We start from the raw sequence: 57,338 nt of genomic DNA, 5'->3' as shown, positions 1-57,338 counted from the left end.
GGCAAGTTCGCCTGGGCCGGTCCGGTGCCGAACGCCAAGCTGACCGACAAGGCCGGCAAGGAAGTCGGCAAGTACGTCGCCGGTCCGAAGTGGGAGCTCGCGGACGGTTCGACGGTCACCGGCAAGCAAGTTGCCGTTTCGCCCGCCGCGGCCGGCTCGATCCCGCTGCAGCTGGTGGACGCTTCGGGCGGCACGAAGCAGTTCGACGGCGTCGTGAACATCCAGCGCATCAACACCAAGGGCGGCGTCGCCCCGGCTGATGTCTGCGATGCGAAGTCCGTCGGCACGAAGAAGGAAGTGATGTATTCCGCCGACTACGTCTTCTTCAAGAAGTAGGTCGAATTCGGTCCGCCTCGGCGGACCGTTGCGGCAATAATCGGGGTCGGATCCTTCGGGGTCCGGCCCCGATTTCTTTCCAGGACGAGATGATGGATATCCAGACGAAGGCCGAACACTTTCGCAAGCTGCAACAAGGGCCGCGCGCGCTGCTGATCGCGAACGCGTGGGACGCGGGCAGCACGCGCATCCTCGCGGGGCTGGGCTTCCAGGCGATCGCGACGTCGAGCGGCGCCTGCGCCGGTGTGCTCGGCCGGCGCGACGGGAAGATCACCCGCGACGAGGCAATGGCCCACAGCCGGGCTATCGCGTCGGCCACGGACCTTCCCGTATCAGCCGATCTGGAGAAGGGCTGGGGCGATCGGCCCGAGGACGCGGCGGAGACCATCCGCCTTGCCGGCACCACGGGCCTCGTCGGCGGCTCGATCGAGGATTCGTCGGGCGACAAGGACCATCCGATTTTCGACGCCACGCTCGCCACGGAACGCATCGCCGCGGCGGTGCAGGCCGCCCGAGCGCTGCCGTTCGCCTTCACGCTCACCGCGCGCTGCGAGAGCCACCTCTGGGGTCCTGCCGACCTCGACGACACCATCCGCCGCCTGCAGTCGTATGAGCGCGCGGGTGCGGATGTCCTGATGGCGCCGGGGCTCCCCGATCTGGAGTCCGTGAAGAAGGTCTGCGCGTCGCTCACGAAGCCGTTCAGCTTCATGGTCGGCATCAAGGGCAAGTCGTTCAGCGTGGCCGAGCTCGAGGCCGCCGGCGTGAAGCGCATCAGCTTCGCCACCTCGCTCTTCCGCGCGGCGCTGGCCGGAGCGATGGAGGCGAGCCGCGAGATCCTCGAGAAGGGCACCTTCACCTACCTAGACCGCGGTCCCGGCGACGTCGGTAAGTACTGGGATTAGGAAATAGGTGAATAAAGGGGTCAGACCACTTTATTCAGATCGTTTCCGGACCTGAGTCCGGACTGACCGATCCGAATAAAGTGGTCTGACCCCTTTATTCACCTGCGAGAAACTCGCAGAGCAGGCGGTGGAAGTGGTGCACGCCACGCTCGCGCGTCGGTGAATAGCGTCCCCGCTGGTAGTAGCGAGACCGAACCCCTCTGCTGACCGCGAGCACGATCGCCTCGTCTTCCTCTTCTACGCGGTCGAGCGAGGCGCCGGCGCCGGAGCCGAGCTTCGAGGCATCCCACACGTAGCTGCGGAAGGACACGCGCGTCGCGTCGAGGGCGAGCGGCCGCACGAGGTTCACCGAGAGCCCCCACGGATAGAAATTCAGCATGAGGTTGGGGAAGACCCAGAAGTAGTACGCCGCGATGCGCTGTCCGTGGTCGGGTGAGGACGCCGGGAGGTCGAACGCATCCTCGCCGTCTTTCGCGAGGGCGAGCTGCAGGTTGGCGTAGCGGAAGAGCTCGCTCGAATAGCTGCCGTAGTCCACGACCTCGTTCAGCCCCTTGTGCACGAACGGGATGTGGAAGCCTTCGAGGTAGTTCTCGACGTAGAGCGCCCAGTTGGCGCCGATATCGAAGTCGCGATTGCGCGAAGCGTCGAAGCGAAAGTCCGCGACCGGCATGCCGGAGAGCCGCCGCGTCACATCCCCGAGAAAGGCCTCCAACGGAGCGACCGGCGCTACCGACGCGAACGCGTGTCCCGCCCATTCCCCGAAAGGCACGTGCGGCAGGTTGTCCGAGGGCGAGGGAAAGTTCTTCGCGTCCTGGAATTCCGGCATGAAGGTCATGCGGCCCGCGAGGTCGAAGCGCCGCGAGTGGTAGCCGCAGCGGATTTCCTTCGCCGCGCACGGCGCGTCAACGAGAATATTGCCGCGATGGGTGCAGACGTTGGAGAGGCAGCGCAGCGTCCCGCCCGCGTCCCGTGTGAGCAGCAGCGGCTCGTCGAGCGGCCCCGCGCGAAGCGACCTCGGCGAGAGCGTCCCGGGCGTGCGGACATCGCCGGAATCCCCCAGCCACTGCCACGTGCGGGCGAAAACGCGTTCGCCGAGCGCCTCGTAGGCCGTCGCGTCCGAATAGAACCGCGACTCGAGCGTGGAGGCGACCGTGATGTCCGGATCGACCGCGTAACAATCGCGCGACTCAGGCACGCCGCACCTCGATACAATCCGCCTCATGCGTATCCCTGCACTTCTCGCCCTGGCGTTGTCCCTGTCCCTTCCCGCAACGGCCGCCGACGACCTGGCCCAGGACCGCGATACCGTGATCGCGCTTCTCGCCGCATCGGTCGCCGCCCGCGCGCTCGTCTCCACCGCCGTGGATGAATGCACCGCACGCTACGCGGATATGGTGGATCCGGCGCTGGACGCCAAGATGGAATGGGAAGTGCGCAACCAGCCGGTCGAAGCGAAGGCGCGGGATATCGCCAACCGCCTCGGCTCGAAGATCGCCGCCAGCAGCGGCTTCCTGGCCTACGAGACGCAGAAGAAGCACCTTCTCGCGGAGTCCGAAACGCAGACCGCGGCCAACGTCCGGCAGACGATGACGAAGACCTTCGCGTCTTCCACCGAGCCGCAGCGCGTGGCCGCCTGCAAGGACCTGGTGAAGTCGGTGCACGACGGGAAGATGGACTTCGCCATCACCCAGCCGAACGCCTTCAAGATCCTCCAGACGTTCCGCTAGGCGCGGCCCGCTCACTTCGAGAGCGACTCCAGCAGGTGCATGCCGGTGCGAACGCCCGAGAGGTAGAGCGAGACCTTCGTCGACTCGTTGGGGGCGTGGTTGTTCTCGTCGTAGGGTGCCAGCGGCACGACGATTGAAGGCAGCCCCAGCAGCTTGGTGAAGACGAAATCCGGCGTGGTGCCGCCCAATGAGGGAACGACATACGGCTCGCGCCCGAAGCCCTTCGCCACCGCGGCCTTCACGCGTGCGACCGACGGATGATCGAGCGGCGTGCGCGAAGCGGGTGTGGCCTTGAGGCTCTTCACCTCGATGCCCGTGTAGCCGCGATCCGCCGCGAACTTCTTGATCGCGTTGAAGATCACGTCAGGATCCTGCCCGCCGACGAGGCGCACGTCGGCCTTCGCGATCGCTTCCTTGTAGATGATCGTCTTTGCCCCGGCACCGGTGTAGCCCGCCGAGAAGCCCGAGACGTTGAACGCGGGACGAAGCATCAGGCGCTCGTGGAAGAGGCCGTTGTCGTTGCCCGTCGTGGGTGCAACGCCCACGCTCTCCATGAACCCGGCCTGGTCGACCGGCAGCGACTGCACCGCCGCGAGATCCGCCGCCGCAACGTTCACGTCCGCGTATCCCGCGCCCGGGACGCGAAGCTTTCCGTCGCGATCCACCAGCTCCGCGAGGAAGTGAATGAGGTTCAGCGTGGGATTGGGCGCCACGCCGCCGAAGTTGCCGGAGTGGAGGTTGCGCTTGGCACCTTTCGAGATGAACTCCAGCCCGAGGTTGCCGCGCACGCCCATCAGCAGCACGGGCTGGTCGTTGGGGAACATCGGGCCGTCGGAGTACACGCAGAAGTCCGCCTTCAAGCGCTCGCGATTCTCTTCCACGAATTTCGGCAGGGGAACACTCCCCGTCTCCTCGTCGCCTTCGAGGATGACCTTGATGCGCACCGGCAGCTCGCCGCGCGTCTCCTTCCACAGCGCGATCGCATTCAACAGAGCGAGATGCTGGCCCTTGTTGTCGCCGGCGCCGCGTCCCCAGATGCGGTCGCCCTCGATCACGGGTTCGAACGGTTTGGTCCGCCAGCCTTCCTGCTTCTCGTCCGCGGGATAGACGTCGTAGTGGCCGTACGTGAGCCACGTCTGCTTCGCGTCCTTCGGGCCGATCTCCGCATAGATGATCGGATGGCTCGTGGTCTTGTGCACCTCGACCTCGAAGCCCCAGCGCTCGAGCCGATCCTTGAGGAAAGCGACCTGGTCGGCGATGCCCTCGCCGGTGAGGCTCACCGATGCGATGCGGATGGAATCGAGGAGCGTGCGGACGAGCGCATCGCTGCGGTCGCGGACGGCGGTGTCGATCATTTGAGCTCGAACTCGAAGGTGCTCACGACGCGGATCTTCTTCGCGGGCGTGGAGGTGGCCGAGAACGGCGCCGACTCGTCGTTGCCGTCGGTGCCGAAGATCTGGATGTTGCCCTGGTTCGCACTGCGGATCGCGCCGACGGAAGCGCCCGAATCGGCGGCGAACTGCGTGGCGATCTCGCGGGCATTTCGGGTTGCGTCGGCCAGCAGCTGCGGACGGAGCGCGTTGAACTTGGAGACGACGAAGCGCGGGTTGGCCGGGCCACCTTCGTTGCCGCCGTCCAGGATCACGCCGGCCTTGATGAGCTCCTCCGTGGCGCCGGTGGCCGAGCGCACGAGGTCCACGTTGGCCGACTTCACGGTGACCGCAGCGGTGACCACGTAGCGGAAGCGCTCGTTCTGCTGGCCGCCGTAGTCGCGCGCGAGCTTGTCCACGGTGCGGGTCGGCTGGCGCTCGACCTCGGTGTCGGGAAAGCCCTGCTTCTTGAGGAAGGCGAGGACCGCATCGCGGTCGGCGGTGATGCGCTGGTGTGCGTCCGGCAGGGCGTCGGAGGCGCGTCGCAGCCCGAGCGTCCACACGGCCTGGTCGCTCTTCACCTCGCGCTCGACGAGGCCCTTCACGGTGACGGTCCGCGTATCGGACTTGAAGCGGGCCATGCCCTTGCCGATGAACCAACCCCCGGCGGCGAGCCCGATGATGAGGCAGAAGCCCATGATCACCGAAGCCGTCACTTCGCTGCGGTCCTGGTAGAGCGACATGCGAAATCCCCCGATCCCGCTTGGCGCGGGTCAGGGGATGTTACTGGATCGGATTGGAGGGCGGCGAGCCGCCCGGTATCAGCGAACCGCGGACGTCGCGATCAGGTTCGACTTGGTGCCTTCGCACTCGGCGATGACCAGCTTGCACTCGGTGCAGCCCTTCATCGCGGACTTGACGGCCTCGGCCTTCGTGGCGCCGGTGCCGACGGAGGAGAAGCGCCAGGAGGCGACATACGCGCCGCACTGTTCGTAGCGGACCGCGACCTTGCAGTTGTGGCTGCCGGTGTCCACGCACTTGGCGAGGGCCGAACGGCCGGCGTCCCACTTCGAAGCCTGTCCCGAGGCGGTGCCGAAGACGGCGCCGTATTCCTCGTCCACGGCGATGGCGCCGGAAGCGAGGGCCTGGAACGGCAGGGCGATGGCCAGCGAAGCAACAGCAACGATCGATTTGATTTTCATTTTTTTCCCCGGATGTGGTGAAGCGCCTTGTGGAGCGAACGGGCCCACTATCGCGCCGGACCGGGGAAGTTGCCTGTGAGGCAAGTCACTTCGCGGGGAAAGGCCGGATTACACCGGTAGGAATAATGGGGTCAGACCCCTTTATTTGGCCTTGAGCCTGGCCAGCTCCGCCTCGAGCTCGTTCACCCGCGACTGGAGGGAACCCAGGCGTCCGTTGAGCGCGCCCACGTTGACGAACACTTCGTTCTCCGCCGGGGCGGAGAGGTTGCCCGCGTAGCCGAGCCACGACTCCTCGTAGACCTTCACGTCCTTGAAGCCCAGGTCGCGAAGCACCGCGGCCGTCTCGGAGGCGCGCACGCCGCTCTGGCAATAGACGACGGTTTCCTTGGCGGGATCGAGCTTCGAGTACAGCGTCTTCAGCTCGGATTGCGGCTTGAGGGACATCCCGTCGCGGTTCGTGACCTTCTTCTGCGCGAGCTTCACGCCGGCGTCGGGGTCGGACCAGTTGGCCTCGTACGGGATCAGCACGGCGCCGGTCACGTGGCCGCCGCGGATCGCGCGGATGTCCTCGCCGGTGAATTCCTTGGTGGTGCGCGTATCGAGGATCTGCGCGTTGCCGGACTTCACGCGCTCCACCATGTCCTTGGTCGAGATCGCACCGCGCCGCTCGTTGGCGAGGGCGATCGCAACCGGCGCGAGGCGCGTGGGCTCCGTGACGGCGGGCTTGCCGGCGGCGGTCCAGTCGTCCAGGCCCCCGTGGAAGACCTTCGCGTGCTTGCCGCCGTAGTACTCGACCATGCGGGCGCCGTAGTACGCGAAGGGGTCGCCCTTGGTCGAATACGTGATGACCTCGCGGCCGAGGATGTCCATGCCGGCGGCGCCGAAGAGGCGCGACGCGGCCGCGGCCGACGGCGGGTCTTCTCGGTTGGCGTCGCGGAAGACGTCGGCCACCAGCCCGATGTTCACGGCGCCGGGAATGTGGCCCTTCGCGTAGTCCTCGGCACTGCGCACATCCCACACGAGGGCGCCGGCGGCGATGGCCTTCTCGACCTCGGCACGGTCGACGATCAGGTTCTGCGCGACGGCGCTCGTGGAGACGGCGAGGATGAAGAGCGTCAGGAGGCGTTTCATGGCGTGCCTTTTCGATGGGCCGGTGTCGCAGGGATGGTACGCCTCGCCCCCAGGCCGAGCATCAGCGTCGCAAGCAGGAGCAGCATCCATTCGGAAAGCGTCGGAATGCCGGTCCCCGTGCCGCCCGCTCCTCCTCCGGCACCCGGGCCGCCCTGGTCGACGATCGTGCCGTTGGCCGCGAGGTCGTCGTCGCCCATGCCGCCGTCCGTGATCGAGAAGGTCGCTGTGGCTCCCACGATCGCCGCGGGCAGCACGTACCAATGCGGCACGGCGTTGCCCGGCGTCGGGCCGTACTTCCAGTACTGCGTTGTCGGAGGCAGCGCCGCCGGATACGTGATCGTCATCGTGATCGTCGAGCCCGGCGTGCACCCGCTGGTCGTGAAATCGAAGAGGCCGTGCGGGAACGCCACGCCCGCGGGCGCACTTCCGGCAGGAGGGCTCGCGGCGTGGCCGGTGAGCGGGATGAATTGCGAGACGGTGTACGTGCACGTGAGACCGCCGCCGGTGAACGACGCGGTGATCATGCCGCTGCCGGTCGCCGACGGCGCCGTATACGTCGTGGTGATCGGCGGGGAGTTCACGAGGACGGCGGCCGTGGAACCAACGCTGTTCAGCGTGAGCGTCGCGGGATTGCCGACCCCATCGGCGATGGTGCCGCCGTTCAGCACGAGAGCCCCGACCGTGATGCCGTCGCCATCGGTATCGCCCGCGACCACCGTGTAGCGGAAGAGAAGGGCGGTGGTCCCCGTGCCCGAGACATAGGTCGCGGCGCGGGCCGTCGCGCCGATGGTGAGCTGCAGCTGGGGCGCTCCGGTCACGGTGGCCGCTTCGTTCCAGTTCACGGTGAAGTCGAGGTTCTGCCCAGTCACGTAGTTGCCGTTGGCCGGCACGGCGACCGAGGTGACTTGCGGTCCCGCGGTGTTGACCAGGACCGCGTTCGTAGCGCCGACGGCGTTCAGCGTGAGCGTCGCCGGATTGCCGATCCCGTCGGCGATCGTTCCGCCGTTCAGCACCAGCGCCCCGACGGTGATGCCGTCGCCATCGGTATCGCCCGCGACCACCGTGTAGCGGAAGAGAAGCGCGGTGGTTCCCGAGCCCGAGACGTAGGTCGCCGCGCGAGCCGCCGCGCCGAGGGTGAGTTGCACCTGGGGTGCTCCGGTCACGACGGCCGCCTCGTCCCAGTTCACCGTGAAGTCGAGGTTCTGTCCGGTGTCGTAGGTGCCGTTGGCCGGCACGGCGACCGAGGTGACTTGCGGTCCCGCGGTGTTGACCAGGACCGCGTTCGTAGCGCCGATGGCGTTCAGCGTGAGCGTCGCCGGATTGCCGATCCCGTCGGCGATCGTTCCGCCGTTCAGCACCAGCGCCCCGACGGTGATGCCGTCGCCATCGGTATCGCCCGCGACCACCGTGTAGCGGAAGAGAAGCGCGGTGGTTCCCGAGCCCGAGACGTACGTCGCGGCGCGGGCCGCCGCGCCGATGGTGAGCTGCAGTTGAGGCGCCCCGGTCACCGTGGCCGCCTCGTCCCAGTTCACCGTGAAGTCGAGGTTCTGTCCGGTGTCGTAGGTGCCGTTGGCCGGCACGGTGACGGAGGTGACTTGCGGCCCCGCGGTGTTGACCAGGACGGCATTCGTGGCGCCGACCGCGTTGAGCGCGAGGGTTGCGTTGAACGCGAGCGCGTCGCGGATCGTGCCGCCGTTCAGCGTCAGGCCGCCCACGGTGATGCCGTCGCCGTCGTTGTCGCCGGCCACCACCGTGTAGCGGAAGAGCAGGGCGGAGGTGCCGCTGCCGGACTGGTAGGTCGCCTGCCGCGTCGTGGCGCCGATCGTGAGTGCGATCTGCGGCGTGCCCGTCACGGTCACCGCCTCGCTCCAGTTCACCGTGAAGTCGAGGTTCTGGCCCGTGTCGTAGGTTCCGTTCGCGGGCACGGCAACCGAGGTCACGACCGCGGGCGCGAGCGTCGTGAGCTTGAGGTCCAGGGTCCCTGCGAGTCCGGTGTAGTGGCCCATCACGGGACGGCCCGTGCCGTCGAGCCGGGCGGACAGGAGGCTCGCACGGCTCGTGCCGTCTAGCTGCGTGATGGTGGACGTCGAGCAGGTCGCGTTCGCGCAGGCCGCGAGGGCCAGGCCACGCGTGTTCGACCCATAGGCGATGAGGGGATTGCCGCCGGCGGGGAGCATCACGGCGGTCGACAGCACGTTGACGGGCGACGTGTCGACGGTGGTGAGCGTCGAGCTGCCGCAGATCGGGTCGCCGCAGACCGCGAGCTTCAGGGTGCCGTTCGTGGTGTCGGCGTAGCTGATCGCCGGGAACCCCGATGCGTTCAACGCCAGGGATGTGAAGTTGCTGAAGTTTCCCGTGGCATCCACCGTCGTGAGCGTGCCGGTGCTACACGTTGCATCGGCACAGACGGCGAGCAGCAGGTCGCCGGTGGTCGCATTGCTGTAGGCGATCACGGGAAAGCCGCCTCTGAGCTGTAGCGACGTCGTGAAGACGTTGACGGACGGATCGACCGTCGTGATCGTGCGGGTGGAGCAAGTCGGGTCGTGGCAAACCGCGAGCGCCAGGGTGCCTCCCTTGCGGTAGCTGATGACCGCGAAGCCGTTCCCGTCGAGCTGCACCGAGGTGAACTGGCCCGCAAAGGTATCCACCGTCGTGATCGTCGAGGTGGTGCACGTGGCATCCCCGCAGAAGGCGACCTTGAGGGCCTGGTTCGAGATGTCGAAGTAGCTGATGACCGGGAATCCGCTCGCGTCGAGCGCAAGCGAGGTGAATGGGCCGACGTTGCCGGCGCTGGCCACCGTCGTGAGGGTCGAGGTGGTACACGCCGCGTCCCCGCAGACCGCGAGTTTCAAGTCGCCGTTGATGGCGTCGTAGTAACTGATGACGGCATTGCCGCTCGCATTGAGCCGGACCGAGGGGTACTGCCCGACGTCACCCGGGGAATCCACGGTCGTGTTGACCGGGGCGGCGTGGATGGAGGAGAGGAAAGCGGCCAGGGCCGCGAAGGCCGAGGCGGCTCGAAGGACAGTGCGCATGTTTCGGCTCCCTGAGGCAGTCTGTTTTGGTTGTCTTGCCAGCCAGCGTCTGTCGGCGGATTCTACAAAGAAAAACGCCCGCGGGTGCGGGCGTTTTTCTGATGGCGATGCGTCCCTCAGAAGGGATACTTTGCCTTCAGCTCCTGGTAGCGCGCAAAGAGCTCGGGCGGCACGTTGTCCTGCGCGAGCTTGCCCTCGACCATTTCCATGTGGAGCTTCATCTCGTCGCTCCACTGTTCCTTCGTGATCGCTGTGGCATCGGCGAACTTCTTCTCGCCAAACGCCTCGAGGCCGCTCCAGTCGAGGTCGCCGTACGCGGGCACGTTGCCGAGGGTCGTGCCCTGGGCGTTGGCCTTTCCTTCCACGCGGCCTACGATCCACTTCAGCACGCGCATGTTCTCGCCGTAGCCGGGCCACAGGAACTTGCCGTCCGCGCCCTTCCGGAACCAGTTGACCATGTAGATCTTCGGGAGCTGCACACCTTTCTTCCCGAACGACAGCCAGTGGCGGAAGTAGTCGGTGATGTTGTAGCCGCAGAAGGCGAGCATCGCGAACGGGTCGCGGCGCACGACGCCCACCTGGCCCACGATCGCCGCGGTGGTCTCGGAGCCGAGCGTGGAGGCCATGTACACGCCTTCCACCCAGTCCTTCGCTTCCGTGACGAGCGGCACCGTGTTCGAGCGGCGGCCGCCGAAGATGAACGCGTCGATCGGCACGCCGGCGGGATCGTCCCACTTCGGATCGATCGACGGGCACTGCGAAGCGGCGACGGTGAAGCGCGCGTTCGCATGCGCCGCAGTACGGCCGCAACCGGGCGTCCATTCCTTGCCCGTCCAGTCGGTGAGCTTCGCGGGCGGCGTCTTCGTCATGCCTTCCCACCACACGTCACCCTCGGGCGTGAGCGCCACGTTGGTGAAGATGGTGTTGCTCTTGATGGTCTCCATGCAATTCGGGTTGGTCTCCACCGAAGTGCCGGGAGCCACGCCGAAGAAGCCCGCTTCCGGATTGATCGCGCGCAGCTTGCCATCGGGGCCGGGCTTGATCCACGCGATGTCGTCGCCGACGGTCGTGATCTTCCAGCCCTTGAACGCGGGCGGCGGGATCAGCATCGCGAAGTTGGTCTTGCCGCAGGCGCTCGGGAACGCGGCCGTGACGTAGTGCTTCCTACCCTCGGGCGATTCCACGCCGAGGATCAGCATGTGCTCGGCGAGCCAGCCTTGTTCACGTCCCATCACCGAAGCGATGCGCAGCGCGAAGCACTTCTTGCCCAGCAGCGCGTTGCCGCCGTAGCCCGAGCCGAAGGACCAGATCTCCTTCGTCTCCGGGAAATGCACGATGTATTTGTGGTCCTTGTTGCAGGGCCACGTCACGTCCTTCTGGCCCTTCTCGAGCGGCGCGCCGACGGAGTGCAGCGCGGGAACGAACTCGCCGTTGTCGCCCAGCACGTCGAGGACCTTGCGGCCCATGCGCGTCATCAACTTCATGTTCACGGCGACGTACGGCGAATCGGAGAGCTCCACGCCGATGTGCGCGATGGGCGAACCGAGCGGGCCCATGCTGAACGGCACGACATACATCGTGCGGCCGCGCATCGAGCCCTTGAAGAGGCCTTTCAGCGTCGAGCGCATCTCGGTGGGATCGACCCAGTTGTTGGTCGGACCCGCGTCCTTCTTCTCCTTCGAGCAGATGAACGTGCGGTCTTCCACGCGCGCGACGTCCGACGGGTCGGACCACGCGAGATACGAATTGGGGCGCAGCTTCGGGTCGAGCTTGCGGAAGGTGCCGGCCGCCACGAGCTCGCCGCAGAGGCGGTCGTATTCGGCGTCGGAGCCGTCGCACCAGTAGATGCGGTCGGGCTGCGTGAGGGCGGCTACTTCTTCCACCCACTTCAACAACTTGCGATTACGGGTCGGGGCTTCCTGCTGGACGGGCGCTGCCTGGGCGTGCATCGATCGTGTCTCCGGAGGGCCGCCCGCGCCTGCCGTAGCGGCGCGGGTCTGTGTAAGGCCGCAATTATCCCAGATCGATCCCTCGAATTGATTGCCTACCAGATATACCAATTGTTGATCTGCGGCCCGCGAAGTTAAACGTTTTCTCTCAGCTTCGGGAAGCTAGAAACGATCGGCGCGGTACGGCGTGGGGTCGACGAAGGGCGTGGCGCCGGTGACGAGGTCAGCCATCAAGCGCCCGGTCACGGGGCCGAGTGTCAGCCCGTGATGCGCGTGGCCGAAGGAGAACCAGAGGTTCTTGTGCTTCGGCGCGGGCCCGATGATGGGCAGCATGTCGGGCGTGCACGGGCGGGCGCCCATCCAGGGTTCGGTGTCGAGCCGCTCCGCCAACGGAAACAGATCACGCGCGATCGGCTCCGCTCGCCCGAGCTGCACCGGCGTGCGGATTGCGTCGCGGTGCGCGAACTCAGCGCCGGTGGTGAGGCGAATGCCCTGCTGCATCGGCGCGAGGAAATATCCCCGCTCGTGATCGAGCACAGGGTGATTCAACTTCGCGTGCCCCGCCGCGCGATAGTGCATGTGATAGCCGCGCTTCACGGCGAGCGGGAGGTCGTAGCCCAGTGCTTGCGTCGCCGTGTCGGCCCACGGGCCGAGCGCGATCACCGCATCCTTCGCGGTCACGTTGCCGTCGCCCGTGCGAACGCTCCAGCCTGAACCGGATTGCGCGAGGCTCGCCGCGTTGCCCTGCAGCAGCGTGCCGCCGTTCTTCTCGAAGAGCGCCAGGTACGCAAGTGCGAGACCCTGCGGATCGTTCACGCAAACGGGATCGGTCCAGTGCAGCCCGCCCACGAGCACAGGCGCAAGGTGAGGCTCTTCCTCGCGCAGCGCTTCCGGATCGAGCGTGCGGAAGTTGAGGCCGTACTCCTTGTTCCACCGCGCGGCCTCGGCGAAGCGCGTGTCGCGCTCGCGCTCGGTGCGGAACACCTTCATCCAGCCCTTGCGCTCGAGGAAGCCGGTCGCTCCCGCGGCCTGCGCGAGCTTGTCGTGCTCCGTGACGCAGTGCTCGATCAGGTGCGAATAGATGTGCGCGATCTTCTCGTGGCGCGCGGGCCGCGAGAAATGCCAGTACTTCCACAGGAAGGGTGCCAGCGACAGCACGGCGGACGGATGGTAGTGCGCGTCGATCGTGCGGTTCATCCCGTAGCGGACGAGCGCGCCGTAGTCGTGCGGGAAGCCGTAGGGGTACACGCCCTCGCGCTGGATCAGTCCGGCGTTGCCATAGGACGTTTCCTCCGCGGCACCACGGCGGTCGACCAGCACCACGGACTTGCCGCGCTGCTGCAGGTGGAGGGCGACGCTGATGCCGATGATGCCGGCGCCGAGGACGATGGCGTCGGCGGTCGAGGAGGGGGAGGACATGGGGCGAATTCTATCGTGCCGCGCCCTGCCCCTCGGCGAGCGCCATCAGCGCGGGGCGAATCAGCAGCGTGTTGATGTCGATGAAGGCGTGGACCGCCATCGGCACCCAGAGTTGCCCCGTGCCGAGATAGAGCGCGGTCATCACGAGCGCGACCACCGCGGTCGCCACGATGCCGATCCAGCCCTGATAGGCATGCGTGACGCCGAAGACCACGGCGGCCACGAGGAACGCGGCGATCGCGTTACCGAGGAGGATGCAGAGCAGAAGCGGGACGAAGAGCCGGAAGTAGAGCTCCTCGCAAATGCCCGCGTTGATCGAGAGCCAGAGCGCGCAGCGCCGCTCGGCGGCATTGCGCGGCATCAGCGCGGCGAATTCGCCGAGCGCCACTTCGGGGGATTGCGGCGCCTCCCCTCGCGCGCGAGCCTTGCGGATGGCGATGAACGAGATCGCGACGGGCAGGACCACGCCCACGCCGAGGGCCGAGAGCAGCAGCCCGACCAGGAAGTCGTCCGCAGCCACGGGCAGCACGGCCATGACGCCGGAGAATTCAGCGGGCACCGTTCCGAGCGCGTCGAGCCGCCCGATCAGCCACAGCCCCGCGAGAGATCCCAGCCCGTAGATCTCGAGCGATTGCCACGTCCACTTGCGGAAGACCTTCTGGCGATCCGCGGTCTCCGCCGAGGCGACCAGCTTGCGGTAGTCGCGCGGTCCCTGGAGGACGTCGTAGGCGATGGCCGCGAGCACGAGGCCCGCGAGCACCGCCTCGATCAGCGGAGGCAGGTGCTCACCACGAGAGGCTGACGGTCTTGGTGACCGTGTAGCCCTCGAGTCCCTCGCTGCCGCCTTCCGAGCCGGAGCCGCTGTCCTTCACGCCGCCGAACGGCGCCTCGGGCCACGCGACGCGTGCCGAGTTGAACGCGACCATGCCCGATTCGATGGCTGCGGCCGAGCGCTGCGCGTTGGCAAGATCGCGCGTGAATACATACGACGCGAGACCGTACGGCAGGCGATTTGCCTCGGCCATCGCCTCGTCGAAGGTCTTGAAGGAGTTCACGAGCGCCAGCGGGCCGAACGGCTCTTCCGTCATGACGCGCGCGGTGAGCGGGATCTTCGTGAGCACGGTGGGGCCGCGGAAGTGGCCGCCCTCGGGCGCGCTGCCCTGCGCGGCGATGGTCGCGCCGGCTTTCACGGCGTCGTCGATGAGCGAGGTGATCGCGGTGGCCCGCCGTCCGTTAGCAAGAGGGCCCATCGTCGTCTTCTCATCCAGGCCGGGTCCGACCTTGAGCGACGTGGCCGTGTTCGCGAAGCGCTCGACGAACGGCGCGAAGATCTTCTCGTGCACGATGAAGCGCGTGGGCGAGATGCAGATCTGCCCGGCGTTCTTGTACTTGAGCGCCATGATCTGCGGCACGGCGCGCTCGAGATCTGCGTCCTCGAACACGACGACCGGCGCGTGGCCACCGAGCTCCAGCGTCGCTTTCTTGAGCATCCGTCCGGCATGTTCCGCCAGCATGCGGCCCACGCGCGTGGAGCCGGTGAACGAGATCTTGCGGATGGCCGGATTGTCGATGAGTCGCGTGGAGATCGCGGCCGCATCGCCGTAGACGACGTTCAGCACGCCGGCGGGCAGTCCCGATTCCTCGAGCGCACGCACGATCGCGAGACAGGTGAGCGGCGTCTCCTCGGCGGGCTTGATGACGCACGTGCAGCCGGCCGCGAGCGAGCCGGTGATCTTGCGCACGGGTGTGGTCATCGGGAAATTCCACGGCGTGAAAGCGGCGACCGGCCCCACCGGCTCATGGACCACTTGTACTTGCACGTTGGACTGGCGCGACGGCACGAGGCGCCCGTAGAGGCGGCGGCCTTCGTCCGCGTTCCACTCGATGATCTCGCAGGAGCCGAGGATCTCCGCCTTCGCTTCGGCGAACGGCTTGCCCTGCTCCAGCGTCATCACGCGCGCGAGCTCGTCGGCGTTCGCGCGCAGCTTCGCGGCCGCGCTTCGCAGGATTTGCCCGCGGTCGTACGCCGGCATCGCGGCCCACGCGGCGAACGCACGTGCCGCTGCAGCCGCGGCGGCATCGACCTGCGCGTCCGAGGCTCCGCGTCCCTTGGCGAGTGTTGCTCCCGTCGCGGGGTCGACGATCGCGATCTCGATCGTGCTCTCGCCCTCGACCCACTTCCCGTCGATGTAGAGCTGCGGCTTGGGAACGGTCGTCGAAACCGGCTGGGGCGTGCGGGGGAGGGCGCTCATGGGGGTGACCTCTGGGAAAGACGTCGGCGGGTATGGGAAGATTGTAGCGCGAGCCCCCCTCGATTCCACCCGAAGGAACGCCATGTCCGCACCCGAGTATTTCCCGCTGGTCGACGTCACCGGAACCCCGCGCGAGCGCGGGCTTCAGCACGGCCGCGCCGTCCCGGAGCGCGTGGCCCGCAGCGTCGATCTCTACCGCCGCGAGCTGGCGCGCCGCAAGGTCGACGCCGCGACGCAGGATATCCTCGCGCGCCAGTTCGTCCCCGTCATCGGCGGCTTCGACCCGGACTACGTCGAGGAAATGCAGGGCATCGCGGATGGCGCGGGCGTGTCGCTGGAATCCGTGGTCACGGTGAACTGCCGCACCGAGATGATGTTCGGCGTCCCGCAGGTGAAGGAAGCGCATGTCGCCATGAAGGACGGCTGCACGGGGGTCGTCGCCATGCCGTCGGTCACGGCGAGCGGGCGCCTCATCCACGCGCACAACTGGGATTGGCGCGAGGAAGCGGCGGACTCGTCCATCGTGCTGCGCGTGCGCGGGACGAAGAACCCCGACATCCTCACGCTCGTCGAGGCCGGCGGCCTCGCGCGCCACGGCTTCAACTCGAAGGGCCTCGCACTCACCGCGAATTTCATGGCGTGCAACCTGGACTTCGAGCATTCCGGTCTGCCGCTCGGCATCCTGCGTCGCAAGGCGCTCGAGAAGCCCAACCTCGCGCAGGCGATCAAGGTCTTCGCCGAGACGAAGCGCGCGTGCTCCAACAACATCATGCTGTCGCACGCCGACGGCGAGGCGATGGATCTCGAGTGCGTGCCCGACGAGGTGTTCTGGCTCCAGGCCGAGGACGGGCTGCTTCCGCACTCGAACAACTTCCTCACGCCCTCGGCGCGCGCCCGCATCGTCGACACGTATTTCGCCAAGGCGCCCGACACCCTCTACCGCTGGAGCCGCGTGCGCGACAGCCTGGCACCCAAGCGCGGCCGCATCGAATACAAGGACATGGTCGAGGCACTCTCCGACCGCTACGGCTTTCCCGACAGCGTCCTGCGCTCGCCGAAGCCCGCCGTGTTCGACGCGATCTCCGCCACGGTGTGCATGACCGTCATCGACGCGAAGCTGGGCAAGATGTGGCTCGCCCGCAAGCCCTACGAGCGGATCGACTTCGCGGAATACTCCGTCGCCGCGGAGACGGAAGCGCGTCCCGTCACGCAGCTCGCCGCGTGAGGCCGGCCATGCTTCGATTCGTGGTTCTCCTCCTGGCCCTTTCGGCGAACGTTGCGTTCGCGGCCGCACCGCAGATCGGCGACAAGGCACCGGAACGTCTCGGCCTCAGCCGCTACGGCGACTCGCTCGTCACCACCCAGTACGCGGGCAAGGTCCTCGTCGTGACGTTCTGGGCGTCGTGGTGCGCGCCCTGCCGCGCCGAGATGCCGATGCTGGAAGGTCTGCAGCGCGTCGTCGGCAAGGACAAGCTCGAAGTCGTCTCGCTCAACATCGAGACGCGCGACGAGTACAAGCTCGCCATGCGCCAGATCCCGAAGACGGAGATCACCATCGCGCACGACGCCAACAAGGCGACGCAATCCCTCTATGGCGTGACGGCGATCCCGCACCTCTTCGTGATCGACCGCAAGGGAACGATCGTCGCGATGCACAAGGGTTATAGCGAGAAGGGCTTCGAGCGGATCATCGGCGACATCCACGCCGCGCTCACTGCGCCGTAACCGCACCTCGCGCCCGTCGAACGGGAGCTAAGGCGCGAGCCAGGCCTCCAGATGGAGCTCCGATAGCGCGATCGGATCGTTCAGGAGGCGCGTGCGCTCGTCACGATCCAGCGCGACCAGGCCTCCCCGCCGTACCTTCTCGATGAGCTCCACGCGCGCCGGGTTCTGAGCGCGCGGAGTGCCCAGCGCCGTCGCCAGGGCGTTCAGCGCCGGATCGCTCACGGCATCCTCGAGGCTGGGCGGAATCTTCGAGCCCTGGTCCAGCTCCTTCGTCCTGCGGATCTCCTCCGGCGGCAGGATCTCTTCCGGCGTCACGAAGAGCCCGGCCTCGCGCGTGACGCGCCCGAGATCCACGCGGCTGGAGAGCACCGACAACGGGATGGAGAGCACCAGTGCACCGGCCACCGGAAGCACCCAGGGCAACACGCGCGGATCGAGCCACCAGACGAGCGCGGTCCACGCGATGCCGATCAGCGTGTGGACGCCGTGGCGGACGATGGCCTGGGTCCACGGCGTCTGCGAATCCGCGCGCGGCGGCGACTTCCAGCGCACGGTGATGCCCATGAGGCCGGCGACCACGAACTGCGTGTGGAAGAGCATGCGGATCGGCGCGAAGAGCGCCGAGAACACGGTCTCGATCACGACGCTGATCGCGAGCCGCAACCCGCGGCCGAAGGCGCGGGCGCCGCGCAGCCAGATGAGCACCGTCGCGAGCACCTTGGGCAGGAAGAGCACCAGCGCCGTGCTGCCGAAGAGCGCCATCGCCCATTCCGGATGCCATTCGGGCCACCGCGGGAAGAGCTGCCATTCCTGCGTGAAGTAGGGCGGCACGGTGAGCGTGTGCTGGGCGAGCAGGCCGGTGCCGAGCACGAGGGCCAGGAACCACAGGGGAGCCGAGATGTACGACATCACGCCGATCAGGAACACGGCGCGGTGCGCGGGGTGCAGTCCTTCCAGCCGGAAGAGGCGGAAGTTCATCAGGTTGCCGAGGCACCAGCGCCGGTCGCGGTTCAGCTCGTCGATCAGGTTGGGCGGCACTTCCTCGTAGCTGCCGAGCAGGTCGTAGGCGATCCACACGCCCCAGCCAGCGCGGCGCATCAGCGCGGCCTCGACGAAATCGTGCGAGAGGATCTCCCCGGAGAGCGCGCCGCTTCCAGGCAGGCGCCCCAGCGCACAGTGCTGCATGAACGGCTCCACGCGCAGGATCGCGTTGTGCCCCCAGTAGTGCGATTCGCCGAGCTGCCAGAAGTGCAGGCCCGCGGTGAAGAGCGGCGCGTAGGCCGCGGTGGCGAACTGCTGGATGCGCGCGAAGAGCGTCTCGCGCCCGAAGGCGCGCGGCGCTGTCTGGATGATGCCCGCGCCGGGGTTCGCCTCCATCAGTTGTGCCAGGCGCACGAGGCAGCCGCCGGTCATCACGCTGTCGGCGTCCATGACGACCATGTAGCGGTAGTCGCGGCCCCAGCGGCGGCAGAAGTCGGCGACGTTGCCGCTCTTGCGCTTGATGTGGTGCTGGCGCCAGCGGTAGTACACGCGCACGTCCTCGCCCAGCGTGCGCCGCAGGTCGAGCCAGGCGTCGAGCTCGGCGACGCGCGTGTCGGGATCGCCGGTGTCGGAGAGCACGAAGACGTCGAAGTGCTTCGCGCGGCCGGTGCGCACCAGGGATTCGCACGTCGCCTGCAACCCGCCGAAGACGCGGCCGACATCCTCGTTGCAGATCGGCATGACGATGGCCGTGCGGGCGTCGTCGCCGAGCTCGGGCAACTCGCCGCGCTGGTCGATCGCGTGGCCGTCCGTGCCGCGCAAGAGGAGGAAGAAGCCCGCGAGCGCGGTCCAGAAGCCCGAGGATATCCACGCGAAGAGGATCGCGAACACGACGAGGATCGCGATCTCCAGCGGCCGCGTGCCCTTGTACGGAAGGATCTCGGTCATCGCCATCGTGGCGATCACCGTCTGGCCGATCACGAGGACCAGGAGCAGCGCGCGGCGCATGGCGGCGGTCATGCCCCACGTCGCACGCCCGACGCGCGGGCGGAAAGGGCCTTCGCCCGGTTGCGGGGTGCGCGAGAAGGGATTGCGCAGCCACCGGCGGGGCGCCATCGAGGAGCGGTTGAAAGGCGGGGTGGTCACCAGCCGGGGATGGCCCTGCACGTCGGTGGCCGCGAGCGCGGGGCGCAGGTTTGCCTCGCCGTTCAGCGCGAGGGCCAGGCGTGCGGCGACCGAGTCGAACGCCGGATGCTCCGAAGGCTTGTCCCGGCCCGCGAGCGCCGCGTGCAACGCGGCCATCCCACCCTGGGCGTCGAGTGCGCTGTCAGCCGCGGCGCGCAACTGCGCGCGGCGGGGGTCATCGAGCGGCAGTCGTTCGAGGTAGGCCTCGACGACATCGGAGACGTCGCTCATTCCGGGGGAACGATGTAGCTCCAGGTTTCGGAGTGCGATTCACCGTCGCGCAGGAAGCCGCGAAGCTCGACGGGCTTGCTCGCATCGAGCCGCTTCACCCGCAGCGAAACGCGAATGCCTTCGATCACGGGATTGCGCTGCGTCGTCTGCTCCACGATCTCGCCGTTGGCGTCGGCGGTGAACACCGCTTCGACCTTCGTCTTGTCCGTGGGTTTCTTCAGGGCCGGGCCCTCGAAGTCGATGTGGAAGTCGAGCGTCGCCTCGGAGCGACGCACGAAACCGGGGCCGCGCCGCGTCTGCGCCACCCACGAGGATGGCGGGCGCGTCGGCGCGTCCTTTTGCCAGAGGATCTGGTACTCGAACTCGGCGCTCCTGCCGGCGATCGTCGGCTCGCGGGGAATCCAGTAGGCGACGATGTTGTCGTTGGTCTCGTACGGCGCGGGGATCTGCACCAGCTCCACGCGGCCCGGCCCGAAGGGCTTCAGCGGCTTGATCCAGGCGCTGGGCCGCAGCTCGTAGCGCGACTCCAGATCCTCGTAGTTGGCGAAGTTGCGGTCGCGCTGCTGCACGCCGAAGCCCAGCGGATTGGTCGCGCTGAAGGACGTGACCAGCAGGCGCTGAGGATTCACGAGCGGCCGCCACACCCACTCGCCGGTGCCGAGCTGGATCGAAAGCCCGTCGGAGTCGTGCACCTCGGGCCGGAAGTCCTCCGTGGCGAGCCGCTGGTTCTCGCCGAAGAGGTACATGCTGGTGAGCGGGGCGATCCCGAGCTTGGCGACATTGCGACGCGGGTGCAGCCGGGCCTTCACGTTCATCGCCGTGTCCACGCCCGGCTTGAGCGTGAAGCGATAGGCTCCGGCGACGCTCTTCGAGTCCAGCAGCCCGTAGAACACCAGCTCCTTCGCTCCCGGCTCCGGCCGCTCGAGCCAGAACTCGGTGAAGCGCGGGAACTCCTCGCCCGAGGCGAGCGCCGTGTCGACCGCGAGGCCGCGAGCGGAAAGCCCGTAGAGCTGCCCCTTGCCCAGCGCGCGGAAGTAGCTGGCGCCGAGGAACACCAGCACCTCGTCCTTGTACTTGGGCGTGTTCACGTTGAAGTGCACGCGAAAGCCCGCGAAGCCGATGTTGCCGATCTTCGAGCGGTCGATCGCATTCTTGCCGTAGTCGAAACGCTCGCCCGTGTAGACGATCTCGCGCGGCGCTCCACCGTTGGAGATCTCGTACAGCCGCACCGGCTCCATGAACTGCCCGCCGCGATGGAAGAACGCCACCTCGAACGGCAGCTTCTCCGCGCGCCAGAGGGCCTTCTCGTTGTTGAAGCGGATGTCGCGGTACTGGTCGTACGTGAGGTTGCGGAGCGCCGACGGGAGGTCGTTCTTGTACGGCTCGTAGGATTTCTTCGCGAGCTCGGCGGCGCGGCGGTCGACGTCCTCGAATCCGAAGGCGAGCACTGCAAGGGGCGCGGCCAGCAAGGCCGCGGCGATCCAACGCACGGCCCTCACGTCAGGTACGCCTGGTCGCGGTGGCTCTTGGGCCAGAGGACGATGAGATCCCGCTCGCTGGCCTTGAAGACGCCCTTCTCGGTGATGAGGCCGGTCACGAACTCGGCCGGCGTCACGTCGAAGGCGGGATTGGCCACCGGCGTCGCGGGCGAGGCGATGGCGACCTCCGAAGGAACGCCGTGCACGTCCAGGCCGCGGACGATGCGCACTTCCTCGGGCGCGCGCTCCTCGATGGGGATCTGCGCCAACGCGTCGGTGATCGACCAGTCGATCGTGGGCGTGGGCACGCAGGCGTAGAACGGGATGCCGTTGGCCTGCGCGGCGAGCGCCTTGAGATACGTGCCGATCTTGTTGCAGACGTCGCCGTGGCGCGTGACGCGGTCCGCACCGACCAGCACGAGGTCGACCTGGCCGCGCTGCATGAGGTGGCCGCCGGCGTTGTCGGTGATGAGCGTGTGCGGCACCCCGTGGCTCGCGAGCTCCCAGGCGGTGAGCAGGCCCTGGTTGCGCGGCCGCGTCTCGTCGACCCAGACGTGCACGGGGACTTTCTGGTCGTGGGCCATATAGAGAGGTGCAGTGACCGTGCCCCAGTCGACGGTCGCGATCCACCCGGCGTTGCAGTGCGTGAGCACGTTCACCGGGCGCTTCAGTTTGAGGTACAGCTTCTCGATCAGCTTGGCGCCGTGCCTGCCGATCGCCTCGTTCAGCGCGACGTCCTCGTCGGCGATGGCCTGCGCTTCCGTCCACGCGGCTTCGGTTCGCTTGAGGGGCTTCAACGCCAGGAGCTTCTGCTCCACGCGGCCCAGGGCCCAGGCGAGGTTCACGGCGGTGGGGCGCGTGGCCTTCAGCGTGGCCACGGCGCGCTTCAGACCCGCGTCGGAGTTGTCGCGCTCGAGGGCGAGCGCCACGCCGAAGGCCGCGGCCACGCCGATCAGCGGGGCGCCGCGCACGCGCATGGCGCGGATCGCCTCGGCGGTCTCTTCCAGGGTCGAGAGCGCCCGGGTCTCGAACGCGTAGGGCAGCCGCGTCTGGTCGATGATGTGCACGCGGGCGCGCGGCGCATCGGCCCAGAGGCTGCGAAAATGACGGTCACCGACTTTCATGACTTAATTGTTGCACGGAACAAAGGCTTCTCCGACCGATGACTACCGCTACGCTCGATCCCGCTCGCGGCCGCGACGCGCTCCCCTTCCTCGACGACGCCCAGCCCACCCGGCCGCTCGTCATCCACACCTATCGGCCCGCGTCCCACGGGCCGGACGATCCGGTCGTGCTGGTGCAGCACGGCATCAACCGCAACGGCGACGACTACCGCGACTTCTGGATCGACGCCGCGGAGCGACACCGCCTGCTGATCGTGGCGCCGACCTTCCCCGCGGAGGCCTTTCCGGGGCCGGAAAGCTACAACAACGGGCTCGTGGTGGGCGAGGGCGGGGCGATCCGGGCGCGCGAGCAGTGGCTCTACGGAATTCCCGTGCGCGTGATCGGGGCATTGCGGGCCGCGGGCGTGACGCGCCGCCCGAAGGTGAGGCTCTTCGGCCATTCGGCGGGCGGGCAGTTCGTCCACCGGCTGATGGCGGTCGAGCCGCACGACGCCTTCGAAGCGGTGGCCCCGGCCAACTCCGGCTGGTACACGCTGCCGACGCTCGATCGCCCCTTCCCTGAGGGTTTGGGCGGCCTGGGCTTGGGATCGCCCGACCTCGCGCGCTGGTTCGCCTACCCGATGGTGATCCTGGCGGGCGACCGGGACGTCGACGTGAACGATGCCAACCTGCCGCGCGATCCCAAGGCGTTGGCGCAAGGCCCTACGAGGTATGCCCGTTCCGGCTACTTCCACGATTTCGCCCAGCGCGAGGCCGCCCGGCTGGGCCTGGAGTTCCGCTGGAAGCGCGTCACGGTGCCGGGCGTGGCCCACGACGGCGCGGCGATGTCGCGTGCTGCCGCTGCAATGTGGTTTGAATGAACGCCCGCGTTCCGCTCGCGTGAATATCCTGTAAAATTCACTTTTACCAGCACGGGAATCGTCATGACCAAGTATGTCTTCGTGACTGGCGGCGTGGTCTCTTCCCTCGGAAAGGGAATCGCAGCCGCCTCCCTCGCCGCGATCCTCGAATCGCGCAAGATCAAAGTCTCCCTCGTCAAGCTCGATCCCTACATCAACGTCGATCCCGGGACGATGTCGCCGTTCCAGCACGGCGAGGTGTTCGTGACCGAGGACGGTGCCGAAACGGACCTCGACCTCGGCCACTACGAGCGCTTCATCTCCTCGAAGATGAAGAAGGCCAACAACTTCACCACCGGCCAGATCTACGAGCGCGTCATCAACAAGGAGCGCCGCGGGGACTACCTCGGGGGCACCGTGCAGGTCATCCCGCACATCACCGACGAGATCAAGGCCTCGATCAAGAACGCCTGCAAGGACGTCGAGGTCGGCATCGTCGAGATCGGCGGCACCGTGGGCGACATCGAGTCGCTCCCGTTCCTCGAGGCCATCCGCCAGATCGGCATCGAGGAAGGCCGCAACAACACCTGCTATATCCACCTGACGTTGGTGCCGAAGCTGGCCAGCGTGGGCGAGATCAAGACCAAGCCGACCCAGCACTCCGTGAAGGAGCTGCGCGGCATCGGCATCCAGCCCGACATCGTGATGTGCCGCTCGGAAGAGGTGCTGCCCGAGGAGGAGCGCAGGAAGATCGCGCTCTTCACCAACGTGGACGTGCGCTCGGTCATCAGCGCGTACGACATGGACTCGATCTACAAGATCCCGTCCGCGCTGCATCGCCAGGGCCTGGACGAGATCGTCTGCCGCAAGCTGGACCTCGCTGCCTACCCGGCGGATCTCTCCGCGTGGGACCGCGTGGTCGACGCGCTGGAGAACCCGGAGCACCAGGTGGATGTCGCGATGGTCGGCAAGTACGTGGACCTCCAGGATTCGTACAAGTCGCTCTCCGAAGCGCTGATCCACGCCGGCATCCACACGCGCACCAAGGTGAAGATCCACTACGTCGATTCCGAGCAGATCGAGGCCAAGGGCACCGAGACGCTGAAGGACATGGACGCGATCCTCGTTCCCGGCGGCTTCGGCAAGCGCGGCATCGAAGGCAAGATCGCCGCGGTGAAGTACGCGCGCGAGAACAAGGTTCCGTACCTCGGCATCTGCCTCGGCATGCAGATCGCCGCCATCGAGATCGCGCGCAACAAGGCGGGCCTCGAGGGCGCCAACAGCACGGAGTTCGATCCGGACACGCCGCACCCCGTCATCGCGCTCATCACCGAGTGGCAGGACAAGGACGGCAAGGTGGAGAAGCGCGACGCCAGCTCCAACATGGGCGGCACCATGCGCCTGGGCTCCCAGGCCGCCACCGTGAAGAAGGGCTCGCTCGCGCACAAGATCTACGGCAAGGACGTCGTCTCCGAGCGCCATCGCCATCGCTACGAGGTCAACAACCACTACGCGGCCCGTCTCGAGGCGGCCGGGTTGAAGATCACGGCGAAGACGAAAGCGGAAGATCTTCCGGAGATGGCGGAGCTCGCGGATCACCCGTGGTTCTTCGGGTGCCAGTACCACCCGGAGTTCACGTCGACGCCGCGCGATGGGCATCCGCTGTTCACGTCGTACATCAAGGCGGCGCTGGAGCAACATCGCCTGCGCGTTCCCGAGCCTGCGCTGAAAGTCATCGGCGGCAGCGAAGCCTAGTCGTCGTTCCCTAATCACGTCATCCCCGCGCAGGCGGGGATCCAGCCTGGGCCCCCGCCTACGCGGGGGCGACGAATACTTCCGGTGTGAATCATGAAACTGTGTGGATTCGAAGTCGGACTCGAGAAGCCGTTCTTTCTCATCGCGGGCCCGTGCGTGGTCGAGAGCGAGCAGCTCCAGATGGATACCGCGGGCAAGCTCCAGGAGATGACGAAGGAGCTGGGCATCCCGTTCATCTTCAAGAGCAGCTACGACAAGGCCAACCGCAGCTCGGGCAAGTCGTTCCGCGGCCCGGGGATGGAGAAGGGCCTCGAGATCCTCGCCAAGGTGAAGAAGGACCTCGGCGTTCCGATCCTCACGGACGTGCACACCGAAGCCGAAGTGCCGATGGTCGCGAAGATCGTCGACGTGCTGCAGACGCCCGCGTTCCTCTGCCGCCAGACTGATTTCATCCATGCCGTCGCGCGTTCCGGCAAGCCCGTGAACATCAAGAAGGGCCAGTTCCTGGCGCCCGGCGACATGAAGAACGTCGTCGACAAGGCGCGCGAGGCGAGCGGCTCGGACACCATCATGGTCTGCGAGCGCGGCGCTTCGTTCGGCTACAACAACCTGGTCTCCGACATGCGCTCGCTCGCGATCATGCGCGAAACCGGTTGCCCCGTCGTCTTCGATGCCACGCATTCGGTGCAGCTACCCGGCGGCCAGGGCACGACGTCCGGGGGCCAGCGTGAGTTCGTCCCGGTGCTGGCGCGTGCCGCCATCGCGACCGGTGTCGCCGGCGTCTTCATGGAAACGCACCCGGATCCCTCGAAGGCGCTTTCCGATGGCCCCAATGCTTGGCCGCTGCCGAAGATGCGCGAGCTCCTGTCCGTGTTGAAAGAGATCGACTTCCTGGTCAAACAACGCGGCCTCGCCGAGCGTTCCCTGTAACTCACTCTTGTCGTCCCCGCGAAGGCGGGGACCCACTGGATTCCCGCCTTCGCGGGAATGACGAAAATCCCATGAAGATCCTGATCCTCGGAGCCGGCGGCATCGGCGGTTATTTTGGTGGCCGTCTCGTCGAATCCGGCGCGGACGTAACCTTCCTCGTCCGCGAGAAGCGCGCCGACCAGCTCCGCACGAGTGGCCTCATCCTCGAGAGCCCGAATGGCAACGCGAAGCTGCGCGTGAACACCGTGCAAGCCGACACGCTCAAGCCCGGCTACGACCTCGTGCTCTTCACCTGCAAGGCCTACGACCTCGATTCGGCCATGGACGCGATCGCGCCCGCCATGGTCGGAACCACCGCGGTGCTTCCGCTGCTGAACGGCTTGTCGCACTTCGAGAAGCTCGATGCGCGCTTCGGCGCGGCCAACGTGATCGGCGGCACCTGCATGATCAACGTGCAGCTCATGGGCAACGGCGCCGTGCGCCACATGGAGCCGCTGAACCGCATCGTGTTCGGCGAGCGCGACGGCAAGGAGTCGGAGCGCACGAAGGCCTTCGCGGCCGTCCTCGCGAAGTCCACGATCGACCACACGCATTCGAAGGACATCCTGCAGGACCTGTGGGAGAAGCTCTCGTTCCTCTCCTGCCTCGCCGCGACGACCTGCCTCTTTCGCGGCAATGTGGCCGAGATCATGGCGACCCCGGACGGCAAGGCGATCGTCGAGCGCTGCTTCAACGCGAACGTCGCCATCGCGAAGAAGGAAGGCAAGCCGCCGCGCGAGAAGGCCGAAGCCGGTTATCGCGCGCGCCTCACCGATCCCGCGGGCCTCGGCGCCGCGTCGATGCTGCGTGACCTGGAGGCGGGCAAGCCCGTGGAAGCCGACCACATCGTCGGTTTCATGCTCGACAAGGCCCGCAAGCACAAGATCGACGACACGGTGCTCGCCATCGCCTACACGCACCTCAAGGCCTACGAAGTGCGCCGCGCGGCAGGGCGCCTGCCGAAGCCCTGAGCCGCAATGTCGCGCTCGAAGCTCCATGCGTTCGAGGCGACCATCCGCAAGGTCGACATCAATCCGTATGTGCGCGTGCCGGCCGCCGTCGTGAAGGCGCTCCTGGTCGATGCGGGTCGCAACGCCGCGCCCCTGCCCGTGACGGGGACGCTGCAGGGCAAGCCTTTCACCGCGAACGTGGTTCGCTTTCGCGGCCTGTGGCGCCTCTATCTCAATGGCCCGATGCGCAAGGCCGGTGCCTGCGACGTCGGTGACGATGTCGCCGTCACGCTCCAGGCCGACAAGACGGAACGCACGACGCCCGTGCCGCCGGCTTTCGAGGCCGCTCTGAAAAAGAGCGCGAAGGCGCGAAAGGCCTTCGAGGCGTTGTCGCCCTACCGCCGCAAGGAAATCCTGCGCTACCTCGGCAGCGCGAAGCGCGCCGAAACGCTCGAACGCAACGTCACCAAGGCGATCGACTACCTCCTCGGCCGCCCGATCACCGGTGCGATCGCCATCACACGCATCTCTTCCACATGATCCTTCGACCCATCGCGCCCTCGGATCAAGCTGTGCTCTGGGACCTGCTGCACGTCGCACTCTGGGATCCCCCGCCCGCGGGCTTGAGACCGCGCGAGGTCCTCGACCATCCCGGCGTGCGCATCTACGCCGAGGACTGGGGCCTGCGGGAAGGCGACGTCGGCGTGATCGGCGAGATCGACGGCAGGATCGCAGGTGGCTGCTGGATGCGCCTGCTGAAGGATGGCGTCGGCCTGGGCTACGTGGACAACGCGACGCCGCAACTGGGCATCGCGCTCTTCCCCGCGTTCCAGCACCAGGGCCACGGGAAGGAACTCATGAGGGGTGCGTTGAAAGCGGCCAAGGCGCACGGCTACGCGCAGGTCTCGCTCACCGTGCATCCCGAGAATTCCGCGAGCCGCCTCTACGCGAAGTGCGGCTTCGTGGAACGCGAGCTGCGCCGTACTTACCGCCTCATGGTGTGCGAGCTGGGCCCGCGCCCGGCGCCGGCCTAGGACTTCGAGGCTTCCTGAGTCACGGTCGCTTCGTCGCCCGTCTCCAGCTCCACCATGTCCTTGTTGAAGAACATCTCGATCATCTTCACCTTGCCCTCGGGGCACGGCACTCCCTTGCCGGTGAGCTTGCCGGGCGTGCGCATCCTGAGGACGTACGTGTAGCGGACGGTCTTCCGGTCCTGGGACTCGATCGTCACGTTCCGGGGCTCGACGGCGGCGCAGTCGCTCCAGGCCGCATTCACGAGCTTCTCCATCTCCTTCGGGCCGGCCGTCCTGCCGCAGCCGCCGAGCACGGCGAATGCCGCGAGGCCGATCACCAGGTCTTGCATCCGCATGTCGCCGCTCCGGGTCGATTCACTTCACGGCGATTCTACCGACAGGCACAAAAAAACGCCGGCCCGAAGGCCGGCGTCCGTTGCGATGCTCCGGAGCTATTTCACGATGATGAGGTACATGCTCGAGCCGCTACCCCACGGTCCGAGCGACACCATCCCCGCGTTGAAGCGTTTGCGGAAGAGGCTGTACGTGCGGCTGGTGCCGTCGGCCTCGAGCGTCACGATGTTCTGGCCGCTGTCGACCCACGTCGCATCGATCCACGAAGGCTTCGGCCCGATGTCGTTGGCACCGACGTACACGTCCTGCGCGGCGCCGATCGAGAACGTCACGGCGGGATTCCCCGTGAAGGTCTTCGAGTCGTTGGCCGTGCGGATCCACGCCGAGCCCGCGACGAGCGAGGGAACGGTGGTGAACGTGAACGTGCGGTCGCCATAGACCTGGTTGCCGTTCTGCAGGTTGGTGCGGACCGACCAGTCGGCCGCGTTTGCCGTGTCCTTCACCGAGAGGTTGGTGATGGACACCACCGGAGGCGCCGAGCCGCAGCCCGTGATGCGACCGGCGCCCCAATCGGCATGGTCGTACCCGTTGCCGTCCCCGCCATCCGTGACCACCAGGCGGAGCTCCGTCTTGCCGGCGACGCTCACGCTGAGCGACTTCCGCCCCTCGCTGCCGCGCATGAGGCCGCTGTCGTAGGCGAGGACGTTGTCGAGGTAGACCTGGAACACGACGCTGCCGTTGTCGCCCACCTCGTCATCGATGCCCACGTCGGATACGAAGTTGCCCGAGCACGTGCCGCCGAGGTTGAAGCGGAGCTCAGAAGGCGCGTGCACCCCCAGACCCTTGTTGAACGGAATGCCGCCGATGACCATGGGCCGGCCGTCGGCTGCGCCTTGCTCGCCGTTGCTGCGGTCCTTCTCGTACGGGCCCCAGGCGTTGACGGGCGTCCCGATGGGCGTGAGCGAGGAGAGCTGCGTTCCGGGGTAGATATTGCGAGAGACGCTGTTCGTCGAGCCGCCCGAATCGCGGACCGTGAGGAAGACGCGCAGCCACACGTTCGCCTCGGTCTCGAAGTCGGGCACGGTGAACGAGCCGCTGGTGGCGCCCGTGGTGGCGGCGATGAACGGGTGCTGGTGGCTGTCGTGCTGGAAGTCCACCTGCCACGTGAAGGCGCTGGCCGGCAGGTTGCCGTCTTCCGGATCCGTGCCGGTCCCCGAGTAGTTGACCACGTCGCCGGACTTGAACTCCGTCGTCGCCGCGGGCAGGTTGATCGTGGCCACCGGGAAGCGGTTGGTGGTGACGGTGAGCGTCGCTTCGCTGGAGAACGTCGAGCCGAACGAGTTGGTCGCCGTCGCGCGGAAGCGCGCGGCGTTGTCGCCGGTCGCGGTGGCCGCGAGCGTGTACGACGTCGCCGTGGCGCCGGAGATGTTGGTGCCGTTGCGTTGCCACTGGTAGCTCGTGGCGCCGTCGGCCGCCACCGTGAACGTGACGGGGCTGCCCAGCACGATGGTCTGGCTCTGCGGGTTCAGCGTGATGCGCGGCGCCTGGCTCCCGGTGTACGTGATCTTCGAGAGCGTGCCGCCGCCCGGGTTCGGGTTGCCGGTCTGCTGGTTCCTCGCCATGTAGTACACGCCGCCGTCCGGCGCCACCGCGAGGTTCGTCGGGAAGCTGATGCCGGTCACGAAGGCCGTCACCGCCGCGTTGGAGGTGTCGAGCACGCGGATGTTGCCCTGGCAGAAGTCTTCGAACAGCACCTTGCCGACGTACGAAGCGGGGAACTGCGACGTGGTCGGATTGTAGAACGCGACACCCGTCACCGAGCAGCCGCCGGTGTTGTGGTTGTACGAGTAGAACGGCGGGTTGAAGTTGGCGTCGTTCTCCGGCCCTTCGTAGTTGGGCCAGCCATAGTTGCCGCCGCGGATGCCGTCGTTGATCTCTTCCCACGTGCCCTGGCCCACGTCGCCGATCATCATGCGGCCCGTGACAGGCTGGATGTCGAAGGCGAAGGGGTTCCTGTGGCCGATGTTCCAGATCGCCGTGTACGCGCCGGTGACGGAGACGTACGGGTTGTCGCTCGGGATCGTCCCGTCCTTGTTGATGCGCAGGATCTTGCCGAACGCGCTGGCGAGGTTCTGCGAGTTGGCGGTGGAGGGCGGCTGCGGGTTGTCCTCGTGGTTACCCACGGCGACGTAGAGCTTGCCATCCGGCGCGAACTTGAGCGCCCCGCCCATGTGCCAGCGCGTGGCCGAAGGCACGTTGGGCAGCTGGAAGATCGTGGTCGCGCTGTTGGCCACGATCGTGTCGTTCGCTTCGGTCACGCGAATGATGCGGTTGTTGCTCGCGGTGCCGTTGGTGATCGTGCAGTAGATGTAGACGAAGTGGTTCGTCGCGAACTGCGGATCGGGAACGATGCCGAGGCAGCCGCGCTCGTTGGTCGAGTCGACGTTCGGCACGCCCCAGAAGTTGGCGGCGAGGAGGACGTCTCCCTTCACGATGCGGATGATGCCGTTCTGCTGCATGGCGAGCACGCGGCCGTCGGGCAGCACGGTGAGCGAGGTGGGACTGGTGAAGCCCGTGGCGATCTGCCGGTCGACGAAGCCCACCGGGACGGTAGCCGCACCGGCCGTGAGGGCGAAGCCTGCCAGCAGCGCCACCGCTGCGATCAATCTGGCGAACATGATTCCTCCGTTATTGGGGGTGTTGCGTGCGCCGCGGGTTAGGGCTTCGCCATCACGAGATACATGCTGGCCGAGTTGTTCCAGGGTCCGAGCGACACCGTCCCCGGTGAGAAGCGCTTGCGATAAAGGCTGTAGGTGCGGCTGGTTCCGTCGGCTTCGCGCGTGACGATGTTCTCGGTGGTGTCCGTCCACGTCGCGTCGACCCACGAAGGCTTGGCGCCCGCGTCGTTCAACCCGACGATCACGTCCGCCGCCGCCGTCACCGAGAACGTCACCGTGGGATTGCCGGTGTACGACTTGGAGTCGTTGGCGGTGCGGATCCACGCGATGCCCGTGACCGACGCGGGCACCGTCGTGAAGGTGAACGTGCGGTCGCCGTAGACCGTGCCGCCCGCCTGCAGGCTGGCCTGGATCGACCAGTCGGCCGCGTTCGCCGTGTCCTTCACCGAGAGCGTCGTGATGAGGTTGCCGGTCGCGTCGCCCGTGTTGTCGAGCTGCTGCAGGTAGGCCACGAGCTGTTGCTGCTGCGTGGCGTTCAGCGACTGAGTGGTGCCATGGAGATTGTTCGGGTTCTGGGTCGTGATCACATCCAGCAGCGTCGCGGCGCTGCCGTCGTGCAGGTACGGTGCCGTTTCCCACACGCCCTTCAGCGTCGGCGTATCGAAGCCGGTGAGCGCCTGGTTCAAGCGACGCCCGGACGAAGCCTTGATCGTGCCCACGTTGTGCAGCACGGCCTGTGCGCTATCGGTGAAGTCCGAACCCGAGTGGCAGGTCGCGCACCCTTGCGAGGTGAAGAGCGCCTGGCCCGCGATCGCGTTGGCGGTCATCGTGCCGTCGGCGTTGCGGAACGGGCTGGGCCCCACGGTGTTGAGCGATCCCACGTAAGCCGCGAGCGCGTCGAGGTCCGTGCTGATGCCGGCCTTCGCGTCACCCAACGGCGTGTTGCGCGTGCCGGTGTTGAACTGCGCGTCCGTCATGAAGCCGGTGCCGAGGAAGGCGTTGCGGATGTCGTGCTCGAAGTCCTGGATCTCGTCGAAGTTCGCGGTCCAGTGCACGCGGCCCTGGCCGGTGCCGCGCCGGCCGGTGAGGGCGACCGTGTTGCGGAAGCCTTCGCCTCGGTCGGTGAAGTCCATCACGCGCCCGTCCTGCCCGCCGTCCTGGTGGCAGCTCGCGCACGAGATGTACTTGTCCTTGTTCATCCGCGCGTCGTCGGCGTTGTAGAAGATGCGCTTGCCGTTCAGCACGTTGGCCGCGAGCGTCTCGGTGGCGACGGTGTTGATGGTGGCGAGCTGCGAGTAGCTGTTCGACGTCGAGGCGAGGATGCCGCTCACGTCGTAGACCGTGACGCTGCGCGACATGAAGTTCTGCACGTAGAGGCGGCCGTTGGCCAGCAACATGCCCCGCGGAGCGCGGCCCACGTTCACCAGGCCGGTGACGATCTGCCGGTTGTACGCGTCGACCACTTCCACGAGGTTGGTGCCCTGCGTGGAGATGAACGCGTAGTCGCCGATCGGGCTGAAGACGACGGCGTTGGCCATGTCGCGGTCGTTGATGTCGATCCTCGCGGAGGCCACCTCGGCATTCGTCGCGAGGTCGAGCTGCGAGACGATCGTGCGGACGGTGGATTCGAACGTGAGCGGCAGGCCGTCGCGGAAGGCGCCGCGGAAGGTGTTGTCCTTCTTGGATGGCACCCAGGCGCGGGCGCCGTCGGGCTGGATCGCGAGCGCCCCGAGGTAGTTCGGGATGCCGCGGCCGTTGGATTCCGTGTCGGTGTTGGTGCTCGCGGCCAGCGCGAACGTGCGGGTGACGGCGAGCGTGGTGGTGTTCACCTCGACCACCTCGCCGCGCGTCGCGGGCGAGATGAAGCGGCTGATCAGGAGCCGCGTCGAGTCACCCGTGATCGCCATCGAGCGCGGCCACGGACCCACGGAGATCGTGCCCAGCACCGCGCCGGTCGTGGGGTTCAATTCTACGAGCTGGCCCGTGCCCTGCAGCGTCACGTAGGCCGCGTCGTTATCCGGGCTGAAGAGCACGCCGAACGGGCGCGAGCCACGCGCGAGCGTCACGGTCTGCGCCACGGCGCCGGTGTCGGGATTGAGGATGCTGATCGTCCCCGAGCCCTGGTTCGCGACCCAGATGCGTCCGTCCGGTGCCTGCGCGACGGTCTGCGGGTTCTGGCCGACGGCTTGCTCCAGCGCTTTCGTGTTGTTCGTGGTGTTGATCGCGGTGACGGTGTTCGTATCCGAGTTCACCGCCCAGACGCGATTGCGCGTCCCGTCGAACGCGAGCGTGCTGGTCGAGCGGGCCGGGATGGCCGTGGGCTGCGTGTGGATCGTCTGGTTGGCCGAGCAGCTTCCCGTCGATCCGTTGCTCACCGTGAGCTTGGCCGCGTAGTGGAAGGGCGTGGCGTAGGTATGCGTTGCGTTGGGCGAGCTGGAGAAGGGGGTGCTCGAGCCGTCGCCGAAATCCCACGCGTACTGCAGCGTTCCGGTGCCGGTGACGGTGCCCGGCGCGAACGAGACGCTGGTGCCGACGCGGGCCGGAGTGCGCGTGGCGAGGGTGCACGACACACCGGCCGTGCCGGCGGTGGTGAAGCGCGACGTGAACTGCGTCGGCACGCCGTTGCCGGCCCAATCCTTGATGCCGCCGGCGGTGACGACCACTTCGTAGGTCGTGCCGGGTGCGAGCTGCGCATCCGGCCAGAAATTCACGATCCCGGTCTGCGAGCTGTACTTGCCGGGCAGTGTCGCGCCGCCGAGGGGCCGCACGATGAACGTGGTGCTGGTGACGGTGCGCAGGTCCACCGAATCGGTGAGCGTGATGCCCACGCGGCTGGTGCGCGCCTGGTTCGTCGAATTGTTCTTGGGCGAAACCATGTTGACCGAGGGGCCGGTCGTGTCGCGTGCCGTCTGGTGCGGCACGAGCACGCTGCCGTTGCCGTGGTCGTTGCCGATGAAGACGAGGTTGCCGAGCACGGTGGCGAAGTCTTCGTCCCGGCTCGCGATGTTGGAGGTGCCCTTGCCCGCGATCGACGCGTCGGAGAGGTTCACCTTCGCGTAGTTGTTCGAGGCGCCGACGTGCGCGAAGCCGTCCTGGATCGAGACGTAGCCGCCCTTGCCGCCCATGTCGGCCGAGTGGCGGATCTCGGTGATCGAGGTCGGGTTGCTGATGTCGTAGATATAGAGGAAGCCTTCGCCGCCCGCGGCGATGATGCGGTCGCCGTTCACGGTCGCGCTGTAGATCGCGGGGCCGGTGGCCACCGAGCGGAGCAGCGTCGGATTGGACGGGTCGCTGATGTCCATCGTGACCAGGCCGCTGCGGTCCATGCTGCTCATCACGAGCAGGTTGCCGACCGCGAAGGTCGGGCCGACGCGGAAGCTGCCCCACGTGCTGGTGGGCACGGTGCGCACCAGCGTGGGGTTGCGCGGGTCGCTGGCGTTGATGACGTAGAGGCCGTTGCCCGATCCGCCGACATACACGTAAGGCGCCTGCCAGAAGGCCCACCACGCACCCAGGTCGTAGTCCGATTCCTGGATGCCGGGCAGCGTCATGTCCTTCAGCAGCACCGGGGAGGAGACGTTGGTCCAGTCCCAGAACTGCACGCCGCGGATCGACTGCACCACGGCATGGTGGCCGCCCAGGCTGTTGGTGAAGCCGAAGCCGTGCGGCTCGCGGATCGCCGATTCGTCGCGCTTCGACACCAGCACCGGCGAGCGCGGGTTGGAGATGTCGTAGAAGGCGAAGCCGCCGCCTGCGCGTCCCGAGTCCGGCGCGTAGATCACGAGCATGTAGCCGTCGTGCATTACCACCGCACCCTGGCCGCGCTCGGCGGTGCCGGCGAAGCTGTGGATCGTCGAGAGCGGCTTGAAGAGCTCGGCGGTGGTGTAGGTGAGGTTCGGGAGCCCCGGGCCCTGGGCCTGCGACGCGAACGGCGCGCCGAGGAGGGACAGCAGGCAGGCGAACGCGGATACGCGAAGCAACGCGCGAAGCGATGACATGGCGATTCTCCCCGAGCAGGTACGGCTTTGGAATATTTGTTCTAATTGCGCGACGAATAAGACCGTCTGTTCTATCTAAGCCCCATTTGCGGGCGGGTGTCAAGCGCGGCTAGCATCCTTAGCTCTTTCAAGAGGGAGGCTCGATGAAGGGTGTACTCGTGGCCATCGGCATCGCGGCCGTGGCGATCGGCGCGGCCATGTTCCTGCGCGACGGGCGGGATACGACGCCGTCCAAGGTGCCGAACATCAACGTCCGGGCCAGCGCCGCCGGGGGGTTTGCGCCGGAAACCGTGCTGCAGATCCGTCCGCAGGCCGCATCCGCGTCCAAACCCGCCGAGGCGTCGCGGCGTTCGGCGCTCGCCACCGAGATGGCGCTGCCGAAATCGTGGAAGGCCATCTACGACCGGCTCAAGAGCACGCCCGAAGGCCAGACGCCCGAAGGACTTCACTACCTCGCGACGATCCTGTCCGCCTGCGCGAACGTCACGGACCGAAAGACCCCGCGCCGCCCGAACCCGGGCTCGGACGAAGCGAGGGCGAAGTTCATGGCCTCGGTCTCCGAGAAGGATCCGAACCGCAAGGCCCGCCTCGCTGCGTTCGAGACGACGAACGGCACGGATCGTTGCGCCGACCTTCGCGACATCACGACTACCGAGGCCGAGATCAAGTCGCTACGCGAGCAGGCGGCCGCCGCGGGCGATCCCAAGGCGCGGGCGCAGCAGCTCGCGAACGAGATCTGGGCGACGGTCAAACCCTCGTCCGGCCCCGGCGCCGGCAACCTGCCGACGATCACGGACGCGCAGCTCGAATCGCTGCAGCAGCTCGCGCGCACCGGCGACCCCGCGGCCATGGTGACCGTTGCTTCCGTCCTGGCTTCCACGATGGGCGACATGTACATCCGCGCGGGCCCGAACGAGCAGCCGGTGGATGCGAGGACCTTCTACGACGCGTGGCAACTTGCCTCGTGCGAGTTCGGCGCTTCATGCGGGCAGGACAATCGCATGGTCTCGTACGGCTGCGCCTTCGAAGGGCGCTGCGGGGTCGACAACCTGCGCGACTACTACTTCTTCCATGGGCATTCGCCGGCGCAGTCCCAGACTGTCGGCGAATACTCGGCCGAGATCGTCCGCGCGATCCGCACCGGCGACTGGAGCTACTTCCAGTTCGTACGCGGCCCGCCGCCCAATCCGGGAAGCGTGTCGCGCTTCGGCAGCGGGCCGTAGGCTCGTGACCGATTACGACTACATCATCGTCGGCGCCGGCAGCGCGGGCTGCCTGCTCGCCAACCGGCTCACCGCCGACGGCAAGTCGAGCGTGCTGCTGCTCGAGGCGGGCGGCCAGGACAATTGGTACTGGATCGACATCCCGGTCGGCTACCTCTACACGATCGGCAATCCGCGAACGGACTGGATGTTCAAGACGTCGCCCGATCCGGGACTGAACGGCCGCCAGCTCGGCTACGCGCGCGGCAAGGTCCTCGGCGGCTGCTCCTCGATCAACGCGATGGTCTACATGCGCGGCCAGAAGAGCGACTACGACTACTGGGCCTCGCTCGGCAATCCGGGCTGGTCGTGGGACGAGGTGCTGCCGCTCTTCAAGGGGATGGAGGACTACTACGCCGGCGCCAATGAATTCCACGGCGCGGGCGGAGAGCTGCGCGTCGAACCGCCGCGCGTGCGTTGGGACATCCTCGATGCGTGGCGTGAAGCGGCTGCGCAGACCGGCATCCCGAAGATCGAGGAATTCAATCGCGGCGACAACTTCGGCAACGCCTATTTCCACATGAACCAGAAGCGCGGCGTGCGCTGGAGCGCGACCAAGGCGTGGCTGCGGCCCGCGCTGGGCCGATCGAACCTCACGCTGGTGCAGAAGGCGCACGCGAAGAAGGTGCGCATCCTCGTGAAGGACGGGCACAAGCGCGCTCAGGGCATCGACTACGTGGTGGACGGGCAGGGCGGCGACCAACACGCGAACGCGCGGAAGGCCGTGATCCTCGCCGCCGGCGCCATCGGTTCTCCGCAGCTGCTGCAGCTCTCGGGCATCGGGCCGGGCAAGCTCCTCGCCGGGCACCACATCCCGATGGTGCACAAGCTCGAGGGCGTCGGCGCCAACCTCCACGACCACCTGCAGATCCGCATGGTCTACAAGGTGGACGGTTGCGTCACGCTGAACCAGCGCGCGAACAGCCTGTGGCACAAGGCGCTGATGGGTGCGGAGTATTTCCTGAAGAAGACAGGGCCGCTCACCATGCCGCCCTCGCAGCTCGGCGCCTTCGCGAAGAGCGACGAGGACGAGCCCTCGGCGAACATGGAGTGGCACGTGCAGCCGCTCTCGCTCGACAAGTTCGGCGACGCGCTGCATGCCTTCGGCGCGATCACGCCCTCCGTGTGCAACCTGCGGCCGACCTCGCGCGGCCACGTGCACATCACCTCGACCGATCCGCACGCCGCGCCCGAGATCCTGCTCAACTACCTCTCCACGCCGGAGGACAAGCATGTCGCCGTGCAGGGCATGCGCTTCACGCGCCGCATCATGGCCGCCGACGCGATGAAGCCCCATTGCCCCGAGGAATGGCGGCCGGGGCCTGCGGTGGAGTCCGACGCCGATCTCGTGAAGGCCGCGGGCGACCTGGGAACGACGATCTTCCACCCCGTGGGCACCTGCAAGATGGGGCACGACCCGAGGGCTGTCGTCGATGAACGACTGCGCGTGCGGGGAATCGAAGGGTTACGCGTCGTCGATGCGTCGATCATGCCGCGCATCACTTCGGGCAACACCAACGCGCCGACGTACATGATCGCGGAAAAAGGCGCGCGCATGATCCTCGAGGATGACGGCTGAAATACCGCGGCGAACCGTGGTAAATATTTGTATCGCCGGTCGTCGCGCCGCCCGCTGCCGCGTTAGGCTGTCATCATGAAATCAAAGGGTTTCATCCCGCTTGCGATCGTTGCCGCCGCCGTCATTGCGTTTTACGCATGGCGCGAATCGTCGGCACCGTCCGACGGCGCCAAGGCCGCTTCCGTGCCCTCCAGCGCGCAGGTCGCGCAGGGCTCGGGGGGTAGCGGCGTCGTGGGTGCCCGCCCTGGCGCCCCGGGCATCGCCCCGCAGGCCGGCGGCCGCGCCACGCCCGCCAAGCTTTCGCTCTCCGGGGAGCTCGCGGTCGCCCGGTCCTACAAGGCGCTCTACGATCGCCTCGCCAATTCGCCTGAAGGACAAACCGCCGAAGGCCAGTACGTGCAGTACCGCATCCTCCGCGCCTGCGCCACGATCTCCGACCGCCGCGGTCCCGCGCAGCGTGCGCCGGATCTCACGCCCCAGCGCGAGTTCGTCGCCTCGCTTCCGGAAACGGATCCTACGAAGGCCAAGCGTGTCGCCGCCCTGGAGCAATTGGGTGAAGACAAGTGTGTCGGCCTGAGCGGCATCGTCACCACGGAAGCCGATCTCTCGAAACGCCTCGGTGACGCCGTCGCCGCCGGCAGTCCCTCCGCGCGCGTGATCCAGATCGAGCAGGAGCTGTGGCAGGAGCGTCGCGCTTCCGGCGCGCGCGGCGGCCCCACGCTCTCGGATGGGCAGGTGGACGCGCTTCGCACCGCCATCGGCAGCGCCGACCCCGAGGCCCTCGTCCTCGCCGGCCGCGTGCTCGGTACGGGTTTCCGCGATGTGACGCTGCGCCTCGGCCCCGATCCCACGCCCGTCGAGGGCCGAGCGCTCTCGAATGCCTTCACGCTCATGGCGTGCGACTACGGCTACCCGTGTGGCGACAACAACCCCCGCATCCTCCAGGCGTGCGCATTCCAGGGGCACTGCGACGCGGGGAATCTTCCCGACTTCCTCGCGTATTACCAGACGTCGCCTTACGAACAACAGTTGCAGACCCAGTATCGCGGCGTGCTCAACACCGCGATCGCGACGCGGGATTGGTCCGGCCTTACCGTGCAACGCGGTACGGCTCCGTTGCCGCCCTATCCGCCGGCTCGTCGGTAGTCCTGAACAGTCGAGGGGGACGAGGGGGTCGGTAGGCCTTTTTTCGTCGATTCCGGACTCGGGGGATCGTGGCCTTCGTGACGCATCAATACGTTGACGTCACTTACGACGGTTGTGAGCCTTGCATTTGAGGCTGTCACATTCCGCCCCACTCCGACGCGAACGGTTCATTCCCCCGGTCCTCCATCGAGAAAAAAGTCCTACGCGACCCCCTGTCCCCCGCGGCTAGTTTTGATACGAGGGACGGGATCGATGTTCGGAGGCTGGATCTTCACGTTTCGAAATCACGGATCGACGTTCGGAGGCTGGACCCTCACGTTTCGAAATCACGGGATCGGCGTCGGACCCTCATGCCTCTAACTCAGGGGAAGTTCGGACATTCATCCACGAACCGGGGATCGCGGTCGGACCATCGTGCGTCGCTGAAGGTGATCACATCCGGCCGGTCGCGGAGGACAGGGGGTCGCGTAGGACTTTTTTCTCGATGGAGGAGCGGGGGAATGAACCGCTCGAGTCGGAGTGCGGCCTCATGTAGCAACCGTCAATGCTCCACCTTCAGCCGTCGCAAGTGACATCAACACACATAAGTATCCCGAAGTCCCCAATCCCCCGAGTCCGGAATCGACGAAAAAAGGCCTACCGACCCCCTCGTCCTCCTCGACTGTTTAGTCCATCACGTATCAAGCATCGATGTCTTCCCCGCCGAGCCCCCGTTGGAGGAGAATCCCCTCTTCCCCCGAGCCTAGAGCCAGGAGCGCCACGATGATCCCGATTTCGGTCAACGGAAAAGCCCAGAAACTGGACGTCGAGGAGGAGATGCCGTTGCTGTGGGCCCTTCGCGACGAGCTGAAGCTGATGGGCACCAAATACGGCTGCGGCATCGCGCAATGCGGTGCGTGCACCGTGCATGTGGATGGCGAGCCGGTGCGCTCGTGCATCACGCCGTGCGGCTCGGTCGCCGGCAAGAAGGTGCTCACGATCGAAGGCCTGTCGAAGCCCGGCCTGCACAAGGTGCAGAAGGCGTGGATCGAGCATGCGGTTCCGCAATGCGGCTACTGCCAGGCCGGGATGATGATGGCCGCGGTCGCGCTGCTGAAGAAGCACCCGAACCCGACCGACGCGCAGATCGACGAGGCGATGACCAACCTCTGCCGCTGTGGCACCTATGCGCGCGTGCGCAAGGCGATCCATTCCGTGGCCGCCGGCGGCAAACCCGCCGCGCAGAAAGCGTGAGGCCCGCCATGACGACGCTCACCGTTTCCCGCCGCACATTCATCCAGGGCTCGGCCGCCACCGGCGCCGCGCTCACGCTCGAGTTCGCCATCCCCGGCAGCGCCTTCGCGCAAAAGGCCGGTGCCGCGCCGTCGGAGGTGACGGCGTGGATCCTCATCTATCCGGACGACAAGGTCACCATCCGCGTCGCCCGCTCCGAGATGGGCCAGGGCTCGCTCACGGGCCTGGTGCAGCTCGTCGTCGAAGAGCTCGAGTGCGACTGGTCCAAGGTGGGCTGGGAATACGCCTCGCCCAACGAGCACGTGAAACGCAAGCGCGTCTGGGGCTCCATGTCCACGGGCGGCAGCGCCGGCGTGCGCACGTCGCAGGAATACCTTCGCAAGGCGGGCGCATCCGCGCGCGAGATGCTGGTCGGCGCTGCTGCCGAGCAGTGGAAAGTTTCCGCGGCCGATTGCACGGTCACCAACGGAGTGATCACGCACGGCCCGTCCAAGCGCAAGCTTTCGTACGGAAAGGTCGCGGCCGCCGCGGCCAAGCGCACGCCGCCCGACGAGAAGACGGTCAAGCTGAAGGATCCCAAGGACTGGAAGATCGCCGGCAAGGACATCGCTCGCCTCGATATTCCCGACAAGGTCCTCGGCAAGCCCGTGTTCGGCGTCGACGTGATGCTGCCCGGAATGCTGCACGCGTCCATCGCGCAGAGCCCCGTCTTCCTTGGCAAGGTGAAGAGTGTCGACGACAGCGCCGTGATGAAGATGCGCGGCGTGAAGGGCGTGGTGAAGGGCTCCGACTTCGTCGCGGTGGTCGCCGACAACTGGTGGCGCGCCAACGAGGCCGTGAAGGCGCTCAAGATCGAGTGGGACGAGGGCGCCAACGGCAAGGTCTCGGACGATTCCATCAAGGCCATGCTGAAGGCCGGCCTGGACGAGAAGGGCCTGCCCACCGCGCGCGCGACGGGTGATACGCCCGCCGCACTCGCCGCCGCCGTGAAAGTCGTCGAGGCCGAGTACTACTCACCCTACCTCTCGCACGCGACGATGGAGCCGATGACCGGCACCGCGTGGTTCAAGGACGACGGCATGCTCCACGTGTGGACCTCCACGCAGAACGGCGAGGCGTCGATCGCCGCCGCGTCGGAAGCTTCCGGCCTGCCGCTGGAGCAGTGCGAGGTGCACAAGATGATGCTGGGCGGCGGCTTCGGCCGTCGCGGTGCGCCGCAGGACTACGTGAAGCAGTGCGTGATCATCGCCAAGGAGTTCAAGGGCAAGCCGGTCAAGATGATCTGGTCGCGCGAGGAAGACATGCAGCACGGCTTCTATCGCCCGGTCTCGCTCGTGCGCATGAAGGCGGCGCTCGACAAGGACGGCAACGTGACCGCGTTCCAGTCGACGATCGCGTGTCCCTCGATCCTGGCGCTGCTGCGTCCCGAGGGCATCCAGAAGGGCATCGACTTCACGGCGGTGCGCACCTTCTCGGACATGACGTACACCATCCCCAACCAGCTCTGCGAGTACGCGCAGAAGAACCCGCACGTGCCGGTCGGCTTCTGGCGCGCTCCGGGGCTGCAGAACTCGTTCTATCGCGAATGCTTCATCGACGAAGTGGCGGCTGCCGCGGGCAAGGACCCGCTCGCCTTCCGCCTCGCGATGCTGAAGCCCGACGACAAGAACCGCCTGGTGCTCGAGGCGTGCGCGAAAGCCGCGAACTGGGGCACACCGCTGCCGGCGGGTGTCTTCCGCGGCATTGCGCAATCGGACGGCTTCGGCAGCTTCACGGCGATGGCCGCGGAGGTGTCGGTGAATCCCGCGGGCGAGATCAAGGTGCATCGCGTCGTGTTCGCCATCGACTCGGGTTACGTCGTGAACCCCGATGCGTGCCGCGCTCAGGCCGAAGGCAACGTGATCTATTGCATCGGGCAGTTCTACCAGGCGCACCACATCAAGGATGGGCGCGTGCAGGAGTCCAACTTCCACGACTTCCCGCTGCCGAAGATGCCGGAGATGCCGAAGGTGGAGACGGTGTTCGTTCCCACGGGCGGGTTCTGGGGCGGGCATGGTGAGCCGGGAGCGTTGAACGTGGCGCCGGCGATCATGAATGCCGTGTTCGCTGCGACCGGGAAGCGCATTCGCACGCTACCCTTCACGGCCGACGAATTGAAGAAGGTGTGAGTGATGCGGAGGAAAGGCTTTGGAACCGCCGATCCCCGCCGATGTTTCGCCGATGGCCGCCGATAAAAGCCGGCAATTCATTCATCGGCGGCTATCGGCGATTCATTGGCGGGGATCGGCGGTTCCGGGGTTGTTTCTCGCCATTGCCGCAATGGTTGGGGGATGCGCGGGCGCCGAGGTGGCGGTCGACGCGGAGCGGGGCCGCAAGGTGTTCATCGAGCGTGAGCAGGGGCATTGCACGAGATGCCATGCGGTGCCGGGCGCACCGGAGGCGGGCAACCTCGGGCCGCCGCTCCATGGCGTGGGGGCGCGGCTGACGCCTGCGGAGATCCGCGTGCGGGTGGCCGACATCACGCAGGTGAACCCCGATGCGGCGATGCCGGCGTTCCGCAAGGTCGAGGGGCTGCACCGCGTGGCGCCCGCGTATGCGAACAAAATGCTGCTGAGCGAGTCCCAACTGGATGACGTGGTTGCCTATCTCGCTACCCTGAAATGAAACGACGCGATTTCCTGGTCTCCACCGGCGCCGTGATCGGCACGGCCGCGCTGCCCGCGGTCGCGCAGAACACGTCCGGTGCGCAGAAATTCCAGCCGGTGCAGGACATCCAGCCGCTGGTGGCGCAGGTCACGGGCGGCGCGCCGGTCGAGATGGGCGGCATCGAGATCGAGCTGCCGCAGATCGCGGAGAACGGCAACTCGGTGCCGCTGCGCATCAAGGTCGCTAGCCCGATGACGGAAGCCGACCACGTGACCGCGATCCACCTCTTTGCCGAGCGCAATCCGCGGCCCAACGTCGCCACGTTCCATCTCGGCCCGCTCGCCGGACGTGCGGAGATCTCCACGCGCGTGCGCCTGGCCGGCACGCAGAAGCTCACGGTGCTGGCCGTGTTCAACAACAAGCGCTTCCGCCAGGCGCAGGCCGATGTGCTCGTCACATCCGCGGCCTGCCTCGACGAAGCGCTGGCGGACACGTGATGCTCGGGCGCATCCAGGTGCCGGCGCTGGTGAAGAAGGGCGAACCCTTCGAGGTGCGCGTGCTCGTCCAGCATCCGATGGAGACGGGCTTCCGCCGCGACATGAACGGCAAGGCCATCCCGATGAACGTCGTGGACAAGCTCAAGGTGAGCCTCGCCGGGCGCGAGGTGTTCAGCGCCGAGATGGGCTCGGGCATGTCCGCCAATCCGTACCTGCAGTTCTACGCGGTGGCCAACGAGGCCGGGGAGATCGTCGTGGAGTGGAGCGACGACAAGGGCGAGACGGGCCGCGCCACGGCGAAGGTGATCGTGGCGTGATCGCCGAGCTGCTCCTCGCCGCGGTGCTGGTCGGCGGCGTCGAGTACCAGAGCGCGGATGTGAAGAAGCTGCAGGCCGACGAGTTCGCCAACCCGGGAATGCTGTGGGTCGCGCAAGGCGAGCGCCTGTGGAACCAGGCCGCGGCGTCCGGTCCTTCGTGTGCGTCGTGCCACGGGGATGCGGCGAAATCGATGAAGGGCGTCGCCGCGTCGTATCCGAAGTTCGACGCTTCGCTGGGGCGCGTCGTGAACCTCGAAGGCCGCATCGATGCCTGCGTGCGCGTGAACCAGAAGGGCGCGGCCCTTGTGCCGGAATCGCCCGAACGCCTCGGGCTCTCCGCCTACGTCGCGTACCAGTCGCGTGGCATGCCGATCGCAGTGAGCGTCGAAGGTCCCGCGAAACCCACGTTCGACCGCGGCGCGGCGCTCCACAAGCAGCGCATCGGCCAGATGAACCTCGCCTGCACGCACTGCCACGACACGCATGCGGGCAAGACGCTCCTGAACGAGACCGTGAGCCAGGGCCAACCCGACGGCTGGCCCGCTTATCGCCTCGAATGGCAGTCGCTCGCGTCGCTTCAGCGGCGCCTGCGCGCCTGTTTCTACGGCGTTCGCGCCGAGCAACCCGCCTTCGATTCCGACGATCTCATCGCGCTCGAGCTCTTCCTCGCGAATCGCGCGAAGGGCCTGCCGCTCTCCGTCCCCGGCGTCAGAAGGTAGAATGCAATTCGTCATTCCCGCGAAGGCGGGAATCCAGTGGGTCCCCGCCTTCGCGGGGACGACGCACCGAGAAATGACCCTCCTCCGCCGAATCGGTTTTGCTGCCTTCTTCGCCCTGGCCTTGCTTGTCGGCCAGCAGGCGGTGGTGCTGCACGACCTGAAGCACGCGGCGGAGCATCGCGAGGGCGGCACGCCGAGCGAGAAGAGTTGCGACACGCACTACCTGTGCGCGCAGCTCGGCAGCGCGGTCGATGTCGCGCCGCCGGTCATCCCGCAGGCCGACGCGTCGTCGCAAGCCATCGCCGCGTATTTCCTCGAGGGCGTGTCGCAGCGCACGCGCCTCGCGTACCGCTCGCAAGCTCCACCGCAAGTCACTCCCGCCTAGCACCACCGGCCTGGCCGGAACGCCGCTCCGCACCCCGGAGCGCTCGTCCATTCGCATTCGGGAGTTCCCATGAAGAGATACACCCTCGCGGGCGCCATCGCGTCCGTGTTCGCCGCATCATTCGCGCACGCGCAGCAGGCGCCGGCGCCGAATCCTCCGGTCAAGAAGCTGGAGACCATCACCGTCACCGCCTCGCCGCTCAGCTCGAGCGAGGAGACGATGGCCCAACCCTCGCAGGTCATGAGCAGCGAGGAGCTGCGGCGCAAGCGCGCGTCCTCGCTGGGCGACACGCTCGCGCAGGAGCCGGGCGTGCAGTCGAGCTCGTTCGGTGCCGGTGCGGGCCGGCCGATCATCCGCGGTTTCGATGGCGCGCGAGTGCAGGTGCTGGAGAACGGCGTCGGCTCGCTCGACGTCTCCACGATCAGCCCCGACCACGCCGTCACCGTCGAGCCGCTTCGCGCGCAGCAGATCGAGATCCTGCGCGGACCGGCGACGCTCCTCTACGGCGGAGGGGCGATCGGCGGTGTGGTGAACGTCGTCACCGACGCGATTCCCCGCGAGAAACTGGATGCGCCCACGGGAGCCGTGGAGGTGAAGGGCGGCAGCGCCAACCGGTTGCGAGACGGCGGCTTCGACATCTCCGCGCCCGCGAGCGACTCGTTCGTCCTCCATGCCGACGCCTACAAGCGCCGCACGAAGGACTACGACATCCCGGGTGCCGCGCGCCGCAACGACCCCGACAGCCCCGTGGGAACGCTTCCCGACAGCGCGGTCGACTCGACGGGCGGCAGCGTCGGCGGCTCGTGGGTCGGCGATCGCGGCTTCCTCGGCGCATCGGCCAGCACGTTCCGGAGCGACTACGGCATTCCCTCGGGTGAGGGCGCGTCGATCTCGCTCAAGCAGCAGCGCGAGGACATCTCGGGCGAGCTCAACAATCCGTTCCCCGGCTTCGTGAAGGCGAAGATCCGCGCCGGCTTCAACGACTACGAGCACCGCGAGATCGCCGCGGACGGCGAGACGGCCACGACGTTCAAGAACAAGGCGTGGGAGTCGCGCCTGGAGCTGCTGCACCAGCCGTGGTCCGGCTTCGAGGGCGCGCTCGGCGTCCACGTGCAGGACCGCGACTTCTCCGCGCTCGGCGAGGAGGCAGTCGTACCACGCACGAAATCCAGCTCGGTCGCGGGCTTCATCGTCGAGCGGCGCAACTGGGATGCGTTCGGCATCGAAGGCGGCCTGCGCGTCGAGAACGAGAAGCGTGATCCCGACGGTGATCTGCCGTCGCGATCCTTCAGCCCCACGTCAGTCTCGCTGGGCGGCGTGTGGAAGTTCAAGCCAGACCTCGATCTCCACGTGAGCGCCACGCGATCGCAGCGGGCACCGGGCATCGAGGAGCTCTACATCAACGGCGCCCACGAGGCGACCGCGTCGTTCGAAGTGGGCAACCCCAACCTTGGCAAGGAAACCGCGCAGACGCTCGACGTGACCCTGCACCAGTCGGGCGGTCCGCTCACGTGGAAGGTGACGTTGTTCGCGAGCCGCATCAGGAACTACATCTACGCGAAGTCCGCGGACACGAACGGCGACGGCATCGCCGACCGCGTGGACGACCAGGGCACGCTCCAACCCGACGGAGAATTCCTCCTGCAGAACTTCACGCAGCTGGAGGCGCTCTTCCGCGGCTACGAGGCCGAGATCCGCTACCGGCCCGAGTCGCATGCGTGGAGCGTGCGGCTCTTCACCGACGGCGTTCGCGGCACGCTGGACGGCGCGGGCTCGGTACCGCGGCTCTCGCCCTCGCGCGTAGGCCTCGACCTCGAGGGCCGCCTCGGCCGCTGGAACGGCACGCTGACCGTGGTGCACGCCCAGTCGCTCAAGCACCCGGCCGAGCTCGAGACGCCCACCGCGGGCTACACGCGTGTCGATGCGGAGATCGCCTACGAGGTGCCGATGGAGAAGGGCCGCAACCTCACGCTCTTCCTGCAGGGCACCAACCTCTCGGACGCAGAGATCCGGTTCAACACCTCGTACTTGAAGGACGTGGCTCCGGCGATGGGGCGCTCGTTCCAGGGAGGTCTGCGGTACACCTTCTAGACACTCGTCATTCCCGCGAAGGCGGGAATCCAGCCTGGGTCCCCGCCTTCGCGGGGACGACGGTGGAAACGGGGGCGACGCCCGGTTCGGAATGTTTCGTGGGCGTCGGTTGTTATCATCGTTGCCATGACCGTCCGTTCCCGCCGCATCGCCGCCCTCGCCACCGCGTTCATCGTGGCGTGGACGTCGTTGTGGTCGCTGGTCACCGCGGCGCATGCCAAGGTGGCCGGCGAGGAGGTCATGCTGTGCCACCAGGCGGGCACGATGGTCGCGCCGGGCGCGCCGATGCAGCCCGGGCGCGAGGGCAAGACGCATTGCCCGCTGTGCATCATGGCCTTCTACGGGAGCGCACCCCCAACGCTCCAGGTGCCGCCGCTGCAGTTCGCCACGCACTTCGTCATCCTCGCGGCGTACGAGGCTCCGCGCCCCGTGCAACACGCGCCGCTCCTCCCGCAGTCCCGCGCCCCGCCGCCCTTCATCACGTCCTGATCCGTCAATCCGTCGCGCGCAGGAGCCGCAGGCTCGCGCGTGTGCATTGCATCCGGAGGAACGATGAAGAAGCACCGAGAGGCGGCGCATGCCGTCTCGATCGCGGTCATGCTGGGCGCGACCTCGCCCGCACTCGCCGACCATGGCGACGACCCGGGCCCCGTGAAGAGCCTCGGCACCGTCACGGTGACCGGCGGGCGACCCACGTCGCTGCCGTCGCACATCCCCACGACCATCGAGGGCATCACCGGCAAGCAGGTGGAAGAGTCGATCAACGCGTCCGACGCGGAGGACGCGCTCAAGTACTTCCCGAGCCTGCTGGTCCGCAAGCGCAACATCGGCGACTACGACCACGCCGTGCTCGCCACGCGAGCGTCGGGCACCGGCAACAGCGCCCGCTCGCTCGTGTTCGCCGACGGCATCCTGCTGTCGAACCTGCTCGGCAACGGCGCGAGCTTCACGCCGCGCTGGGGCCTCGTGACGCCCGAGGAGATCGAGCGTGTCGACGTCCTCTACGGACCGTTCTCCGCCGCCTACTCCGGCAACTCCGTGGGTGCCGTCGTCGACTACGTGACGCGCATGCCCACGCAGTTCGAGGCGCACGCCAAGGTCTCCGGCTTCCGGCAGAAGTTCGACCTCTACCGCACGAAGGACGACTACGACGGCTACCAGGCGAGCGCCTCGATCGGCAGCCGCGCGGGCGGGTTCTCGTGGTGGATCAACGCCAACCACCTCGACAACGACGCGCACCCGCTCACGTTCGCCACGAAGGTGATCACGACGGGCACGCCGGGCAGCGCCGGCACGCCGGTCACCGGAGCCGTTTTCGGCCAGAATCCGCGCAACCAGGACCAGTGGATCCTCGGCACGGGCACGCAAACCTCCACCGAGCAGGATCACGCGAAGGTGAAGGTGGCGTACGACTTCACCTCGACGATGCGCGCGAGCTACACGTTCGGTTTCTGGAAGAACGAGGCCTTCCGCAATTCGCAGCCGTATCTCTTCGACGCGGCGGGCAATCCCGTCTACGCGGGAACGGTGAACATCGACGGCCGCTCGTTCACGATCGCGCCGACCGAGATCACCCAGAACCGTGCCGACATGCAGCACCTGATCCACGGCTTCGCCCTGAAGACGCACACGCAAGGCCTCTTCGACTGGGAGGTGCTCGCGAGCTACTACGACTACCAGCGCGATCTCGTGCGCTCGCCGCTCGTGGCGCGTCCCATCGCCGATTCGGGCGGTGCCGGGCGCATCGCGGACCAGAACGGCACCGGCTGGGGCTCGTTGTGGCTGAAGGGTGCCTGGCGCCCCGACGGTGCGAACGGAATGCATCTCGTCGACCTGGGCGTGCAGTACGACCGGCAGAAGATGCGCACGCTGGTCTCCGACACCAGCGACTGGATCTTCGGTGGCGCAGGCGCGCGCTTCTCGGCGTTCCAGGGCCAGACGGAGCTCACCAGCGCGTACCTGCAGGACACGATGCGGCTCGGTCCGGAATGGCGGGCGACGCTCGGGCTTCGCGCGGAGAAGTGGCAGGCCTCCGACGGCGCGCTCTCCAACGCTTCGACCACGATCGGTTTCCCGGAGCGCGACGACACGACCTTCTCGCCGAAGGCCGCCATCGCCTGGCAAGCCACGCACGAGTGGGTGCTGCGCGCTTCGCTCGGCCGTGCGATCCGCAATCCCACCGTCTCCGAGCTCTACCAGGGCACGATCTCGACGGGCACGATCGTGAACAACGACCCGAACCTGAAGCCCGAGAAGTCGTGGACCAGCGAGCTCACCGCGGAATACGACCTCGGCTTCGGCGTCGCGCGTGCCACGGCGTTCTTCGAAGACACGAAGGACGCGCTCTACTCGCAGACCAACGTGACGGTCTTCCCGAACGTGACCAGCATCCAGAACGTGGACCACATCCGCACCTCGGGCCTCGAGCTCGCGGCGCAGGCAACGGAAGTCTTCACGCGCGGGCTGGACCTCGCGGCGAGCCTCACCTTCGCCGATTCCATCATCCGCGAGAACGAGAAGTTTCCGGCGAGCGTCGGCAAGTGGCAGCCCCGCGTGCCGCGTTGGCGGGCGAACGTCCTCGCGACCTACCGCGTGGACGAGCGCTGGTCGGGATCCCTCGGCGCGCGCTACAGCGGCAAGCAGTACAACACGCTCGACAATTCGGACCCGAACGGCTTTGCCTACACCGGCACCAGCAAGTTCTTCGTGGTGGATGCGCGCGTGCGCTTCAAGTACGACCGCAACTGGAGCGCATCCTTCGGCATCGATAACCTGAACAACTACGAGTACTGGAACTTCCACCCGTACCCGCAACGAACCTACATGGCGGAGCTGAAATGGGACTACTGAATCGCATCGCCCTCGCCACCGTGGCCCTTGCGGCCGCCACGGCCCACGCACACGTCGCCGTCGAGCCGAAGAGCTCTCCGGTCAACAGCTACACGCGCCTCACGTTTCGCGTGGGCCATGGCTGCGATGCCGCGGCCACCGTGGCACTCACCGTGAAGTTTCCCGAGGACATGAAGACCGTGCGTCCGCAGCCGAAGCCGGGCTGGACCGTCGAGATGAAGAAGGAGCCCGTGATCGAGATCACATGGCGCGGGCGGCTGGAGGCGGACTACTTCGATGACTTCGGGGCTCTGGTCCATCTGCCGAGCACGCCCGGAATTCGCCGCTTCGCGATCAAGCAGGAGTGCGAGGGGAAATCCATGGAATGGACGCCAAGCCTCGATGTCGTGAAGTGATTGGCAGCGTGGTTCGCGGGTGAAGCTTTTGACACAGAGGACACAGAGGGGGCACAGAGGACACAGAGGAAAGCAGTGCGGGGTGTGACCGTGCTCTGAGGTGGCCTTCGAAGCAGGATTGACCCTGAAGGTTTTCCTCTGTGTCCTCTGTGCCCCCTCTGTGTCCTCTGTGATCCCGCTTTGACTTTGATCCCGCTTTCGACTTTCGCCCGTAAAATGACGGTTTCCCGCTCCAGATCGCCGCCCGTGACCGTCATCACCGACAAGAAGTCCTTCCGCAAAGCCATCCCCATCCTCGCGTCCGACCGGGCGCGCCTGCCCAAGCTCCTCGCGAAGCTCACGCCCGTGCAGCGTCGCTGGACGGAGACGGCCGGCTTCGAGGGCGCCGCGAACACGCACACGATCGTCCCCGACGAGCAGGGCGGCGCCGCGATGGTGCTGGCCGGCGTTCGCGATGCCGACGATGTCTGGGCGCTCGCGAACCTGCCCCTGAAACTCCCTGCCGGCCGCTACGAGCTGGGCAAGGGGCCGCTCACGATCCCTGCCGACAACGCCGCGTTCTCGTGGGCCCTCGGCAGCTACAAGTTCGCGAAGTACCGCAAGTCGGGCCGCGTGCCCGCCGAGCTGCAGGTCGAGGATTCCACGAAGGTCGTGCTCGCCCTGCAATGCGCCGAGGCGCAGCGCCTGGTGCGCGACCTCGTCAACACGCCGACCGAGGACATGGGTCCCGAGCACCTCGCCAACGCCGCGCGCGAGCAGGCGCGGCAATTCGGCGGCAAGTATCGCGAGTGGGTGGGCGAGCAACTGCTCGCCGAGAACTTCCCCGCGATCCACGCCGTGGGCCGCGCCGCCGCGCCCGACCGCCAGCCGCGCCTGATCGAGATCACGTGGGGCAACCCGAAGAATCCGAAGCTCGCCGTCGTCGGCAAGGGCGTGTGCTTCGACACGGGGGGGCTCGACATCAAGGGCGCCGAGGGCATGCGCCTCATGAAGAAGGACATGGGCGGCGCTGCGCACGCGCTGGCGCTCGCGCGCCTTATCATGCAGAGGAAGCTCCCGATCCGCCTGCACATGCTGATCCCCGCGGTCGAGAACAACATCAGCAGCAACTCCTATCGCCCCGGCGACGTGATCAAGACGCGAGCCGGCCACCACATCGAGATCCACAACACGGATGCCGAGGGCCGCGTGGTGCTATGCGACGCGCTCGCCTATGCCGTCGAGCAGAAACCGAAGACGATCATCGACTTCGCCACGCTCACCGGCGCCGCGCGAGTGGCGCTGGGCCCCGAGCTGCCCGCGCTCTTCTGCAACGACGACAAGTTGGCCGCCCGGTTCGAGAAAGCCGCGCTCACGCTCGAGGACCCGATGTGGCGCATGCCGCTGTGGAGAAACTACCGCCGCTTCTTCGACAGCGACATCGCGGACTTCACCAACTCGGGCCGCGGCGGCTTCGCCGGCGCGATCACCGCGGCGCTCTTCCTCGACTACTTCGTGCCGTCCGAGGTATCGTGGGCCCACTTCGACGTCTATTCGTGGAACGACGTCTCCCGCCCGGGTCGCCCGCTGGGCGGTGAAATGCAGGGTTTGAGGGCAGTGCTCGCCAGCATCTCGTAGAAGGATGCGGTTCCCGGCGCCGGAAAAGGAGCAAGCCGTGTTTCGCGCCATCCTGTTGGCTTCCACCCTCGCGCTCGCCGCGTGCTCGGGGGGCCTCGACCAGAAGCTCGACGGTTCGAGCGAGGCCGCCTACCGCACGAGCCTGAACAAGGTCCGCAACTCCGTCTCGGAGGAGGACCGCAAGCAGCTCGACGAGTCGCTCCGCATCCTCGCCGTCTCCGACGTCTCCATCGGCTTCGAGGGCGGCATCCTGACGGCCGTGGACAAGCTGCGTTCCACCCCGCTGACCGAGCTCGCCGAGCCGCTCATGCCGCAGGTGAACGGCCGCACCGGCCGCGACATCGTCGCCGCGGCGAAGCTGCGCATGAAGGAGCAGGCCGAGCGCCAGCTCGCGACCTCGAAGATCGAAATCGAAAAGCTCACGCGCGCCCGCAAGGAGAAGGAATCCGCGCGCGACTTCCTCGCGAAGGTGGAGATCCTCGAGCCGCGCATCGCCATCGTCGGCACCGACGCGCAGCGCATGGGCATCCTCGACTTCAAGGTGTCCAACGGCTCCGAGGAAGTGCTCTCGAGCCTCTTCCTGCGCGCGACGGTGAAGGGCGCGGACGACAAGGTCCTGATGACCGACGAGTTCACGTACAAGGCCTCGCCGCCGATCGCGGCCGGCCAGGTGCGCGACGTGCGGCTGCCCAGCTCGTCGCCCAACAAGTGGAACTCCTCCGAGCTTGCGAAGCAGGCGCAGCTCGCGCTGCAGCTCCAGGTGGAGAACGCCGCCACGCTCGCGGGCTCGAAGCTCGCGGCAAGCTTCACGCAGAAGGATGCCGACCGCCTCGCGCTCCTCGAGAAGCAGAAGCCGGTGCTGGAGGCGCTGGTGGCCGCGAAGTGAGCCGGCCGTGAAGAAGGCGCTCATCATCCTCGGCGTGCTGCTCGTGCTCGCGGCGGGCGCGGCCTACCTCGTGGTGAACAAGCTCGACGTGATCGCGCACTACGCGATCGAGAAGTACGGCTCCGAGATGCTGGGCGTCGAGGTGAAAGTGAAAGACGTCGAGCTCTCCGCCACCGATGGCAAGGGCGCGCTGAAGGGCGTGGAGATCGCAACGCCGAAGGGATTCAGCGCGCCGCGCACCGCGCGCGTGGGCCAGATCCGCCTTGCGGTGGAACCCGCCACGATCCGCGACGACCTGATCGTGATCCGCGAGATCGCCGTGGAGGCGCCCGAGATCTGGTACGACCGCGCGGGCTCGGGAGCGACCAACCTGGATGCGATCCAGAAGAACATCGAAGGCTACCTGCAACGCTCGGGCACGCCGGCCGAGGGCAAGGCCGCGGGACCGCAGGCGCCGGGCCGGCGCTACGTGATCGAGAAGGTCTCGATCCGCGGCGCGCGCGTGACGATGACCACCTCGGGCCTGAAGGGGCAGGGCATCGGCTTCACGTTGCCGGACATCGAGCTGCGAAATATCGGCCGCAAGCCGGACGGCGTGACCGCAGCCCAGGCGGCCAACGTCGTCACCAACGCGCTCATCTCGAAGATCGCGCAGAAGGTCCTCACGAACATCGACCTGCTGCGCCGGGGCGGCAAGGACGCCGCCATCGACGCGCTGAAGAACCTGGTGCGTTGAAACGGTGTCCCGGCAATCTCCATGATGGGCACACAGTTTTCGGCCCGAATGATGCGAAAATAGGCGTTCTCACTGTCCCAGCAAGGGTTTTTACGATGACCTCGTTCCACCGATTCTTCGCCGCGGCCGCGCTCGGCCTCGGCCTCTGCGGCAATGCCGCCGCCACGCCCGCCACCGCCGACTACACCGACATCTGGTGGAACCCCACCGAGAACGGCTGGGGCATCAACATCGTCCAGCAGGGCTCGACGCTCTTCGCGACGATCTTCCTCTACGGCAACGACAACACGAACCGCTGGTTCATCGCGAGCAACCTGGCCACGCTGCCGGCCAACGCGGGCCAGACCAAGTTCGGCGGCGTGCTCTACCAGACCAACGGCACGTTCTTCGCGACGGTGCCTTACAACCCGGCGCAGTTCGGCCTGGTCGAGGTCGGCACGATGACGGTCACGTTCGACACGTCCAACACCGGCACGCTGGTCTACACCGTCGGCCAGACCACGGTCACGAAGAACATCACCCGCACCACGATCTCCACGAACGACATCACCGGCATCTTCTTCGGCGGCATGCTCTCGAAGACGTCCAATTGCGTGAACAATGCGAACAACAACCTGGAGCTGAACCTCCTGGGCACGGTCACCGGCACCACGACCGGCAACACCAGCAACTACCGCGTCGACTACACGCTCAACAACGGCGCCGCCGCCTCGTGCAACTTCGCCGGCACCTACTCGCAGCTGGGCCGCATGGGCGCGATGTCCGGCCAGTGGAGCTGCACGACCACCGGCACCATCCTGAACAGCGGTACCTACCAGATCACGCAGATCGACATCCAGAAGGCAGGCATGAACGGCAACGTGGTCGCCGTCGACGCAGCCTGCACGTACACCGGCACCATCGGGGGCATCCGCTACCAGTAAGCGAAGAACAGAGGGGGGCGAACATGCAAGCGTTGCGATTCGGGCTTCACGCGTTGATCGGGCTGGCGCTGGCGGGACCGGCACTGGCCCAGGAAGCGTTCGACGCCTGCGAAGTCTTCACGCAGCAGGACGCGGAGGCCGCGCTGGGCACCGCCGCGCAGCCCGAGCCCGTCAACCCGAAGGTGAAGCGGCCCAAGGTCGTGACGAAGTGCACCTACACGGGGTTCAAGGAAGGCAAGCCCGTCGCGGCCACGGCGGAGTTCCGCTTCGGCCGTACGGAAGGCGATGTGAAGAACGCCTTCGGCGAGCATCGCCTGCAGGTGCAGACCAAGCCCATCCTCATCTCGGGCGTGGATGCGTTCTGGAGCGGCAAGACGGGCCAGATGAACGTGCGGAAGGACCGCACGTGGGTCCAGATCTCCGTCGGCCCGCCCAAGGTGACGGACCGCGATCCGGACCAGGCCCGCAAGGCCGCGGACCTCCTGATCAAGAAGCTGTAGCGAGCCGCTTCGCGCGGCTCGCGGCTAGATCGCCTCGAGCCGCCAGTCTTTCCGCGGCTTCTCCACCACGGCCTTCGCCTTCACCGTCTTCTGCGGAGCCGCGGGCGCGGCCGCTCGCAGGCAGATGGTGCCGTCGGCCTTGGCCGGATCCGAGGGGACCGCGGTCGCCGCGAGGATCATCATCGGGAGCAGAACGTTGAACAGACGCGGCTTCATGGGGGTGCCTCCTGGGGGTGACGGGTCCTGCCCTGTATTGCGCCGGAACCTTCTCCGGGTTCCAAGCGGATTCATTCTCCACGCTGAAGGCCGGGTACTTTGTCACGCTTTGTTTCCCGGCGTGGGCGACGGGAATGGGCCGTAACGCGTAGAATTGCGGGCAAACCAACAGGGACCCGCATGACCGCAATTGTCGAAGTGCTGGCCCGGGAGATCCTCGACTCCCGCGGCAACCCGACCGTCGAAGCCGACGTCCTCCTCGAATCCGGCCACATGGGCCGGGCCGCAGTCCCCTCCGGAGCCTCCACCGGATCGCGCGAAGCGATCGAGCTCCGCGACGGCGACAAGCAGCGCTACTTCGGCAAAGGCGTGCAGAAAGCGGTCGAGCACGTGAACACCGAGATCTGCGAGGCCATCCTCGGCCTCGACGCCTCCGAGCAAACGCACATCGACCGCGTGCTGATCGAGCTGGACGGCACCGAGAACAAATCGCGCCTGGGCGCCAACGCCATCCTCGCCGTGTCCGTCGCCTGCGCGAAAGCCGCGGCCGACGAATCCGGCCTCTCGCTCTACCGCTACCTCGGCGGCAGCGGCCCGATGAAGATGCCGGTGCCGATGATGAACGTCATCAACGGCGGAGCGCACGCCAACAACAACCTGGATTTCCAGGAGTTCATGGTCCTGCCCGTGGGCTTCCAGTCGTTCCGCGAAGCGCTTCGCTGCGGCAGCGAGATCTTCCACACGCTGAAGAAGATGCTCGACCAGGAAGGCATGTCCACCTCGGTGGGCGATGAGGGCGGCTTCGCGCCGAACCTGCCCACCAACGAGAGCGCGCTGCAGTGGATCATGAAGGCCGTCGAGCAGGCGGGCTACCACCCGGGCACCGACGTGCTGCTGGGCATGGACTGCGCCGCCTCGGAATTCTTCAAGGACGGCAAGTACCGCTTCGAAGCCGAGAAGCTCTCGTACAACCCGACCCAGTTCGCCGACCTCATGGCCGGCTGGTGCGACAAGTACCCGATCGTCTCGATCGAGGACGGCATGGCCGAGCAGGACTGGGACGGCTGGGAAGGCCTCACGAAAAAGCTTGGAGACAAGATCCAGCTCGTGGGCGACGACGTCTTCGTGACCAACCCGAAGATCTTCGCCGAGGGCATCAAGCGCGGCATCGCCAACTCCATCCTCATCAAGATCAACCAGATCGGCACGCTTACCGAAACGTTCGAGGCGATCGAGCTGGCCAAGCGCTCGGGCTACACGTCGGTGATCTCGCACCGCTCGGGCGAGACCGAGGATTCCACCATCGCCGACATCGCGGTGGGCACCAACGCGGGCCAGATCAAGACCGGCTCGCTCTCCCGCTCGGACCGCACCGCCAAGTACAACCAGCTCCTGCGCATCGAGGAAGAGCTGGGCGAGGCAACGTCCTATGCGGGACGGGACGCCTTCCACCAGGTGAGATGAAACCCCTAGCCTTCGGCCTCGCTGCGCTGATCGTGCTGCTGCAGTACCCGCTGTGGCTGGGCAAGGGCAGCTGGCTGAAGGTGTCGGAGCTGGAAGCGCAGGTGGCCGAGCAGCGCGCCACCAACGCGAACCTCAAGGCGCGCAACGACGCGATGGACGCCGAGGTCCGCGATCTCAAGCAGGGTTCGGAGGCGCTGGAGGAACGCGCCCGCACCGAGCTCGGCATGATCCGCAAGGACGAGATGTTCTACCAGGTCGTGGTCAAGTAATTGGGGTCAGACCCCAATTACAAAATAATTAGGGTCTGACCCTATTTATCGCTGGCTCAATCCATGAAGCCCGATTCCAACATCCATCACGCTGCCGCCGACGGATATCCCGTCACCGCGGACAACTACGTTCGAGGCCGCCCCGACTACGCGCCAGAGCTCGTGGCATGGCTGCGCGATTTCATCGGCCTTGGCCCCGGCAAGACGGTCATCGATCTCGGTGCGGGCACCGGCAAGTTCACGCCGCGGCTCGTCGCCACGGGCGCGCGCGTCGTCGCCGTCGAACCCGTGGCCGAGATGCGCGCGAAGCTCGTGGCCGCCGTCGCCAATGTCGTTGCGCTCGAAGGTACCGCCGAAGCGATCCCGCTGCCGGATGCGTCGGTCGATGCCGTCGTCTGTGCACAATCGTTCCATTGGTTCGCCACGCGCGCGGCGCTCGCCGAGATCCACCGCGTGCTGAAGCCCGGCGGCAAGCTCGGCCTCGTGTGGAACATGCGCGATGCGCGCGTGGGCTGGGTCGCGAAGCTGGACGAGATCGTCAATCGCTACGAGGGCGACACGCCGCGCTACTACACCGGCAAGTGGCGCTCCGCCTTCCCGTTCGAGGGCTTCGATCCGCTGCACGAGGAGCACTTCGCGATCGGCCACACCGGCTCGCCCGAGGACGTGATCGTTCGCCGCGTGCGGTCCTCCAGCTTCATCGCGGTGCTCTCCGACGCGGACAAGGCTCGCGTGGAAGAGCAGGTCCGCGCGCTGATCGATTCCGAGCCGGAGCTTCGCGGCCGCACCGAGCTCACCGTGCCCTACGAGACCGCGGCCTTCTCCACCACGAAGCGGTGAGATTCCCATGACCATCGCCACACTCCGCAAGTATTGCCTCTCGCTCCCCGGCACGACCTACGACGTGAAGTGGGGCAAGGACCACTGCTACTCGATCGGCGGCAAGATGTTCGCGGTCTTCGGGCCGAAGAACTTCAGCTTCAAGGTCGACGACAACCGCTTCC

At 67.0% G+C, this 57,338-nt stretch carries 51 protein-coding genes (2 of these 51 cut by a window edge); 34 read left to right on the top strand and 17 right to left on the bottom strand.

All coding sequences use genetic code 11. From position 1 onward, the window contains the following. Positions 1-336: the 3' portion of a DUF3455 domain-containing protein gene (locus tag DSM104443_RS17005; RefSeq protein WP_171094368.1), read on the top strand. It extends 153 nt beyond the left edge of the window; the window shows 336 of its 489 coding nt (coding positions 154-489); its start codon lies off the left edge, out of view; it ends in the stop codon at positions 334-336. Between the two features lie 92 nt (positions 337-428). Continuing rightward, the gene (locus tag DSM104443_RS17000) at positions 429-1,238 is read left to right on the top strand and encodes an isocitrate lyase/PEP mutase family protein (protein WP_171094366.1); all 810 of its coding nucleotides are present in this window, start codon (positions 429-431) and stop codon (positions 1,236-1,238) included. Between the two features lie 94 nt (positions 1,239-1,332). Here DSM104443_RS17000 and DSM104443_RS16995 read toward each other — a convergent pair whose 3' ends face one another. Further along, on the bottom strand, positions 1,333-2,433 hold the full coding sequence (locus DSM104443_RS16995) for an aromatic ring-hydroxylating oxygenase subunit alpha (protein ID WP_212756748.1): 1,101 nt from the start codon (positions 2,431-2,433) through the stop codon (positions 1,333-1,335). A gap of 25 nt (positions 2,434-2,458) precedes the next feature. Here DSM104443_RS16995 and DSM104443_RS16990 point away from each other — a divergent pair, with 25 nt between their 5' ends. Beyond that, the gene (locus DSM104443_RS16990) at positions 2,459-2,965 is read left to right on the top strand and encodes a hypothetical protein (protein WP_171094363.1); all 507 of its coding nucleotides are present in this window, start codon (positions 2,459-2,461) and stop codon (positions 2,963-2,965) included. An 11-nt stretch (positions 2,966-2,976) separates the two neighbouring features. Here DSM104443_RS16990 and DSM104443_RS16985 read toward each other — a convergent pair whose 3' ends face one another. The 9 genes from DSM104443_RS16985 to DSM104443_RS16945 form a co-directional block, all read right to left on the bottom strand. Then, the gene (locus DSM104443_RS16985) at positions 2,977-4,320 is read right to left on the bottom strand and encodes a M20/M25/M40 family metallo-hydrolase (RefSeq protein ID WP_171094361.1); all 1,344 of its coding nucleotides are present in this window, start codon (positions 4,318-4,320) and stop codon (positions 2,977-2,979) included. Beyond that, positions 4,317-5,078 carry an SIMPL domain-containing protein gene (locus DSM104443_RS16980; protein ID WP_171094359.1) on the bottom strand — a complete coding sequence of 254 codons (762 nt, stop codon included), beginning with the start codon at positions 5,076-5,078 and terminating at the stop codon, positions 4,317-4,319. Before DSM104443_RS16980 ends, DSM104443_RS16985 begins: the two co-directional genes overlap by 4 nt. Before the next feature lie 78 nt (positions 5,079-5,156). Continuing rightward, the gene (locus tag DSM104443_RS16975) at positions 5,157-5,537 is read right to left on the bottom strand and encodes a DUF4189 domain-containing protein (RefSeq protein WP_171094357.1); all 381 of its coding nucleotides are present in this window, start codon (positions 5,535-5,537) and stop codon (positions 5,157-5,159) included. Positions 5,538-5,678: 141 nt separating this feature from the next. Next, on the bottom strand, positions 5,679-6,668 hold the full coding sequence (locus tag DSM104443_RS16970) for a sulfurtransferase (RefSeq protein ID WP_171094355.1): 990 nt from the start codon (positions 6,666-6,668) through the stop codon (positions 5,679-5,681). Continuing rightward, positions 6,665-9,703, bottom strand: coding sequence for a beta strand repeat-containing protein (locus tag DSM104443_RS16965; protein ID WP_171094352.1), 3,039 nt, complete (start codon positions 9,701-9,703; stop codon positions 6,665-6,667). The genes DSM104443_RS16970 and DSM104443_RS16965 overlap by 4 nt, the downstream gene beginning before the upstream one ends. Before the next feature lie 116 nt (positions 9,704-9,819). Next, a complete protein-coding gene (locus tag DSM104443_RS16960) occupies positions 9,820-11,652 on the bottom strand; it encodes a phosphoenolpyruvate carboxykinase (GTP) (RefSeq protein WP_171094350.1) in 1,833 nt (610 codons plus the stop codon). Between the two features lie 162 nt (positions 11,653-11,814). Next, positions 11,815-13,071, bottom strand: coding sequence for an NAD(P)/FAD-dependent oxidoreductase (locus tag DSM104443_RS16955; protein ID WP_171094348.1), 1,257 nt, complete (start codon positions 13,069-13,071; stop codon positions 11,815-11,817). A 10-nt stretch (positions 13,072-13,081) separates the two neighbouring features. Further along, a complete protein-coding gene (locus tag DSM104443_RS16950; RefSeq protein ID WP_171094347.1) occupies positions 13,082-13,831 on the bottom strand; it encodes a CPBP family intramembrane glutamic endopeptidase in 750 nt (249 codons plus the stop codon). Positions 13,832-13,856: 25 nt separating this feature from the next. After that, positions 13,857-15,323: an NAD-dependent succinate-semialdehyde dehydrogenase gene (locus DSM104443_RS16945; RefSeq protein ID WP_171094345.1), complete on the bottom strand. Its 1,467-nt coding sequence runs from the start codon at positions 15,321-15,323 to the stop codon at positions 13,857-13,859. An 82-nt stretch (positions 15,324-15,405) separates the two neighbouring features. Here DSM104443_RS16945 and DSM104443_RS16940 point away from each other — a divergent pair, with 82 nt between their 5' ends. Together DSM104443_RS16940 and DSM104443_RS16935 are read left to right on the top strand one after the other, a co-directional pair. Next, positions 15,406-16,548 carry a C45 family autoproteolytic acyltransferase/hydrolase gene (locus tag DSM104443_RS16940; RefSeq protein ID WP_171094342.1) on the top strand — a complete coding sequence of 381 codons (1,143 nt, stop codon included), beginning with the start codon at positions 15,406-15,408 and terminating at the stop codon, positions 16,546-16,548. Positions 16,549-16,556: 8 nt separating this feature from the next. Further along, positions 16,557-17,048 (top strand): TlpA disulfide reductase family protein, encoded by a 492-nt coding sequence (locus DSM104443_RS16935; RefSeq protein WP_171094340.1) that lies wholly within the window; start codon positions 16,557-16,559, stop codon positions 17,046-17,048. A 27-nt stretch (positions 17,049-17,075) separates the two neighbouring features. On the opposite strand, the gene mdoH is transcribed toward DSM104443_RS16935, so the two are convergent. The 3 genes from mdoH to mtnA are packed head-to-tail and all read right to left on the bottom strand — an operon-like array spanning position 17,076 to position 22,047. Further along, positions 17,076-19,445, bottom strand: a complete 2,370-nt coding sequence (gene mdoH / locus DSM104443_RS16930) for a glucans biosynthesis glucosyltransferase MdoH (protein ID WP_171094338.1) — start codon at positions 19,443-19,445, stop codon at positions 17,076-17,078. After that, complete coding sequence (locus tag DSM104443_RS16925) at positions 19,442-20,944, bottom strand: glucan biosynthesis protein G (RefSeq protein ID WP_171094336.1); 1,503 nt, start codon at positions 20,942-20,944, stop codon at positions 19,442-19,444. The genes mdoH and DSM104443_RS16925 overlap by 4 nt, the downstream gene beginning before the upstream one ends. Continuing rightward, positions 20,941-22,047: an S-methyl-5-thioribose-1-phosphate isomerase gene (gene mtnA / locus DSM104443_RS16920; protein WP_171094334.1), complete on the bottom strand. Its 1,107-nt coding sequence runs from the start codon at positions 22,045-22,047 to the stop codon at positions 20,941-20,943. The genes DSM104443_RS16925 and mtnA overlap by 4 nt, the downstream gene beginning before the upstream one ends. 38 nt (positions 22,048-22,085) lie before the next feature. Here mtnA and DSM104443_RS16915 point away from each other — a divergent pair, with 38 nt between their 5' ends. From DSM104443_RS16915 to DSM104443_RS16890, 6 genes are all read left to right on the top strand, one after another. After that, positions 22,086-22,907: an alpha/beta hydrolase family protein gene (locus tag DSM104443_RS16915; RefSeq protein ID WP_171094332.1), complete on the top strand. Its 822-nt coding sequence runs from the start codon at positions 22,086-22,088 to the stop codon at positions 22,905-22,907. A 63-nt stretch (positions 22,908-22,970) separates the two neighbouring features. Next, entirely contained in the window at positions 22,971-24,641 is a 1,671-nt protein-coding gene (gene pyrG / locus DSM104443_RS16910; protein WP_171094330.1) for a CTP synthase, read from the top strand. 93 nt (positions 24,642-24,734) lie between these two features. Beyond that, on the top strand, positions 24,735-25,571 hold the full coding sequence (gene kdsA, locus DSM104443_RS16905; protein WP_171094328.1) for a 3-deoxy-8-phosphooctulonate synthase: 837 nt from the start codon (positions 24,735-24,737) through the stop codon (positions 25,569-25,571). Positions 25,572-25,642: 71 nt separating this feature from the next. Then, positions 25,643-26,581 (top strand): 2-dehydropantoate 2-reductase, encoded by a 939-nt coding sequence (gene panE, locus DSM104443_RS16900; protein ID WP_171094326.1) that lies wholly within the window; start codon positions 25,643-25,645, stop codon positions 26,579-26,581. A gap of 6 nt (positions 26,582-26,587) precedes the next feature. Continuing rightward, complete coding sequence (locus DSM104443_RS16895) at positions 26,588-27,100, top strand: YdeI/OmpD-associated family protein (RefSeq protein ID WP_171094324.1); 513 nt, start codon at positions 26,588-26,590, stop codon at positions 27,098-27,100. Continuing rightward, on the top strand, positions 27,097-27,594 hold the full coding sequence (locus DSM104443_RS16890) for a GNAT family N-acetyltransferase (protein WP_171094322.1): 498 nt from the start codon (positions 27,097-27,099) through the stop codon (positions 27,592-27,594). Before DSM104443_RS16895 ends, DSM104443_RS16890 begins: the two co-directional genes overlap by 4 nt. Here the strand turns inward: DSM104443_RS16890 and DSM104443_RS16885 are convergent. The 3 genes from DSM104443_RS16885 to DSM104443_RS16875 all read right to left on the bottom strand — a co-directional run bounded on the left by DSM104443_RS16885 (position 27,591) and on the right by DSM104443_RS16875 (position 34,603). Then, positions 27,591-27,929 (bottom strand): hypothetical protein, encoded by a 339-nt coding sequence (locus DSM104443_RS16885; protein WP_171094320.1) that lies wholly within the window; start codon positions 27,927-27,929, stop codon positions 27,591-27,593. The two genes, DSM104443_RS16890 and DSM104443_RS16885, sit on opposite strands and share 4 nt — an antisense overlap. Before the next feature lie 96 nt (positions 27,930-28,025). Beyond that, on the bottom strand, positions 28,026-30,605 hold the full coding sequence (locus tag DSM104443_RS16880; RefSeq protein ID WP_171094318.1) for a PQQ-dependent sugar dehydrogenase: 2,580 nt from the start codon (positions 30,603-30,605) through the stop codon (positions 28,026-28,028). Positions 30,606-30,643: 38 nt separating this feature from the next. Beyond that, entirely contained in the window at positions 30,644-34,603 is a 3,960-nt protein-coding gene (locus DSM104443_RS16875; RefSeq protein ID WP_171094316.1) for an Ig-like domain-containing protein, read from the bottom strand. A 143-nt stretch (positions 34,604-34,746) separates the two neighbouring features. Here DSM104443_RS16875 and DSM104443_RS21930 point away from each other — a divergent pair, with 143 nt between their 5' ends. From DSM104443_RS21930 to DSM104443_RS16785, 19 genes are all read left to right on the top strand, one after another. After that, the gene (locus DSM104443_RS21930; protein WP_246232330.1) at positions 34,747-35,826 is read left to right on the top strand and encodes a hypothetical protein; all 1,080 of its coding nucleotides are present in this window, start codon (positions 34,747-34,749) and stop codon (positions 35,824-35,826) included. Between the two features lie 4 nt (positions 35,827-35,830). Then, positions 35,831-37,444: a GMC family oxidoreductase gene (locus tag DSM104443_RS16870; protein WP_246232323.1), complete on the top strand. Its 1,614-nt coding sequence runs from the start codon at positions 35,831-35,833 to the stop codon at positions 37,442-37,444. Positions 37,445-37,519: 75 nt separating this feature from the next. Further along, a complete protein-coding gene (locus DSM104443_RS16865) occupies positions 37,520-38,590 on the top strand; it encodes a hypothetical protein (RefSeq protein WP_171094312.1) in 1,071 nt (356 codons plus the stop codon). A 762-nt stretch (positions 38,591-39,352) separates the two neighbouring features. Then, positions 39,353-39,823 (top strand): (2Fe-2S)-binding protein, encoded by a 471-nt coding sequence (locus tag DSM104443_RS16860; protein WP_171094309.1) that lies wholly within the window; start codon positions 39,353-39,355, stop codon positions 39,821-39,823. 8 nt (positions 39,824-39,831) lie between these two features. Beyond that, a complete protein-coding gene (locus tag DSM104443_RS16855; RefSeq protein WP_171094308.1) occupies positions 39,832-41,991 on the top strand; it encodes a xanthine dehydrogenase family protein molybdopterin-binding subunit in 2,160 nt (719 codons plus the stop codon). 19 nt (positions 41,992-42,010) lie between these two features. Continuing rightward, on the top strand, positions 42,011-42,487 hold the full coding sequence (gene soxX / locus DSM104443_RS16850) for a sulfur oxidation c-type cytochrome SoxX (RefSeq protein WP_171094306.1): 477 nt from the start codon (positions 42,011-42,013) through the stop codon (positions 42,485-42,487). Further along, positions 42,484-42,966, top strand: a complete 483-nt coding sequence (locus DSM104443_RS16845) for a thiosulfate oxidation carrier protein SoxY (protein ID WP_171094304.1) — start codon at positions 42,484-42,486, stop codon at positions 42,964-42,966. Before soxX ends, DSM104443_RS16845 begins: the two co-directional genes overlap by 4 nt. Beyond that, positions 42,966-43,283, top strand: a complete 318-nt coding sequence (gene soxZ, locus DSM104443_RS16840) for a thiosulfate oxidation carrier complex protein SoxZ (RefSeq protein WP_171094302.1) — start codon at positions 42,966-42,968, stop codon at positions 43,281-43,283. The genes DSM104443_RS16845 and soxZ overlap by 1 nt, the downstream gene beginning before the upstream one ends. After that, positions 43,280-44,002 carry a sulfur oxidation c-type cytochrome SoxA gene (soxA, locus tag DSM104443_RS16835; RefSeq protein WP_171094300.1) on the top strand — a complete coding sequence of 241 codons (723 nt, stop codon included), beginning with the start codon at positions 43,280-43,282 and terminating at the stop codon, positions 44,000-44,002. The genes soxZ and soxA overlap by 4 nt, the downstream gene beginning before the upstream one ends. Position 44,003: 1 nt before the next feature. Further along, the gene (locus DSM104443_RS16830) at positions 44,004-44,387 is read left to right on the top strand and encodes a hypothetical protein (protein WP_171094298.1); all 384 of its coding nucleotides are present in this window, start codon (positions 44,004-44,006) and stop codon (positions 44,385-44,387) included. Between the two features lie 69 nt (positions 44,388-44,456). Beyond that, on the top strand, positions 44,457-46,478 hold the full coding sequence (locus DSM104443_RS16825; RefSeq protein ID WP_171094296.1) for a TonB-dependent receptor: 2,022 nt from the start codon (positions 44,457-44,459) through the stop codon (positions 46,476-46,478). A gap of 126 nt (positions 46,479-46,604) precedes the next feature. After that, on the top strand, positions 46,605-46,967 hold the full coding sequence (locus DSM104443_RS16820) for a DUF2946 family protein (protein ID WP_171094294.1): 363 nt from the start codon (positions 46,605-46,607) through the stop codon (positions 46,965-46,967). Between the two features lie 63 nt (positions 46,968-47,030). Continuing rightward, positions 47,031-49,328, top strand: coding sequence for a TonB-dependent receptor (locus tag DSM104443_RS16815; protein ID WP_171094292.1), 2,298 nt, complete (start codon positions 47,031-47,033; stop codon positions 49,326-49,328). Then, complete coding sequence (locus DSM104443_RS16810) at positions 49,316-49,723, top strand: YcnI family copper-binding membrane protein (protein WP_171094290.1); 408 nt, start codon at positions 49,316-49,318, stop codon at positions 49,721-49,723. Before DSM104443_RS16815 ends, DSM104443_RS16810 begins: the two co-directional genes overlap by 13 nt. A gap of 246 nt (positions 49,724-49,969) precedes the next feature. Next, positions 49,970-51,340, top strand: coding sequence for a leucyl aminopeptidase family protein (locus DSM104443_RS16805; RefSeq protein ID WP_212756746.1), 1,371 nt, complete (start codon positions 49,970-49,972; stop codon positions 51,338-51,340). 37 nt (positions 51,341-51,377) lie between these two features. Continuing rightward, a complete protein-coding gene (locus DSM104443_RS16800) occupies positions 51,378-52,226 on the top strand; it encodes a DUF6694 family lipoprotein (RefSeq protein ID WP_171094287.1) in 849 nt (282 codons plus the stop codon). A gap of 7 nt (positions 52,227-52,233) precedes the next feature. Further along, a complete protein-coding gene (locus DSM104443_RS16795; protein ID WP_171094285.1) occupies positions 52,234-52,962 on the top strand; it encodes a DUF748 domain-containing protein in 729 nt (242 codons plus the stop codon). A gap of 95 nt (positions 52,963-53,057) precedes the next feature. Next, a complete protein-coding gene (locus DSM104443_RS16790; protein WP_171094283.1) occupies positions 53,058-53,885 on the top strand; it encodes a hypothetical protein in 828 nt (275 codons plus the stop codon). Between the two features lie 23 nt (positions 53,886-53,908). Beyond that, positions 53,909-54,385, top strand: a complete 477-nt coding sequence (locus DSM104443_RS16785; protein WP_171094281.1) for a DUF3558 domain-containing protein — start codon at positions 53,909-53,911, stop codon at positions 54,383-54,385. A gap of 24 nt (positions 54,386-54,409) precedes the next feature. Here DSM104443_RS16785 and DSM104443_RS16780 read toward each other — a convergent pair whose 3' ends face one another. Next, positions 54,410-54,601, bottom strand: coding sequence for a hypothetical protein (locus tag DSM104443_RS16780; protein ID WP_171094279.1), 192 nt, complete (start codon positions 54,599-54,601; stop codon positions 54,410-54,412). Positions 54,602-54,781: 180 nt separating this feature from the next. On the opposite strand from DSM104443_RS16780, the gene eno reads away from it, so the two are divergent. The 4 genes from eno to DSM104443_RS16760 all read left to right on the top strand — a co-directional run. Beyond that, positions 54,782-56,065: a phosphopyruvate hydratase gene (eno, locus tag DSM104443_RS16775; RefSeq protein ID WP_171094277.1), complete on the top strand. Its 1,284-nt coding sequence runs from the start codon at positions 54,782-54,784 to the stop codon at positions 56,063-56,065. Next, on the top strand, positions 56,062-56,334 hold the full coding sequence (gene ftsB, locus DSM104443_RS16770) for a cell division protein FtsB (protein ID WP_171094275.1): 273 nt from the start codon (positions 56,062-56,064) through the stop codon (positions 56,332-56,334). Before eno ends, ftsB begins: the two co-directional genes overlap by 4 nt. Before the next feature lie 63 nt (positions 56,335-56,397). After that, complete coding sequence (locus DSM104443_RS16765; protein WP_171094273.1) at positions 56,398-57,174, top strand: class I SAM-dependent methyltransferase; 777 nt, start codon at positions 56,398-56,400, stop codon at positions 57,172-57,174. Between the two features lie 7 nt (positions 57,175-57,181). Continuing rightward, on the top strand, positions 57,182-57,338 hold the beginning of the coding sequence (locus tag DSM104443_RS16760; protein ID WP_171094271.1) for an MmcQ/YjbR family DNA-binding protein. It continues 179 nt past the right edge of the window; the window shows 157 of its 336 coding nt (coding positions 1-157); it begins with the start codon at positions 57,182-57,184; the stop codon falls past the right edge of the window.

The sequence above is a fragment of the Usitatibacter rugosus genome (assembly GCF_013003965.1).
In the GTDB taxonomy this organism is placed as follows: Bacteria; Pseudomonadota; Gammaproteobacteria; order Burkholderiales; family Usitatibacteraceae; genus Usitatibacter; species Usitatibacter rugosus.
The sequence above is the reverse complement of the archived record's forward strand: the minus strand, read 5'-3'. Positions and strand labels throughout refer to the sequence as shown.

Coding starts and splice junctions, on each gene's coding strand:
- DSM104443_RS17000 (WP_171094366.1), top strand. CDS start 429: ATGGATATCCAGACGAAGGCCGAACACTTTCGCAAGCTGCAACAAGGG.
- DSM104443_RS16990 (WP_171094363.1), top strand. CDS start 2,459: ATGCGTATCCCTGCACTTCTCGCCCTGGCGTTGTCCCTGTCCCTTCCC.
- DSM104443_RS16985 (WP_171094361.1), bottom strand. CDS start 4,320: ATGATCGACACCGCCGTCCGCGACCGCAGCGATGCGCTCGTCCGCACG.
- DSM104443_RS16980 (WP_171094359.1), bottom strand. CDS start 5,078: ATGTCGCTCTACCAGGACCGCAGCGAAGTGACGGCTTCGGTGATCATG.
- DSM104443_RS16975 (WP_171094357.1), bottom strand. CDS start 5,537: ATGAAAATCAAATCGATCGTTGCTGTTGCTTCGCTGGCCATCGCCCTG.
- DSM104443_RS16970 (WP_171094355.1), bottom strand. CDS start 6,668: ATGAAACGCCTCCTGACGCTCTTCATCCTCGCCGTCTCCACGAGCGCC.
- DSM104443_RS16965 (WP_171094352.1), bottom strand. CDS start 9,703: ATGCGCACTGTCCTTCGAGCCGCCTCGGCCTTCGCGGCCCTGGCCGCT.
- DSM104443_RS16960 (WP_171094350.1), bottom strand. CDS start 11,652: ATGCACGCCCAGGCAGCGCCCGTCCAGCAGGAAGCCCCGACCCGTAAT.
- DSM104443_RS16955 (WP_171094348.1), bottom strand. CDS start 13,071: ATGTCCTCCCCCTCCTCGACCGCCGACGCCATCGTCCTCGGCGCCGGC.
- DSM104443_RS16945 (WP_171094345.1), bottom strand. CDS start 15,323: ATGAGCGCCCTCCCCCGCACGCCCCAGCCGGTTTCGACGACCGTTCCC.
- DSM104443_RS16940 (WP_171094342.1), top strand. CDS start 15,406: ATGTCCGCACCCGAGTATTTCCCGCTGGTCGACGTCACCGGAACCCCG.
- DSM104443_RS16935 (WP_171094340.1), top strand. CDS start 16,557: ATGCTTCGATTCGTGGTTCTCCTCCTGGCCCTTTCGGCGAACGTTGCG.
- mdoH (WP_171094338.1), bottom strand. CDS start 19,445: ATGAGCGACGTCTCCGATGTCGTCGAGGCCTACCTCGAACGACTGCCG.
- mtnA (WP_171094334.1), bottom strand. CDS start 22,047: ATGAAAGTCGGTGACCGTCATTTTCGCAGCCTCTGGGCCGATGCGCCG.
- DSM104443_RS16915 (WP_171094332.1), top strand. CDS start 22,086: ATGACTACCGCTACGCTCGATCCCGCTCGCGGCCGCGACGCGCTCCCC.
- pyrG (WP_171094330.1), top strand. CDS start 22,971: ATGACCAAGTATGTCTTCGTGACTGGCGGCGTGGTCTCTTCCCTCGGA.
- kdsA (WP_171094328.1), top strand. CDS start 24,735: ATGAAACTGTGTGGATTCGAAGTCGGACTCGAGAAGCCGTTCTTTCTC.
- panE (WP_171094326.1), top strand. CDS start 25,643: ATGAAGATCCTGATCCTCGGAGCCGGCGGCATCGGCGGTTATTTTGGT.
- DSM104443_RS16895 (WP_171094324.1), top strand. CDS start 26,588: ATGTCGCGCTCGAAGCTCCATGCGTTCGAGGCGACCATCCGCAAGGTC.
- DSM104443_RS16890 (WP_171094322.1), top strand. CDS start 27,097: ATGATCCTTCGACCCATCGCGCCCTCGGATCAAGCTGTGCTCTGGGAC.
- DSM104443_RS16885 (WP_171094320.1), bottom strand. CDS start 27,929: ATGCGGATGCAAGACCTGGTGATCGGCCTCGCGGCATTCGCCGTGCTC.
- DSM104443_RS16880 (WP_171094318.1), bottom strand. CDS start 30,605: ATGTTCGCCAGATTGATCGCAGCGGTGGCGCTGCTGGCAGGCTTCGCC.
- DSM104443_RS16875 (WP_171094316.1), bottom strand. CDS start 34,603: ATGTCATCGCTTCGCGCGTTGCTTCGCGTATCCGCGTTCGCCTGCCTG.
- DSM104443_RS21930 (WP_246232330.1), top strand. CDS start 34,747: ATGAAGGGTGTACTCGTGGCCATCGGCATCGCGGCCGTGGCGATCGGC.
- DSM104443_RS16865 (WP_171094312.1), top strand. CDS start 37,520: ATGAAATCAAAGGGTTTCATCCCGCTTGCGATCGTTGCCGCCGCCGTC.
- DSM104443_RS16860 (WP_171094309.1), top strand. CDS start 39,353: ATGATCCCGATTTCGGTCAACGGAAAAGCCCAGAAACTGGACGTCGAG.
- DSM104443_RS16855 (WP_171094308.1), top strand. CDS start 39,832: ATGACGACGCTCACCGTTTCCCGCCGCACATTCATCCAGGGCTCGGCC.
- DSM104443_RS16845 (WP_171094304.1), top strand. CDS start 42,484: ATGAAACGACGCGATTTCCTGGTCTCCACCGGCGCCGTGATCGGCACG.
- soxZ (WP_171094302.1), top strand. CDS start 42,966: ATGCTCGGGCGCATCCAGGTGCCGGCGCTGGTGAAGAAGGGCGAACCC.
- DSM104443_RS16830 (WP_171094298.1), top strand. CDS start 44,004: ATGCAATTCGTCATTCCCGCGAAGGCGGGAATCCAGTGGGTCCCCGCC.
- DSM104443_RS16825 (WP_171094296.1), top strand. CDS start 44,457: ATGAAGAGATACACCCTCGCGGGCGCCATCGCGTCCGTGTTCGCCGCA.
- DSM104443_RS16820 (WP_171094294.1), top strand. CDS start 46,605: ATGACCGTCCGTTCCCGCCGCATCGCCGCCCTCGCCACCGCGTTCATC.
- DSM104443_RS16815 (WP_171094292.1), top strand. CDS start 47,031: ATGAAGAAGCACCGAGAGGCGGCGCATGCCGTCTCGATCGCGGTCATG.
- DSM104443_RS16810 (WP_171094290.1), top strand. CDS start 49,316: ATGGGACTACTGAATCGCATCGCCCTCGCCACCGTGGCCCTTGCGGCC.
- DSM104443_RS16790 (WP_171094283.1), top strand. CDS start 53,058: ATGACCTCGTTCCACCGATTCTTCGCCGCGGCCGCGCTCGGCCTCGGC.
- DSM104443_RS16785 (WP_171094281.1), top strand. CDS start 53,909: ATGCAAGCGTTGCGATTCGGGCTTCACGCGTTGATCGGGCTGGCGCTG.
- DSM104443_RS16780 (WP_171094279.1), bottom strand. CDS start 54,601: ATGAAGCCGCGTCTGTTCAACGTTCTGCTCCCGATGATGATCCTCGCG.
- eno (WP_171094277.1), top strand. CDS start 54,782: ATGACCGCAATTGTCGAAGTGCTGGCCCGGGAGATCCTCGACTCCCGC.
- ftsB (WP_171094275.1), top strand. CDS start 56,062: ATGAAACCCCTAGCCTTCGGCCTCGCTGCGCTGATCGTGCTGCTGCAG.
- DSM104443_RS16765 (WP_171094273.1), top strand. CDS start 56,398: ATGAAGCCCGATTCCAACATCCATCACGCTGCCGCCGACGGATATCCC.